Genomic DNA, 55206 nt, shown 5'->3' with positions numbered 1-55206 from the left:
CGCGGGCCCGCTGGGCTGCCTGTCGCCCCGGGACGGCGGGACGGATCGAGGCCGGTCGGTAAGGAGAGGAGGGGTGGGGCGGTCCTTGGCGCAGGGCGGTGGCGGAAGTGGGTCGCGCGGCCCGTCGTGGGAGAATCCCGGGAGGTCCCGCCGCTGCTCGGCCTCCCGTGCGGCGTCCGGTGTCCGGCCATCCGGTCGGTGCCCGCGGGTCCGGTTTCGCCACTGCTGTCGAGATCGCCAGGAGCCTTGATGGATGCCGTGTTCTCCGTTCCCGAGCCGCGCAACGAGCCGGTTCGCAACTACGAGCCGGGCAGCCCCGACCGGGACCGGCTCCAGCGGCGGCTGACCGAGCTCGCCGCCGACCGCATCGACCTGCCGATGACCATCGGCGGTGAGCAGCGGATGGCCGGCGGTGACCCGATCAACGTGGTGCAGCCGCACAAGCACGCCCACGTGCTGGGGGTGACCGGGCACGCCACCCACGACGACGCGCGCGCCGCCACCAGGGCGGCCAAGGACGCCGCCCCGATGTGGCGGGCGCTGCCCTTCGAGGAGCGCGCCGCGATCTTCCTGCGTGCCGCCGAACTGCTCGCCGGTCCCTGGCGGGACACGCTCAACGCCGCCACCATGCTCGGTCAGTCGAAGACCGCGATCCAGGCGGAGATCGACGCGGCGTGCGAGTTCATCGACTTCCTGCGGTTCAACGTGCACTTCGCGCGTCGCCTGCTCGAGGAGCAGCCGGCGTCCTCGCCCGGCGTCTGGAACCGCTTCGACCACCGCCCGCTGGAGGGCTTCGTCTACGCGGTCACCCCGTTCAACTTCACCGCCATCGCCGGCAACCTGCCGTCGGCGCCGGCCCTGCTGGGCAACACCGTGGTCTGGAAGCCGGGCCCGACCCAGCAGTTCGCCGCGCACTTCACGATGCGGCTGTTCGAGGCTGCCGGCCTGCCGCCCGGCGTGATCAACATGGTCACCGGTCGGGGTGAGGAGGTCTCCGATGTCGTGCTCGCCGACCCGGATCTGGCCGGCATCCACTTCACCGGTTCGACGAAGGTCTTCCAGCAGTTGTGGCGGACCGTGGGCGACAACATCTCCCGTTACCGGGGCTACCCGCGCCTGGTCGGCGAGACCGGCGGCAAGGACTTCGTCGTCGCGCACACCAGCGCCGACGTGGACGCGCTGCACACCGCGCTGATCCGTGGCGCGTACGAGTACCAGGGCCAGAAGTGCTCCGCGGCCTCGCGGGCGTACGTGCCGCGCTCGATTTGGGAGGGTGGGCTGCGGGACCGGCTGGCCGCCACCGCCGACTCGCTGACCTACGGTGACGTGGCCGACTTCGGCAACTTCGGCGGTGCGGTCATCGACGACAAGGCCTTCGCCCGGCACACCGCCGCGCTGGAGCTGATCGCCGGTGACGACAGCTGCCGGGTGCTGGCCGGTGGCACCGCCGACGACTCGGTTGGCTACTTCGTGCGACCGACGCTCTTCGAGTGTGGCGACGCCGCTCACGAGACCTTCACCACCGAGTACTTCGGGCCGATCCTGGGCGTGCACGTGTTCGACGACGCCCGCTTCGACGAGGTCGTCGCGCAGGCGGAGTCGATCGCCCCGTACGCGCTGACCGGCTCGGTGTTCGCCACCGACCGCCGGGTCGTCGAGTCGGTCGGTGAGCGGATGCGGTACGCGGCCGGCAACTTCTACATCAACGACAAGCCGACCGGCGCGGTGGTCGGGCAGCAGCCCTTCGGTGGCGCCCGCGCCAGCGGCACCAACGACAAGGCCGGCTCCTGGCTGAACCTGGTCCGCTGGGTCTCCCCGCGGACGATCAAGGAGACCTTCGTGCCGCCGACCGACCACACGTACCCCCACATGGGCTGACCGGCGACGACCCGCCGGCGGCGCGTGGGCGCCGCCGGCGGGATGCCCGGAATGTGGCAATCCATCGATAGTCCTCAACGGACAGTCTGCCGCCGACAGTGCACTTAGGAAGTCCTGTCGGGTGGCAAACCGGCAAATCCTGGACGCCGGGTGCGCAAAGTGGCAGCGTAGTGGCCATGGCGGATTCCGGAGTCAACCCTACGGCGGCGGCCCTGCTCGGCCTCCTCCACGAGGGCCCGATGACAGGCGGTCAGTTGATGGCCGCCGCTGAGCGCCGTCTGGCGCCGTACTGGTCGATGACCCGCAGTCAGGTGTACCGCGAGTTGCCGGTGCTGGCTGAGCGGGGTTACGTGCGGCTCGGCAAGCCGGGCCCGCGGATGAGCCAGCCCTACGCCCTCACCGCCAGCGGAAAACGGACGTTTTCCCGCTGGCTCGCGGAGAACCCGGGGCGGGACACCATCCGCAACCCGATAGCGCTCCGGATGGCGTTCGGCAACCTGCACTCCGCCAGCCAGCTGAAGGGCCTGTACGCCTCGGCCAACGAATACCACACCGAGGCACTCGCCCAGGTGCGGGAGCAGGTGAAGAACGCCAAACGGGACGGCGAGACGTACGACGCCAGCGCGCTGGAGTTCGCCGTCGCCTACCACCGGGCGGCCCTGTCGTGGTTGAAGTCCGCCCCCGTCGGGTGACCTGCGGCCAGTTCGCGCATCCACAACGAGCTGCGCAGCCTGCGGCACAGTACGCTTGTGTGTCGTGACCGCTGCCGATTACGCCGAACAGCTCAAGGAACTCGACGCGACCCTGCGAAACATCGAGGCCGTCCTCAACCTCGACCGGCTCCACGAGGACAAGGCCCGCCTGGAGCAGGAGGCCTCCGCCCCCGATCTGTGGGACGACCAGGCCAAGGCCCAGCAGGTGACCTCGCAGCTGTCGTACGTCAACGGCGAGATCAGCAAGCTGGGCAGCCTGCGTTCCGGCCTCGACGACGCCCAGGTCCTGTTGGAGCTGGCCGAGGCCGAAGCCGACCCGGGTGTGCTGACCGAGGTCGAGTCGGAGATCACGGGGCTGACCAAGGCCATCCAGGAGATGGAGGTCCGCACCCTGCTCTCCGGCGAGTACGACTCCCGGGAGGCGCTGGTCGCCATCCGGGCCGGCGCGGGTGGTGTGGACGCCGCGGACTTCGCCGAGATGCTGCTGCGGATGTACCTGCGCTGGGCGGAGCGGCACGGCTACCCCACCGAGGTCTACGAGACGTCGTACGCCGAGGAGGCGGGCCTGAAGTCGGCCACCTTCGCGGTCAAGGTGCCCTACGCGTACGGCACGCTCAGCGTCGAGTCGGGCACGCACCGGCTGGTCCGGATCAGCCCGTTCGACAACCAGGGTCGTCGGCAGACCAGCTTCGCGGGCGTCGAGGTTCTGCCGGTCACCGAGCAGACCGACCACATCGACATCCCGGAGAACGAGGTTCGGGTCGATGTCTACCGCTCCTCCGGGCCGGGTGGGCAGAGCGTCAACACCACCGACTCGGCGGTGCGCCTGACGCACATTCCGACCGGCATCGTGGTGACCTGCCAGAACGAGAAGTCCCAGTTGCAGAACAAGGCCTCCGCGCTGCGGGTGCTCCAGGCCCGGCTCCTGGAGCGCAAGCGCCAGGAGGAGGAAGAGAAGATGGCCGGCCTCAAGAGCGGCGGCACGAGCTCCTGGGGCGACCAGATGCGCTCCTACGTCCTGCACCCGTATCAGATGGTGAAGGATCTCCGAACCGAGCAGGAGACCGGCAATCCGAGCGGGGTCTTCGACGGCGACCTCGACGATTTCATTGAGGCCGGCATCCGTTGGCGCAAGCAGCGTCAACTCGCCAACGACACTGCGTGACGGCTCGCGGGCGGAGCGCGTCATCGATCTCCAGGTAGGAGCCTGATTCGACGACGCGCGCCGGATCTGTGGGGCGTGGGGCTTGGCTCAGTTGTTACACCGCGTAGACTCACCACCCGTGATTCAGCTTGAGCAAGTGACGAAGACGTACCCGAAGGCGTCCCGGCCTTCGCTCGACAACGTGTCCGTCTCGATCGAGAAGGGCGAGTTCGTCTTCTTCATCGGTCCATCCGGCTCCGGCAAGTCCACGATCATCAAAATGCTGCTGCACGAGGTGGCCCCCAACAAGGGGCGCGTCGTCGTCAACGGCAAGGACGTCACGTCGATGCGTTCCTGGAAGCGACCCCACTTCCGGCGCTCGATCGGCTGCGTCTTCCAGGACTTCCGGCTGCTGCCCAACCGCACCGCCTACGAGAACGTGGCGTTCGCCCTCGAGGTGATCGGCAAGACGAAGGCGGTTGCCCGCCGGGTCGTGCCGGAGGTGCTGGAGCTGGTCGGGCTCGGTGGCAAGGAGCACCGCTACCCGCACGAGCTCTCCGGTGGTGAGCAGCAGCGGGTCGCCGTCGCCCGGGCGTTCGTGAACCGTCCACTGATCCTGCTGGCGGACGAGCCCACCGGAAACCTGGACCCGGACACCTCGATTGAGATCATGCGCCTGCTGGACCGGATCAATCGCACCGGCACGACCGTCGTGATGGTCACCCACGACTCCAACATCGTGAACCAGATGCGCCGCCGCGTCGTTGAGATTGAGAGCGGTCGCATCGTGCGTGACCAGGCCCGCGGCGTCTACGGGTGAGCCGGCGCTCCACCCCTGCGCAGCCTGACGACGAACACCTCATGCCGGAGACCCGGAGGAAATCCCGATGCGCGTGAAATACGTCCTGTCCGAGGTACTGGTCGGACTGTGGCGCAACGTGACCATGTCCATCGCGATGATCATCACGATGGCGGTCTCGCTGACCATGCTCGGCGCCAGCGGTCTCATGTACCGCCAGGTCGACGACATGAAGGACCTCTACTACAAGAACATCCAGGTCTCGATCTTCATGGAGCAGGAGGTGAGCGAGCAGCAGCGCACCGACCTGCAGACCAAGCTCGACGGCGACCCCCTGGTCAAGGAAGTCATCTACGTCGACAAGGCCCAGGCGTACGAGCGCTTCAAGTCGATGTACCAGGACGCGCCGGACCTGGTTAACGCGGTCAAGCCGGACCAGCTGCCCGAGTCGTTCCGGCTCACACTGAACAACCCGGAGCAGTACAAGAACGTCTACGACCAGTACAAGGACACTGAGGGTGTCGAGGAGATCGTCGACCAGAGTCGACTGCTCGACAAGATCTTCAACATCCTCACCGCGATCCAGAACATCGCCCTGGCCGCCGCCATCGTGATGGCGGTCGCCGCCCTGCTGCTGGTCGCGAACACCATTCAGGTGGCCGCGTACAGCAAGCGGCGTGAGGTTGCGGTCATGAAGCTGGTCGGCGCGTCCAACTGGTTCATCCAGGCGCCGTTCGTGCTGGAGGCCGTGGTGGCCGGCCTGATCGGTTCACTGCTCGGTCTGGTGGCCCTGGTAGCGGCGAAGTATCTGCTCTTCGACGGGTCGTTGAGCGCGTTGCAGGGGCTGCTCTCGCCGATCACCTGGGGCGACATCCTGTTCATCTTCCCGCTGATGGCTGGCGTCGGTGGTCTGGTCAGCGCGGGCACCGCCTGGATCACCCTGCGCTTCTACCTGCGGGTCTAGGCACCGTACGGGTCGTCCCGTCGTCTCCCGAGGACCCTCCCGCCGCCGGAAATAAACGGCGCGGGAGGGTCCTTGTGATTCGGGTAGCATGATCGGTTGTCCGGCCGGGGTGAGCCCGGCCGCTGACGTCAGGAGAGGGGGTGGCACCGATGCCACGGGAAAAGGGGCGCAAGGTGGTCGCCTCCAACAAGAAGGCGCGTCACGACTACGCCATCTTCGACACGTACGAGGCGGGCATGGCGCTGACCGGCACCGAGGTCAAGTCGCTGCGGGCCGGGCGGGCGTCACTCGTCGACGCGTTCGCGCAGGAACGTGACGGCGAGTTGTTCCTGCACGCGATGCACATCCCGGAGTACACCCAGGGCACCTGGACCAACCATGAGCCCCGGCGTACCCGCAAGCTCCTGCTCAACCGGGGCGAGATCGACAAGCTCCTCGGCAGGACCCGCGAGGGCGGTTACACCATCGTCCCGTTGCAGGTCTACTTCTCGGACGGCTGGGCCAAGGTCGAGATCGCCCTGGCCAAGGGCAAGAAGTCGTACGACAAGCGCCAGGACCTCGCCAAGCGGGACGCGGACCGGGAGATCGCCCGGGTGTCCGGTCGACGCGGCAAGGGAATGGACGACTAGTTCATCCTGTTTGTCCGGGTCGGCGTGCCGGCCCGGGGCTCGGGATGAAAGCTGTTGCGGCAGGCGTTAGTCTTGTCAGTGCCGCCACATCGGCGGCCTGTCAAGGGGGTGACTGGTTTCGACTTCGTACGCAGCGACAGGGGAAGCGAGCCGAGGAAGCCGACGTCGTCTCGAGAATCGGTCGTCGGAAACTTATAAGCGCCGAGCAAAATCGCGCTGACTTCGCTCTCGCCGCCTGAGGCGAGTAGCTAAGTCTGTCGGCCTGGGAACGCCTTCGTCCCAGTAGCCGGCATCAGCTAGGAGGCTGGCCAATCGGACCCGGTCGCGGGGTCCGTGCGGCGAGATTAATCAGCGACTGGGCCCGTCACACCAACTTGCTCGCGTGAGCGGTGGGGCCGAGTAGAGGCACAGCGAGCTGCGCTCGGAGAAGCCCTGACAAACCGGCGAAGGACCCGGGTTCGATTCCCGGCACCTCCACCACCTCGAACGAAGCGCCCCGGCCCACCAGCCGGGGCGCTTCGTTGTTCGCGGGGTCTTACGCTGCCCCCTGTGACCAACCAGGAGCTGCGCCTGTCGGTCGGCCCGTCGCCCGGCCGGCGCGTCGTGGCGGTGGTGTTCGGCGTCCTGCTCACGACCGTCGGCGCGGCGTTCGTGGCATTGCCCCTCGTCGCCGATGGGCTGTTGCGCCGACTGACCGGCCCGGGTGACGCGCTCGCCTCCTATGAGGAGGCTCGCGACCTGCCACCGGGACTGCTGCCGCCCGGACTACGCGACACCGTTGACCCGAACCAGTCCGGTCCCAGCCCGTTCGTCGGCCTGTGTGGCCTGCCCTTCGTCCTGCTCGGCCTCTACCTGGTGCTGCGGGTGCTCCGCACGGCCGCCTGGCTGGACGGCAGCCGGGCTCGGGTACGCGGTGCGCTGCGCACCCGCACCGTCGACCTCGCCACCGCCCGGATCGAGTCCGGCGCGGTGTCGTACCGGGAGGCGGACGACAACGCTCCGGCCGGCGAACCGCAGGCGCGGGCCATCCTCGCGACCGACCCGGGGAGCGCCCGGGGGGTCACCATCCCACTGCGCGGCATGGGGCTGCCCGTCCTGCCGCCGTCCGAGCTGCGGGCGCTGGCCGAGGCGATCACGACCGGTCGAGCGGGCGACGAGCCGGCCGGTGACGCGCGCGCCGTGGCCGAGCACCTGCGCCGGCTGGCAGAGCGCCCGTCGGGCGACTGAGGCGGGCGTACGTCCCAGCATGCCGGTGCGGGGGGGCTGGAGGCCGCAGCAGCGGGGCTGGTGGGGTCACTGGGGCCAACGGGGCAGATGAGACGAGCCTGGGCCCTGGACAGGGCGGGCCGGGCAGCCTCACCATCGCGGTATGGGGTAGCAGAGCCGCCGTGCGGGAGGTGCCAATGGTCACCGGTCCGGTCCAGCAGCCGTCAGTCGTCGCCCAAGCACGCGTCGCGCATCCGGCGGGGCTCCCCGCCGATCCACATTCCATCGGTCTGCCCGGCGTGCCGCGTCCGGCCGGCCTCGCCGGTGACGTGCACGCCCTCGGGCGGGCCGTTGCCGTCGCGAGCACCGAGCCGCGCTGGCGCGAGGAGGTTCTCCTTCGGCTGCGTCCGGTGCGCCACGGCTTCGCCGAGCACGTCCGGGTCACCGAAGGTCCGACCGGCCTCTACCGGGAGTTGCTCAGCCAGTCGCCACGACTGGACCACGGGGTGCGGCTGCTGACCCGGGAGCACGTGGCGATCGTCGCCGCGATCCTGGCGGTTCAGCAGATCGCCGAGCGGCCCGAGACGCGCCCCGATGAGCTGCGACACCGGGCCGGGCACCTGCTGCGGCGGTTGGCCCGACATCGGCGGCGCGGCGCCGACCTGCTCTGGGAGGCGTACCAGACGGATCTGGGTGGCGAGACCTGAGCTCGGGTCGGAACCGGCCGGTCGGCGGGGGCGTCGAACCGTGCATGAATCGGCTCGCCCTGCTGCTCGTACTCCCGTTGCTGCTCCTGACGGGCTGTGCCGCCACCGACGCCGGTCCGGCCGGCGGCCCGCCCAGCCGCACGGACGGGGCGGAGGCCTTCGCCCAGCGGGCCGCTCAGGTCGCCGAGGCGTGGCGGCCCGGCGTCGAGTGGCGCACGGGTTACGTGCCGTTGGAGGGGCCGACCCTGCTCACCGGTGACCCGGGCTTCACCCCCGAGACCGAGGCGGCCTTCCGGGCCGGGTGGTACCGCGAGCAGGTCGGAATACCGCCCACCCGGGTCGGCGGCGAGATCCAGTTCCCGGACGGACGGTTGACGCTGCCGTTGGTCAGTGCCGCCGAGGCGTACCGGCAGCTCGACCAGGGTGACCCACTGCCCTGCCCGGGGCGGCCTAAACGGCCCGGACGGCCCACCCCCGGCGGCCCCACAGTCGAACCGGGGCCCGACGGGTGGGTCACGAGCAGCACGCAGACGGCCTGCCTCCCGCTCACCGTCACCGCTGTCACGTTGGGCGCCGTGCCAGTGCGCACGAGCCGTGGCGTGGCGCAGGTCCCGGCCTGGCTGTTCACCATCAAGGAGCTGACCACGCCGGTGGTCCGGCTCGCCGTCGCGCCGGCGGCGGTCACCCCCGTGCCCGAGCCGACCACGCCCGCCCGGCCGCTGCCGGACGGGTTGGTGGCGGCCCAGGACCTGGCCGCCGTCGACGGCGCCCGGTTGACAGTGCGCCTCGGCGTCGGCGCGTGCGACACCGGGATCACGCCGTTGGTGTGGGAACGGCCGGACGTCGTGGTGGTCGGTGGCGGCGTCACCCGGGCCACCGGCGAATGCATCGACCTGCTGAAGGTGGAGCCGGTCACCGTGACCCTGGCGACACCGCTGGGCAGCCGACCGGTGCTGGACGTCCTCACCGGTGCCCCGCTGTCGATCGGACCGCGCTGACCGGTTCAGAGGATGCTGGGCACTTCGGTGCTGATCGGTACCGGCACCACGGTGGGCCGGTCGGCGCGCAGCCCGGCGGAGAGCGCCGCGCCGAGCTGGTCGGGGGTCTGGACCACCTGCGTGGCGCAGCCGTAGCCGGCGGCGATCGCGACGACGTCCAAACCCGGCAGGTCCAGGCCGGGCACCCCGGGAGTGTGCTTCAGCTCGGCGAACGCCTTGAGGATCGCGTACTGCTGGTTGACCGGGACGACGACCACCACCGGCAGTTCCAGGCGCGCCGCCGTCCAGAGCGCCTGCACCGAATAGTGGAAGGAGCCGTCGCCGATCACCGCCACCACCGGGCGACCGCGCCCGGTGTCCCGTTCGGCCAGTGCGATGCCGATGGCCGCCGGCAGGCCGTAGCCGAGGCCGCCGCTGGCCATCGTGAAGTACGACGCCGGGCGGGTGATCCGCAGCTGACGACGCAGCGCGGACAGATTGGATGGTGACTCCTGGACCAGCACGCCGTCGGGCGGCCAGTGCGCGGCCAGTGCGGCGAACAGGGCGTCGGCGCTCAGCGGGGTGCTGATCTCCGGCGGCTCGACCGCGTCCCGTCGCCTGGGTGCCGGCCGGTCGCTCGGTGGCACCCCTTCGACCAGCGCGGCAAGGGCCAGTCCCGGGTCGCTGAGCAGGCTGTCACCGACCGGGGCCCGCGCGGCCTCGTCGGGGTCGTCAGTGATGTGCAGCAGGCGGGCGCCGTCGGGCAGGTGCCCGCCCGGCACGTACGGGTAGTAGCGGAACACCTGAGCGCCGACGACCAGCACCGTGTCGTGCCCGCGCAGCGCCTCGGCGAGCGGACCGATCGCGTAGGGCAGCACGCCGCGAAAGTGCGGGTGGTCCTCGGGGAACACCGACCTTTCGGTGGCGGGGGCCGACCAGACCGGCGCGGCGAGCCGCTCCGCCAGCGCGACCGCTGTCGACCAGCTCGCGGAGCGGTCCACCCCCGGCCCGTACACGAGCACCGGGTTGCGGCTGCCGGCCAGTACCCGGACGAACTCCTCCAACCGCTGAGGGTCCGGCCCGAACCGGGTGGCCACCGTTCGCGGCGCGGGCGGCGGGTCGGCCGGCTGGGCCCAGTCGTCCATCGGCAGGGAGAGGAAGACCGGCCCGGCGGGTGGCTGCACCGCCGTCGCGTACGCCCGCAGCATCGCGGCGGGGATGTCCTGCGCCCGGGCCGGCTCGTAGGCCCACTTCACGTAGGGCTGCGGAAGTTCGGTGGGTCGGCGGCTGGCCAGCCGGGGTTCCAGGAGCAGCATCTCCCGGGTCTGCTGGCCGGCGGTGACGATCAGCGGCGTCTTGTTGTGCCAGGCGGTGACCAGGTTGCCCATGCCGTTGCCGGTGCCCGGCGCGGTGTGCAGGTTGACGTGGGCGGGCATCCCGGTGGCCTGGGCGTAGCCGTCGGCCATCGCGACGGCCGTCGCCTCGTGCAGCGCGTGGACGTAGTGGAAGTCGGCGGGGAAGTCCTGGAGGAACGGCTCCTCGGTGGAGCCGGGGTTGCCGAAGACAGTGGTCATACCGAGGGTGCGGAGCACGTCGTACGTCGCGTCCCGGACAGTTGCCATCGCACCTGCCTCCGTCTCGCGGGCAGGGGCAACCGCGCTCGCCCTCCCGATCAGCCGAATCTATCGGGATGTGACGGACCTTTCGGGCGTTTCTCGGCCGTCGGTGGCCCCGATCGGTCGATCACCGGGAGCTCCGCCGCCGGGTGCGTCGGACCTTCGTCTTAACTGTCCGATCACCCGCCGGTCAGACCTTAGCCAGCACCCAGCACGCAGGCTATGGTGCCAGGCATGGCGACAGCGCGGCTGAACCCGATGCGGCAGGCGGATCCGGTCGATGACCGCCGCCCGGCGCGGGCTCACGGTTGACGGGTGTGTGGCATGCAGGGAGAGGGCCAGGCGATCGGCGGACGAGCGATGGAGTCGATGACCGGGCGGCTGCTGGTCGCGACTCCGGCGCTCAAGGATCCGAACTTCGACCGTACGGTGGTGATGCTGGTCGCCCACGAGCCGGGCGGCGCGCTCGGCGTGGTGCTGAACCGGGCCACCGAGGTGCCGGTGGCCGAGGTGCTCGGTGACTGGAGCGACCTGGCCCGCCACCCGGCGGTGCTCTTCGAGGGTGGCCCGGTGCAGCCCGACTCGGCCATCTGCCTCGCCCGGATGCGGCACCCGATGCGCCGGGTGAAGGGCTTCCACCAGGTTTCCGGAGCGGTCGGCACGATCGACCTCTCGGTCGACCCGGAGCGGCTGCGGGAGAGCATCGGCGGCATCCGGGTCTTCGCCGGCTACTCCGGCTGGGGCAGCGGCCAGCTGGAGCAGGAAATCGCCGACGGGTCCTGGTTCGTGCTGGACGGGCTGCCCGGTGACGCCTTCGTCGACCGGCCCGACGACCTGTGGCCGATGGTGCTGCGCCGGCAGGGCGGGATGATGGCCGCCGTCGCGCACTTTCCGCCGGACGTGGCGCTCAACTGACCCGGCCCGGCGGGGGACCCCGCGAGATGACCATGCGGGCCGGTCTGTGTATAGTTTCCCAGTGCCCGGGCGACCGGGAGAACAGCAAGGGGCCGTGGCGCAGCTGGTAGCGCACCACACTGGCAGTGTGGGGGTCAGGGGTTCGAGTCCCCTCGGCTCCACCCTTGAGAAGCCCTGGTCGGGATTACCCGACCAGGGCTTTCTGCTGTTGCTGGCGGTTCTGCCGCAGCGTGGAGAGCCACCCCAACGCCCACGGCCAGTGGTGCCAGTGGGGTGGAAATTTTACGCTGACACCGACTGGCGCGTCAGGAAGTGGCCTTTGCTGGCTGGAGCGTTCATCTCGGTGGTCTATGCATTCCTCGGGTGGCTTGTCGCGTTCACCGCCAGAGCGTCCCTGCGGCCTTCGGTCGACATGAACCGCTGCCCCGGGGTGCGGACCACCGCGACGATGAGATCACCCGAGCACTGGTACGCGGCGCACCGTCGGGTCGAGCGCCCCTTCTGTCGGGCCGGGATGCTGTTGGCGGTCGTGTCCCCGCTGCCGGTCGTCCTGGGCACCGCCTTCGGTGATCCGCCGGTGGTCGTGGCGGTCCTGGTGCTCGCCGTGCTGCTCGTGCCCTACCTGCTCTACCTGGGCTATGTCGGCAACCGTGCGGCGCTCGCGGTGGACGACGAGTCGTGAACAGGTAGGCAACCGGTGCGACAAAACGCCCTGACCGATGATCCGGTCAGGGCGCTCTTCGACTGTTATGTCCGTGCAGGGCCTGGTTAGCCCTGGCGGCTCTTCCACTGCGGGTTGGCGCGGTTCACCACGACCACCCGGCCGCGACGGCGGACCACCACCGAACCCGGCTTCTGCTTCAGCGCACGCAACGAGCTACGTACCTTCATCTCTGCCTCCTCGGTGCTAGCGGTTCCGAGTATCGAAACGCCACACCCACCCGCAGGATTCCCGGCCACTGAGCGTCGAACCTTTGCCGCCTGCCGGCCGTACCAGTGGGCGGAGGTCACCCCCATGCCCGTACGTCGGCTTCTCGCCACGGTGCTGGTCGCTGCCGCGACCGTGCCGTTGGCTGCCACACCCGCAGCCGCCCACGGCGCCCCGACCGACCCGATCAGTCGCGCGGCTGCGTGTGGCCCCGAGGGCCGGTACGCGGCCACCAGTGCCTGCCGGGCGGCGATCCAGGCCGGCGCGGCGGTCCGCGAATGGGACAACGTGCGGGTCGCCGCCATCGACGGGCGGGACCGGGAACGGATCCCGGACGGTGAGTTGTGCAGTGGAGGGCTGTCCGCGTACCGGGGACTGGACCTGCCCCGCGCCGACTGGCCCAGCACCACGCTGACCACCGGCGTGAAGGTCACCTTCCGGTACCGGACCACCATCGAGCACCGGGGCACCTTCCGGCTCTACGTCACCACCCCCGACTACGACCCGAGCAGGAAGCTGACCTGGGCGGATCTGGAGTCGCGCCCGTTCCTGACGCTGACCGACCCGCCGGTGCGGGCCGGGGCGTACCAGTTGGCGGGCCGGCTGCCGGCGGGCCGCAGCGGCCGACACCTGATCTACACGATCTGGCAGAACTCCAACACGCCGGACACCTACTACTCCTGCTCCGACGTGGTGTTCCGCAATGCCAAGGCCACCGGTGCCACGGCCACCCCGGCGAAGGCCGCCGCGACGAAGAGCGCGCCGCGTACCGCCGCGAGTGGGCCGGCCGCCACCGAGCCGGCGGTGGCGGCGGCGGCCGACCCGGGCGTGCCGGTGGCGTCGGTGACCAACCCCGGTGGCCGGTGGCCGGTGCTGGCCGGTGCCGCCACCGTGCTGGTCCTGGCGCTGCTGCTGATCGGTGCCGGACGGCGACGCCGAGGCGCCGCAGCACCGGTGGGCCGGCAGTGCGAGGTGCGTAACCACCGGGCCGGGCGGCGCCGGATCTGGTGAACCGACCCGCCCGGGACCCGACGGTGTTCAGCCCAGGTGGCGCTCGATCTCGGCCAACTCCTCGGCCGTGAAGTCGAGGTTGTCCAGCGCGGTGATGTTCGTCTCCAACTGCTCGACGCTGCTCGCGCCGATGATGAGGCTCGTCATCCGCGGGTCACGCAGCGCCCAGGCCAACGCGAGTTGAGCGAGGGACTGGCCGCGCCCCTCGGCGACCGCGCCGAGCCCGCGGATGGTGGCCATCTTCTCGTCGCTGAGGTCGCTCTCGTTGAGGAAGACGCTGGTGCGAACCCGCGAGTCGGCCGGAATGCCGCCCAGGTAGCGGTCGGTCAGCAGGCCCTGCGCCAACGGGCTGTACGCGATGCAGCCCGCGCCGACCTGCTCCAGCGTGTCGAGCAGGCCGTCGGACTCGGTCCAGCGGTTGAGCATCGAGTACGACGGCTGGTTGATCAGCAGCGGCGTACCCAGGTCGCGCAGGATCGCGGCGGCCCGCGTGGTCTGCTCCGAGTTGTAGTTCGAGATGCCGACGTAGAGCGCCTTGCCGGAGCGGACGATGGCGTCGAGCGCCCCCATCGTCTCCTCCAGCGGGGTGTCCGGGTCGAACCGGTGCGAGTAGAAGATGTCGACGTAGTCCAGCCCCATCCGTCCCAGGGACTGGTCCAGCGACGAGATCAGGTTCTTGCGCGAGCCCCACTCGCCGTACGGGCCGGGCCACATCAGGTACCCGGCCTTGCTGGAGATGACCAACTCGTCCCGGTACGGCTTCAGGTCGGTGGCGAGCATCCGGCCGAAGTTCTCCTCCGCCGAACCGGGCGGCGGGCCGTAGTTGTTGGCCAGGTCGAAGTGGGTGACACCCAGGTCGAAGGCGCGGCGGACGATGTCGCGCTGCCGTTCGAACGGTCGGTCCGGACCGAAGTTGTGCCACAGCCCGAGCGAGACGGCAGGCAGTCGCAGGCCGCTGCGTCCGCTGCGCCGGTAGGTCATGGTGTCGTAGCGGTCATCCGCGGCGAGGTAAGTCACGATCATGAGCCTAGCTCCGGCCCGCCCTGGCGTGGATCGGGCGTGGAAACCAGGACATCGGGGTAGTTTCGACGCCATGCGTTTCATTGCGCTCGACACCCCCAAACCGCTGTCCAAGATCGGGTTGGGCACCTGGCAGTTCGGCTCCCGGGAGTGGGGGTACGGCCCGGACTTCGAGCGGCAGGCGGCGCAGATCGTCCGGCGGGCCGTCGAGCTGGGTGTGACGGTCTTCGACACCGCTGAGATCTACGGCTTCGGGCGCAGCGAACGCATCCTCGGCGCGGCCCTCGGCGACGACCGACCGAAGGTCGTGATCGCCAGCAAGATCCTGCCGGTGCTGCCGGTGGCCGCCGTGGTGCAGCAGCGGGCGGTCGCCTCGGCGGCCCGGCTCGGCGTCACCAGCATCGACCTCTACCAGCTGCACCAGCACAACCCGCTGGTCGCCGACCACAACACGATGCGCGGCATGCGAACCCTGCAGGACGTCGGGCTGATCGGCGACGTCGGCGTGAGCAACTACGGGCTGCGCCGTTGGCAGATCGCCGAAGCCGCGCTCGGCCGGCGGGTGCTCAGCAACCAGGTCCGCTACAGCATGCTGGACCGCGCGCCCGAGCAGGACCTGCTGCCGTACGCGCGGCAGGCCGGCCGGGTGGTCATCGCGTACAGCCCGCTGGCGCAGGGCTTCCTCTCCGGCCGCTACGACGCCAGCAAGCCGCCGACCGGTGCGGTCCGGCGTGCCAACCCGTACTTCCTGCCGGAGAACCTTGAGCGCGGCGCAGCCCTGATCGACACCCTGCGCCAGGTCGCCGACGCCCACGACGCCACCCCCAGCCAGATCGCGCTGGCCTACCTGCTGCGCCACCCGAACGTGCTCGCCATCCCCGGAGCGTCCGGGGTCGAGCAGATGGAACGCAACGCCGCCGCCGCCGACATCGACCTCGCCGACGACGAGTACACGGCGCTGGCCGAGGCGGCGAAACGCTTCCGCCCGATCACCGGGCTCGCCGCGATGCCGGCGATGCTGCGTGCCCGGTTCGGCAACCCAACCGGAAAGTGAGCACAGTGGACGACATCACCGCACTGATCCTGGACGACCACGCCGCCTTCCGGCGTGGCTTCGCCCGCCTCGACGACGCCCGCGACGAGCAGGAGATGCTGGCCATCTGGGACGCTCTCGCCCTGCACCTGGACATCCACGCCGAGGCGGAAGAGGCGATCCTCTACCCGCACCTGGTCAAGCACGGCGACGACGGCGAGGACGAGACCGCCGACGCGATCGGCGACCACAACAAGATCCGCGACGCCATCGCCGAGGCGAAACTGCACCCGGTCGGCTCGGACCAGTGGTGGGAGGCGGTCGGCACCGCCCGCCGGGAGAACAGCGAACACCTGGCCGAGGAAGAGGACGAGGCGCTGCCCGACTTCCGCCGGCACGCCAGCACCGAACTCCGCGCCGAGCTGGGCCAACGCTGGCTGACCTTCTACGGCGAGCACAAGTTCGGCCGCAACCTGCCGTTCCGCGACAAGGACCCGCAGCAGTACGTCGCCGACCACCGCTGACATCTCCCCGACGCGGGGGAGTCGGCGGGACCCGTCCGGGCAGCAGAATGACGAGGTGACCCTCCGAGCGGCGTTGGCCCCGCTGGTCGCCGGCACCACCTGGCGACGCGGCGTGTTCCTGCTGCTCGGCGGTGTGCTGGCACTGCCGTACGGGCTGCTCGCGGTGACCTTCGCCCAACTGCTCGCCGACTCGGCGATCCCCCGTCCGATGGTCTACGTCCTGCTGGTCATCGCCGTACTGATCGCCGTCGTCCCGTTGCTGCTGGACGGCAGCCGGGCCTTGGAGATCGCCGCCGTCCGGGCCCTGCTCGGCGTCGACCTGCCCGAGCCCGCGCCCGGGCACCACGGCGACCGGGAGACCCGGCTGCGCAGCGCGCTCTGGATCGCCACCCACCTCATCGTCGGCGCGTTGGTGATGATCGGGTTGTTCAGCGCCCTGCCGATGGCACTGGCGTTCATCGCCCAACAGTTCGGCATCGGCACCGAGCTGATCAGCCGGGAACAGTTCGGGCCACTGGACGGACAGGACAGCGGCTGGCTGACAGTGACCGGGGTGCTCCTGCTGGTCGTCCTCGGCTACGCCGTCGCCGGGCTCGGCGCGCTCGCCGGACTCATGGCACCGGTGCTGCTCGGCCCCGCCCAGGCGGAGCGGATCGCCGCCCTCGAAGCACGCGCCGCCCGGCTCGCCGAACGCAACCGGCTGGCCCGGGAGCTGCACGACTCCGTCGGCCACGCGCTGACCGTGGCCACCCTCCAGGCCGGGGCCGCCCGCGAGGTCCTCGACACCGACCCCGAGTTCGTCCGGCGGGCACTCACCGCCATCGAGGACGTCGGGCGGACCGCGATGGACGACCTCGACCACGTGCTCGGGCTGCTCCGGGAGAACGGACGCGACCGGCCCGTGGTGGCGCCGCAGCGTACCCTCGCCGACCTGGACCGGCTGGTCACCGACGCGCGCGCGGCCGGCCTGGCCGTGCACGCGCAACGCGCCGGCGACCCGGACCGGGTGCCCGCGGTGGTCTCCCGGGAGGGCTACCGGATCGTCCAGGAAGGACTGACCAACGCCGCCCGGCACGGCCACGGGCCGGTGACGGTACGCCTGGACCTGCGCGGCGACGCGCTGGAGCTGGAGCTGACCAACGCGGTGCGCCACCGCGACCAGGGCCGGCCGGGGCGGGGCGGTCGAGGCCTGGACGGCATGCGGGAGCGGGTGCTGCTGCTCGGCGGCCGGCTCACCGTGGGCCCGGACGGCGACCGATGGCTGATCCGGGCCCGCCTGCCGTACGAGGAGACGACATGACCACCGGAGTGCTGATCGTCGACGACGACGAGCTGATCCGGGTGGGGCTGCGGGCCATCATCGACGCCCAACCCGACCTGCGCGTGCTCGCCGAAGCCGCCGACGGGGCCGAGGTGCCGCCGCTGGTCGCCCGACACCGGCCCGACGTGGTGCTGATGGACGTACGGATGCCCGGCATCGACGGCATCCAGGCAACCCGGCACCTGATGGCCACCTCCGCCGACCCGCCCCGGGTCCTGGTGGTCACCACCTTCGCCAACGACGAGTACGTCTACGAGGCGCTGCGCGCCGGCGCCTCGGGGTTCCTGCTCAAACGGGCCCGGCCCGCCGAGGTGGTGGAGGCGGTCCGGGTGGTCGCGGCCGGCGAGTCGCTGCTCTTCCCGGCCGCGATCCGCCAACTGGTCGGGGCGTACGGTCCGGCGGGTGGCGACCGGTTGAGCACCGCCCGGCTCACCGAACGGGAGGCCGAGGTGCTGCGGTTGATGACCACCGGCCGGTCCAACCCGGAGATCGCCGCGCACCTGGTGGTCGGGGTGGAGACGGTCAAGACGCACGTCGGCAACGTGCTGGCCAAGCTGGGGGTCCGCGACCGCACGCAGGCGGTCATCGCCGCCTACGAGTCCGGCTTCGTCACCCCGTCGGGCTGATCGGTCCCTCCACCGGGGGAGCGGGGTCACCGCCGGCCGGGAGGGAATCCGGCGGCCGTCAGTTGAGGCTGAGAGCATGACGACGATCACTGCCTCTCTACCCCGTACCGACTCCCGCTGGCCGGACCGGCTGGCCCCACTGGCCGCCGGTTGGCTCGGCCTGTGGGGCGTGCTCGCCCTGCTCGGCACGCTCACCGGCGCCGGCTACCCGTTCGGCCCGAACGACCACCACGGCGGCGACGTCAGCCTGCTCCGCCTGGTGCCGGCGGAGGTGGCCACCCCGCTCTTCGCCGGTGTGCTGCTCACCGCCGCGGTCGCCGCCCTGGCCATGAGCCGCCCGGCGGCGCGACCACCCGGCCCACTGCGGGCGCTGCTCGCCGGCTGCGGCTGGGCGGTCGCCTTCGTCCTCGTCCTGGTCGTGCCGGACGTCCGAGTGCTGATCGTCCTCGGCTACCTGCCGATACTCATCGTCGGGGCACCGTTCGGCTGGCCGCCCATCGACTACTCCGATGTCTTCAACTGGGCGCTGTTCGCCCGGTTCGCGGCGTTGGTCGGCGGGCTGCTGCTGGTCGGGGCGGTACTCGCCGGGCAGCGCCGTACCGCCGGGGCCTGCGTCGGCTGCGGCCGTGCCGACACCGGCCAGCGGTGGACCACCCCGGCCGCCGCCACCCGCTGGGGCCGGTGGGCCGCCGGCATCGCCGCGGTGATCCCCCTGACGTACGCGGTGACCCGGTTCGCCTGGGCGGCCGGCATCCCGCTCGGCATCTCCCGCGAGTTCCTGACCGAGATGCAGGACACCGGGCTGGTCTGGGCCGGGCTCGGGCTGGGCGCTTTCGCCAGCGTCGGCGCGATCCTCACCCTCGGACTGGTGCAGAGCTGGGGCGAGCGGTTCCCGCGCTGGATGCTCGGCCTGGCCGGCCGTCGGGTGCCGGTGAAGCTGGCCGTGGTGCCGGCCACCCTGGTCGCCATCTCCGTGACCGCGGCCTCGCTGGGGCTGCTCAGCAATCCCGAGTTCTGGCGGCTGACCGGCGGGTTCAGCATGACCGGGGCGCCGATGCTGCTCTGGCCGCTGTGGGGCGTGGCCCTCGGCGTCGCCACGTACGCGTACCACCTGCGCCGTCGCGGTGCCTGCCGGCGTTGCGACCGGGGCTGAGGGTGGAAGCGGGGGTGACCCCTGATGCCCGGGGCGCCCCCGCGAATGTGAGCTAGCGTGGGTCGGGTGACTGCGCCTACCCCGGTAATCCCGGTTCCACCGGCCGACCTGCCCGGCACGCTCGGCGCGCTACGGGCGGCCGGTCACCAGTACCGCACCGTCAAGCAGGAACTCCGCGACAACCTCCTCGCCCGGATGCGCTCCGGCGAGACCCGTTTCCCCGGCATCGTCGGCTACGACGACACAGTGCTGCCCGAGGTCGAGCGGGCCCTGCTCGCCGGGCACGACATGGTGCTGCTCGGCGAGCGCGGCCAGGGCAAGACCCGGCTGATCCGCTCACTGGGCGCGTTGCTCGACGAGTGGACCCCCGTTCTGCCCGGCTCGGTGCTCAACGAGCACCCGATGCACCCGCTCACCCCGGCATCCGTCGCCCAGGTCGCCGAGGCCGGTGACGACCTGCCGATCGGCTGGCTGCACCGTTCGATGCGGTACGGCGAGAAGTTGGCCACCCCGGACACCAGCGTCGGCGACCTGATCGGCGACGTCGACCCGATCCGCATCGCCCAGGGTCGTACCCTCGGCGACCCGGAGACCATCCACTTCGGGTTGGTGCCGCGCACCAACCGGGGCATCTTCGCCGTCAACGAGCTGCCCGACCTGGCCGAGCGGATCCAGGTGGCCCTGCTCAACGTGCTGGAGGAGCGGGACATCCAGGTTCGCGGCTACCAGCTGCGCCTGCCGCTGGACCTGCTCCTGGTGGCGAGCGCCAACCCGGAGGACTACACCAACCGAGGCCGGATCATCACTCCCCTCAAGGACCGTTTCGGAGCGGAGATCCGCACCCACTACCCGGTCGAGCTGGAGCTGGAGCTGGCGCTGATCCGCCAGGAGGCCGACCTGTTCGCCGAGGTGCCGGAACACGTGCTGGAGGTGCTGGCCCGCTTCGCCCGCGCCGTCCGGGAGTCGCCGTCGGTGGACCCGCGCTCCGGTGTGTCCGCCCGCTTCGCCATCGCCGCCGCCGAGACGGTCGCCGGTGCCGCGCTGCGTCGCGCCGGTCTGCTCGCCGCCTCGGACACCCCGGACGGCCGCCCCGAAGCAGCCGTCGCCCGCGTCGGTGACGCGGTGTCGGTGACGAGCACGCTGCGCGGCAAGGTCGAGTTCGAGAGCGGCGAGGAGGGCCGGGAGACCGAGATCCTCGCGCACCTGCTGCGTACGGCGACCGCCGAGACGTTCCGGGCCCGCCTCGCCGGGCTGGACCTGTCCGGGTTCACCGCCCTGGTCGAGGACGGTGCCGCGATCGAGACCGGCGAGTTGGTCAGCGCCGCCGAGCTGCTGCGCCAGGTCGGCACCGTACCCGGGTTGGCGAAGGTCCTGGACCGGCTCGACCTGGGCGACGCGCCCACCTCGGAGGAGGCCGCTGCCGCCGTCGAGTTCGTGCTGGAGGGGCTGCACCTGACTCGCCGGCTCGGCAAGGACGTCACCGACTCGGGGCGCACCGTCTACGGCGGCCGGGGCTGACCGTGGCCGGCAACCGGTTCCGTTACGGGCAGTGGAACGGCGGGCCCGACCCGCTCGCACCCCCGTACGACGTGCGCGAGGCGGTGGACGCGGTCGGTGCCGAGGTGCTGGCCGGCGGCAGCCTGCGGGAGGCGCTGCGTGACCTGCTGCGCCGTGGCCCGCAGGGTCGGGGTGGCCTGGACGACCTGGCCGCCCGGGCTCGGCGGCTGCGCCGGGAGGCGCTGCGCAGGGGCGACCTGGACGGGGCGGTGACCCGGGCCCAGGCCCTGCTCGACCAGGCTCTCGCCGCCGAGCGGGACGAGCTGCGGGGTCGCGACGACGACGCGGCGCGGTTCGCCGAGGCGGTGCTGGACAATCTGCCGCGCTCGACGGCGCGGGCGGTGGAGGAGCTGTCCGGCTACCAGTGGGCCAGCGACGATGCCCGCCGCGCGTACCAGCAGATCCTCGACCAGCTCCGCGACGACGTGCTCGGTCAGCGCTTCGCCGGGATGCGCGACGCGGTGCGCGCCTCCGCCGACCCGGCCGCCCAGCAGCGGCTCGCCGAGATGATGGGCGATCTGAACGACCTGCTGGCCCGGCACGGTCGCGCGGAGGACACCACCGACGCGTTCGCCGAGTTCATGCGCCGACATGGCGACTTCTTCCCGGAGAAGCCGGAGAACGTCGACGAGTTGATCGACGTGCTGGCCCGACGGGCGGCGGCCGGTGAGCGGCTGATGAACTCGCTCTCCGAGCGGCAGCGCGCCGAGCTGGCCGGCCTCATGCAGCAGTCGCTCGGCGACCGCCTCGCGGGGGAGTTGTCCGCGCTCGACGCGAACCTGCGCGCGCTGCGGCCCGATCTGCGCTGGGGGCGGGGCGAGCGGGTCCGTGGCGACCAGCCGCTGGACTACGCCGACGCGGCCGGCGCGCTGGGTGAGATCGGCGACCTGGACGACCTGCTGGACCAGCTCGACCAGGAACACCCGGGGGCGACCCTCGACGACGTGGACGTCGACGCGGTGGCGCGCACACTGGGCCGGGACGCGGCCGATGACGTTCGCCATTTGCGTGACCTGGAGCGGGAGTTGCGCCGCCAGGGTTGGGTCAGCCGGGACGCGGAGGGGCTCACACTGAGCCCGAAGGCGCTGCGCCGGCTCGGCGGGACCGCGCTGCGGCAGGTCTTCGCGGAGCTGACCGCCGGGCCGCGTGGCCAGCACGACCTGCGCTCGGCCGGTGCGGCGGGCGAGGTCAGCGGCGCGTCCAGGCCCTGGCAGTACGGCGACGAGCAACCGTTGGACGTGGTCCGCACGTTGACCCGGGCGGTCAGTCGGGCCGGGCCGACGGTCCCGGTGCAGCTCGCGGTAGACGACTTCGAGGTGGTGGAGACCGAGAGGCGCGCCTCGGCCGCTGTGGTGCTCTGCGTCGACCTGTCGTACTCGATGATCTCTCAGGGTCGTTGGGGGCCGATGAAGCAGACGGCGCTGGCGTTGGCGCACCTGATGGAGACGCGCTTCCCACAGGACGCCCTGCAGATCGTGGGCTTCGGCCGGGAGGCGATGACGCTCACCCAGCAGGAGTTGGCGGCCGTGGAGCCGGACATGGAGCAGGGCACCAACCTCCAGCACGCGCTGCGGTTGGCGGGCCGGCACCTGCGCCGGCACCCGGACGCCGAGCCGGTCGTGCTGGTGGTCACCGACGGCGAGCCGACCGCGCACCTGGACCCGGACGACGGGGAGGCGCTGTTCCACTGGCCGCCGCTGCCGGAGACGATCGAGGCGACGGTCCGCGAGGTGGACCGGCTGAGCCGTTACGGTGCCACGCTCAACCTGTTCATGCTCGGTGACGATCCGGGCCTGCGACGCTTCGTCGACGCGGTGGCCCGCCGCAGCCGGGGTCGCATGTTCACGCCGGACACCGACGACCTGGGCGAGTACGTGGTCAGCGACTACCTCCGCTCCCGCCAATCCCGCCGCTAACTCCCGCCGCGGCGGGTTGACTGGGGGGATGGAGAGCGGGGGATTGCGGCGGGCTTACGGTGCCCTGTTCGCTGAGGTCGACGCTGGCGGGTTCGGTCCGGCTCCGGAGGGGCAGCTCAGTGCCGAGCAGATCGTCGCGCATCTGGTCGCCAACGACGAGCTCATGATCCACGCCACCGAGGCGTTGCTGGCCGGGTCGCCGTTCGCCTACTACGAGTTGGAGGAGGACGTGCACCGCCCGCAGCTCGACGCGCTCGCCGCCGAGCAGGGTGGCCTGCGTGGCCTGACCGCGCTGCTGCACGGCACCAGCGACCGGCTGTGCGGGCTGGTCGACCAGCTCGGCCTGGCAGCGGAGACCCCGGTCGAGACGCACCTCCGCGAGGGCTTCGACCTCGTCGTCGACGAGCCACTGCCCTGGTCCCGCACCCTGGACCTGCACACCCGGGTGCACCTGCCGAAGCACCAGTCCCAGCTGCACCTGCTCCGGTCCTGAGCGGCGGCGGCGGCGGTGCGGGCGGCGGCGGCTGATCAGTGCGACCCGGCACGGGTGCCGTGGTCCGTTGAGCGTGATGTCTGTGGGTCATCTTGATGACTCACAGACATCACGCTCGCAAGTAGTGCTGCCCGGACGGGGACGAGACCGGGGTCAGCCCTGCCCTGCCCCGTGCCCCCTGCTCTCCGCGATCTTGCACTTTCTGTCCTCGCAATTGGGGCAAAACGTGCATACGGACAACCGAAAGTGCAAGATCGCGGGGCTCCGGGGCTCCGGGGCTCCGGGGCGCGGGGGTGCGGGGTGCGGGTCAGGTTTTGATCAGTTCGGGGCGGGGGTGGAAGGTGCGGCGGTAGGTGGACGGGGCCACGCCGATGCGTTGGTGCAGTTGCTGGCGCAGGGCGGCGGTGGTGCCGAAACCGCAGCGGTGGGCGATCTGGTCGACGGTGAGGTCGGTCGTCTCCAGCAGCAGTCTCGCGTGGTCGGTGCGCTGGTGCAGCAGCCACTGTGCCGGGCTGAGGCCGGTCTCCGACCTGAAGCGTCGGGTGAAGGTGCGCACGCTCATCCGCGCCTGCTCGGCCAGGTCGCGCAGCGCGATCGGCTCGTGCAGCCGCTGCCGCGCCCACTCCCGGGCCCCCGCCGTGCTGGTGTCGGTCGCCTTCGGCACCGGCTGCTCGATGTACTGCGCCTGACCGCCGTCGCGCCACGGCGGCATCACGCAGCGGCGGGCCGCCCGGTTGGCCACCTCGCTGCCGTGGTCGAGGCGGATGACGTGCAGGCATAGGTCGATGCCGGCGGCGACTCCGGCCGAGGTGAGCACCCGGTCGTCGGCGATGAAGAGCACGCCCGGGTCGAGGTCCACCCGGTCGTGCAGGCGGCGGAACTGCTCGGCGTACGCCCAGTGGGTGGTCGCCCGCCGCCCGTCGAGGAGCCCGGCGGCGGCGAGCACGAACGCTCCGGTGCAGATCGACATGATCCGGGCACCCCGCTCGTACGCGGCGCGCAGCGCCTCGGTCACCTTTGGCTCGACGATGCCCGAGGACAGGACGGTGCCGTCGTGGATGCCGGGGACGATCACCGTGTCGGCGGTGTCGAGCAACTCCAGCCCGTGGTCGGGGAGCACCTGGAAGCCGGCGGTGCTGCGCACCGGCTGCCCACCCGGGGTGCACACCCGGACGTCGTAGAAGGGTGTCCCGTCGGCGGCCCGGGCCGTGCTGAAGACCTGGGACGGGGTGCCGAGGTCTAGGCCGACCACCTGGTGCAGGGCGAGTACGGCGACCCGGTGCGGGCGAACGGTCATGGCCCGATTATTGCGCATGATGGCTTTCCGGCCACTCGCCGAGGTGCGTGGACCGGCTCAGACTTGTCCGGTGACCAAGAACCGTCGTCTGCATCCCGCCTGGCTGGTCGCCGCCGTCGCCTTCGTGGCGCTGGTCGGTGCGGCCGGCTTCCGCGCCACTCCGTCGGTGCTGCTGCACCCGCTGCACGAGGAGTTCGGCTGGCCGCTGGCCACGATCTCCGCGGCCGTCTCGGTCAACCTGCTGCTCTACGGGCTCACCGCGCCGTTCGCGGCCGCCCTGATGGACCGATTCGGTATCCGCCGGGTGGTCTCGGTGGCGTTGCTGCTGGTCGCCGCGGGCAGCGGCCTGACGGTCTTCATGACCGCCAGTTGGCAGCTCCTGCTCTGCTGGGGTGTGCTGGTGGGGCTGGGCACCGGCTCGATGGCGCTGGCGTTCGTGGCCACCGTCACCGGCCGTTGGTTCGTGCACCGACGGGGCCTGGTCACCGGGGTGCTGACCGCCGGCGGGGCGGCCGGGCAACTGGTGTTCCTGCCACTGATCGCCATCCTGGTACGCGATCACGGCTGGCGTACCGCCGCACTCGTGGTGGCCGTGGCGGCGCTGGCGGTCGTACCCCTGGTGGTGTGGCTTCTGCGCGAGCACCCGGCGGATCTCGGTCTGCCCGCCTACGGGGCGACCGAGGTCGTCGCGGCGCCGCCGGCGACCGGCGGCGCGGCGACCCGGGCGATCGGCGCGCTGGCCACCGCGGCCCGGACCCGACCGTTCTGGCTGCTGGCCGGAGGCTTCGCGATCTGCGGGGCGACCACCAACGGCCTGGTCGGTACCCACTTCGTGCCGGCCGCGCACGACCACGGCATGGCCCAGACCACGGCGGCCGGGTTGCTCGCCCTGGTGGGGCTCTTCGACATCGTCGGCACCATCGCCTCCGGCTGGCTCACCGACCGGGTGGACAGCCGGTTGCTGCTCGGCTTGTACTACGCGCTGCGCGGGTTGTCCCTGCTGGTGCTGCCGAGCCTCTTCTCCGGCACCGCCGAGCCGAGCATGCTGGTGTTCATCGTCTTCTACGGCCTGGACTGGGTGGCCACGGTGCCGCCGACGGTGGCGCTGTGCCGGGAGTACTTCGGTGGCGCCGGGGCTGTGGTGTTCGGCTGGGTGTTCGCCGCGCACCAACTGGGCGCGGCGGTCGCCGCCACCGGCGCGGGGCTGGTCCGGGACCGGCTGGGCGACTACGCGATGGCCTGGTACGTGGCGGGTGCGCTGTCGATCGGTGCCGCCGGGCTGTCGTTGCTGCTGCGCCGTCGACCGGGCCGAGCGGTGCCGGAGGCCGTGCTGGTCGCCGCGACCGCGCCCAGGGCGTGGAGCTTCCGGGGTTGAGCCGCGACGCGTCGGCCGGTCAGCTCAGGGTCCACTGCTGGGCCGGCCGGCCGTCGCACTGTCGCTGCCGGATGTCGTCGCCCGCCTCGACGGCGTCGTCGTCGGCCTGGGCGCACCTGTTGCTGTGCGCGGCGATGAGCAGGACCGCGCTGGTGCCCGTCCCGCCGAACCGCCACTGCTGGTTGGCCCCACCGTGGCAGGGGAACTGCAGCAACCGCGCGCCGTCGTCCTGACTGCCGCCCTCGACGTCGAGGCACTGCCCGTACGCGGCGTTCGTCAACGACAGCACGCCCGGGCCGGCCGGGCTGACCACCCACTGCTGCTCCGGGGCGCCGGTACACACGGCCAACTCGGCCCCGGCCTCCTTGCCGTCACCGTCGAGCCCCAGGCAGAGCCCCGAGGCGGCGCGCAGCACCCGGGGCCCGGTGGGCGGGGCGGCCGGCGTGCTGGCCGACGGGGTCGGTGACGGCTCGGCCGGTGTGGTCGGGCTCGGCTCGCCGGTCGGCTCGCTGGGCTGCGCCGCGCTGGACGGTGAACCGACCGACGCCGGCACCGACGGCTCGTCGTCACCGTCGAGCAGCCCGGTGGCGAAGACGACCCCCAGGAGTACGCCGACGGCACCGACCGCCACCGCGACCCGCAGCAACGGATCGGCCAGCGGGCCGGAGCGCGGTGCCCGGTGACCGCCGTAGACGGTGCCGGCGGGGTCGGGGCGTTCCTCGGGCGCGGACATACGCGCCATCCTCACCCACGATGTCGCGCCGGAGCCAGCCCGGCGGTGCGGGGGACGGCGAGGCTCAGCGGGTGGGCTGCTCGTCGGTAACGTCGGCCACCGTGGCGTCGAGGGCGGCGATCGCGGCGTCGGCGTCGATCGCGATGGCGAGACCCCGCTCGCCGGCACCAAGGGTGATCTCCCGGCCGCGCAGTCGCTCGTCGGCGACCACCGGCCAGGCAGTGCTCGCGCCGAACGGGGTGATGGTGCCGCGTTCGTAGCCGGTGGCGGCCAGTGCGCCTGCCGCGTCCGGCATGGAGAGCCGGTGCACCCCGAGCAGGGCGCGCAGCTTGGGCCAGGAGATGACCCGGTCGCCGGGGGTGAGCACGAACAGGTGATCGTCTTCGCCGCGCCGGACCACGATCGTCTTGACGACGTCGGGGACGGTCACGCCCCGGGCGGCGGCGGCCTCCGCGAGGCTGCCGACGGCACCGTGGCTGACCAGCCGATACGGCAGTTGGGCGGCGTCCAGGGCGGTGATCGCTGGCGATGGCATGCCCGCCACGGTAGCCGTCGGGCCTGCCGCCGGACGGGAAACTGCCACCGCCGACATCCCACGGTTTCCAGGAGGCGAGCGTAAGGTGATCACATGCGCGCTGAGCGTGTGGATCACCCCATTGACCATGATCAAGCGGTGGACACGCTGCGGCGGTCGTACGCCGCGGTGCCCACTGGCGAGCCTGTCCGGCTGGCCAAACGCACCTCCAACCTGTTCCGCCCCCGGTCCGCTCCCCGGACTCCGGGGCTCGACGTGAGTGGCCTGAACGGCGTGCTGTCGGTCGACCCGGCCGGCCGCACCGCCGACGTGCAGGGCATGTGCACCTACGAGGACCTGGTCGACGCGACGCTGCCGCACGGCCTGATGCCGCTCGTGGTGCCGCAGTTGCGCACCATCACGCTGGGCGGCGCGGTGACCGGCCTCGGGATCGAGTCGACCTCGTTCCGCAACGGCCTGCCCCACGAGTCCGTCCAGGAGCTGGACGTGCTCACCGGCTCCGGCGAGATCATCACCGCTCGACCCGACGGCGAGCACGCCGACCTGTTCACCGCGTTCCCGAACTCGCTGGGCAGCCTCGGGTACGCCACCCGGCTGCGCATCGAGCTGCAACCGGTCGGCCGGTACGTGGCGTTGCGCAACGTCCGGTTCACCCAACCGGAGGCGCTGACCGACGCGATCGCGGAGGTGACCGCCACCCGTTCCTGGGCCGGCGAACCGGTGGACGCGATGGACGGGGTGATGTTCAGCCCCGGCGAGGCGTACCTGGTCTTCGCCACGTTCATCGACGGGGCCGACCCGCCCAGCGACTACACCGGTCAGTCCATCTACTACCGGTCGCTGCGCCAGCGCACCCGCGACGTGCTCACCGCGTACGACTATCTGTGGCGCTGGGACACCGACTGGTTCTGGTGCTCGTCGGCGTTCGGTGCGCAGCACCCGGTCGTGCGCAGGCTCTGGCCGGCGCGTTACCGGCGCAGCGACTTCTACCACCGACTGGTCCGGCTGGAGCACCGCCACCAGGTGGCGGCCCGGATCGACCGGCTGCGCGGGCAGCCGGCCCGGGAGCGGGTCGTGCAGGACGTGGAGATCCCGCTGGACCGTACGGCCGACTTCCTGCGCTGGTTCGCCGGCGCGGTGGGGATGAACCCGGTGTGGTTGTGTCCGTTGCGACTGCGTGAGCCGGCGGGGCCCGGTTCGGCGCGGTCCTGGCCGCTGTATCCGCTGCGGCCTGGGCAGGACTACGTCAACATCGGGTTCTGGGGGAGCGTGCCGATCGCGCCGGGCGCCGCCGACGGCGACGTCAACCGCACGATCGAACGCAGGGTGTCGGAGTCGGGCGGGCACAAGTCGCTCTACTCCGACGCGTACTACGACCGGGACGCCTTCGATCGCCTCTACGGCGGCGACACGTGGCGCGCGGTGAAAGACCGCTACGACCCGGACCACCGGCTGACGGGACTGTACGAAAAGGCGGTAGCACGAGCATGAGCCTGACCGACAGAGATCAGGGGGCGGCGAGCGTCCCCGCCACCCCGCCGGCGGGGGGCCGGCACACGGGTCCGACCGTCGCGGATGTCATCCGCGCGGTCACCACGGGGCCGTTGCCGGTGCGGATCACCGGGTACGACGGCAGTGCCGTCGGCCCGTCCGACGCCGGCATCACCCTGGCGATCCAAACCGAGCGTGGGCTGTCGTACCTGCTCACGGCGCCCGGCGACCTGGGCATGGCCCGGGCGTACGTCAGTGGTGACCTGGCGTTGCAGGGCGTGCACCCGGGTGACCCGTACGAGGCGTTGCGGGTGCTCAAGGACGAGCTGCGGTTACGCCCACCGTCGCTGGCCGAGGGGTTGGCGCTGGTCCGTGGGCTGGGCTGGGAGCGGCTGATGCCGCCGCCGGCACCGCCGCAGGAGGCACAGCCCCGCTGGAAGCGGGTGATGAACGGGATGCGGCACTCGCGGGTGCGGGACAGCACGGCCATCTCGCACCACTACGACGTGTCGAACGCCTTCTACGAGAAGGTGCTGGGCCCGTCGATGACGTACACCTGCGCGGTGTACCGGTCCCCGGACGACACGCTGGAGCAGGCCCAGGCGGCGAAGTACGACCTGGTCGCGGGCAAGCTGGCGCTGAAGAAGGGGATGCGGCTGCTGGATGTGGGGTGCGGCTGGGGTGGCATGGTGCGGCACGCGGCCCGCGAGTACGGCGTCAAGGCGCTCGGGGTGACCCTGTCGAAGGCGCAGGCGCAGTGGGCGCAGGCCGCGATCGAGCGGGAGGGGTTGTCCGAGCTGGCGGAGGTGCGATACCTCGACTACCGGGACGCGCCGGCCGAGCAGTTCGACGCCATCTCCTCGATCGGGTTGACCGAGCACATCGGGGTGCGTAACTACCCGGCGTACTTCGGGGCGCTGCGCAGCCGGTTGCGGCAGGGTGGGCGACTGCTCAACCACTGCATCACCCGCGCTGACAACCGCGCGCCGCACCGTTCGGGAGCGTTCATCGACCGGTACGTCTTCCCGGACGGTGAGCTGGCTGGTCCGGGTCGGCTGGTCAGTGAGGTGCACGACGCCGGGTTCGAGGTGCACCACGAGGAGAACCTGCGCCAGCACTACGCGCTGACGTTGGCCGCCTGGTGTCGCAACCTGGTCGAGCACTGGGACTTCTGCGTCTCGGAGGTGGGCGCGGGCACCGCCCGGGTGTGGGGGCTCTACATGGCCGGGTCGCGGATGGCGTTCGAGCGCAACGGCATTCAGCTGCACCAGGTGTTGGCCACCCACAACGGCCCGAACGGTGTGAGCGGTTACCCGCTGCGGCCGGACTGGTTGCCCTGATCACCTGCTGACCGTCGCCTGAGGCCGCGTCGAGAAAGTCGGCGCGGCTTCTCGCGAAGCGATTGACAAAGAAGTTTTGTACGTACAAACTGATTTTGCCATGAGAGACGTCCTGTACCTGGAGCAGATCGAGCAGGCCGAAGTCCTGCTCAAGCCGCATCGCGTCGAGGTGCTGCGGCAACTGGCCGAGCCGCGCACCTGCACCGAGGTCGCGGCCCGACTCGACCAGACGCCACAGCGCGTCTACTACCACGTCAAGCAGCTCGTCGCGGCTGGCCTCGTCGAGCTGGTCAACGAACGCAAGGTCCGCGGCATCACCGAAGGCATCTACCAGGCCGCCGCCCGCTCCTACTGGCTCTCCCCACGGCTCGTCGGCCGGATCGGCCTGCGCCGGGCCCGCGACGAACTGAGCCTGGGCTACCTGCTCGACCTGATGGAGGAGGTCCAGGCCGACATCGCCGGCCTGGACCGGGCCGCACCAGAGCTGCCCTCGATCGGGGTCTCCGGCGAGATCCGGGTGCCGGCCGAGCAGCGTCAGCAGTTCCTGCACGACCTGCAAACCGCGCTTCAAGACCTGTTCACCCGCTACGGCGGCAGCGAAGGAGATGCCTTCAAGCTGGCCGTCGCCTGCTATCCGAAAGGGAACGACAATGAGTGAGCCGATGAAGGTCCAGGCCCGTCTCTCCGCGCCCGTCGGGCGTGTCCGCCAGGCCCTGACCGACCCGGCCGAGCTGCGTCTCTGGCTGGCCGAGCACGCCGAGGTCGAGCTGCCGCGGCGGTACGAGTTCTGGGGTCGGTACACGCCCGAAGGCGACGCCCCGCACCAGCGGCTGCTGCACGCCGACGACGACACGCTGCGCTTCGGCTGGCTGCTCGACGGCGTGGAAACCACCACCGAGTTCCAGTTGACCGCCGAGGGCACCGACAGCACGGTGCTCACGCTGATCCAGAGTCACTTCGACTTCGCCGAGGCGATGAGCGGCTCCACCATCCGGGGCGTGCTCCAGACGTACTGGGCGCTGTCCATCGCCAACCTGGCCGCCCACCTGGAGGGCAAGCCGCTGCTGCCCCGCACCGACTTCACATCCGCCGACCTGCGGGGTGAGCTGGTCATCGCCGCCCCCGTCGACAAGGTGTGGGAGTCGCTGACCGACTCCGAGCAGGCCAGCGCCTGGTTCGGCTACCCGATCGGCATCGAGCCCTGGGTCGGCGGTCGGTACGCCATGGGCGGCTTCGAGACCGGTTACGCGGCCAAGGTCGTCGACCTGGAGCCCGGCCGCCGGTTGTCCGTCGACTGGGGGCCGACCGGCGTGACGAGCTGGGAGCTGGCCGAGTCCGGTGGCCGGACCACGCTGACCTTCGTGCAGAGCGGCTTCGACGAGGCCAACCCGCCGTACGGGGCCTGGAGCGGTTCGGTTGCCGGGCTGTTCGAGCTGCGCCGCTTCCACGAGATGGCCAACTGGCAGCCGATCTGGCTCTCCGAGGAGATCCCCGGCCTGGAGCCCGCGCCGGCGGGCTGAAGCCGCACGGCGGTCGCGTCACCGTGATCGTCGTGCGTTGATCGCCCGCTTTGATCGTGCTCGATCAGGGATGTAGTGGCCTCGTTCGCCCCGGAAGCCACTACATCCAGGATCGAGCACGATCTTGTACGTCCGTCGCCCGGCTTTCCCTGATCCGCTGCCGGGATCTGGTGACTTTTCGCGGTTGGGTGGGTACTGGCTGGCGATGTTCTTCATCTTTGGTCTGCGTACCAAGGTCGACCGGTCCGGTGTCGTGCAGCAGGTCTGCCGCCACTGCGGCAACCAGGCCGCGCAGGTGATCACCCGCCGCTCGACGAAATTCACAGTCTTCTTCATTCCCCTCATCCCGATCCGCACCCGGTACGCGCAGCAGTGCACGTTCTGCGGGGCGGAGTACGAGGTTGCCAGGTCCGACGCCGAGCGCCTCCCGGTCGGCTGATCCGACGATGGAACGCTTCCTCTGCTGGTTGATCGGCCGACAGACGTCCTCGGTCGACGTGGCAGTGCACACCGTTGCCCGCCCGCCCTGCACCCCCGGCCGGCGCAGACGCCGCCGCGCACGCCGTCCGTTGGCCGGCACCGCGCTGCCCCGTTCACCCTGGAACCGATCTGCGGGCCGCTGACCGGAGGCCGGAGCCGCAGCGGGGTGAACGTTCGGCTCTGGCGGCGTTTCTGGGCGCTGGTTAGGCTTTCGGGGTTTGCCGTGGACCGGCGCCGCCGAGGGTGCACGCACGACGAAAGAGCCGGAGCGACCGTGTCCCGACAGGACGGAAAGCAGGCTGCGGGGACGCTGAACCCCGCTGGTGCTTTCGTCGCGGCTGCTGTCATCCTGCTGGAGGCGGGCTGGCTGTTTGCCGCGTTGCCCGGTGCCGCGCTGGTCAGCGACATCGGCGCGATGCTCGTCGCCGGTTGGGCGACGGTCGCGTGTGTGGGGGTGGCCCGTCGGCATCCGGCGCCGCTGCGCCGGTTCTGGACGCTGCTCGCTTTCACCATGGGGCTGGCCGCGATCGGTCGGGCGATCTGGACGGCGCAGCGGCTCGTCGGCGGTGACCTGCCGCACACGCCGGTGGTCGGGGTGGTCTTCACCGCCGGCATCCTCACCGGCACGGCCGCGCTGCTCAGCTCGCCGTCGGCACCGAGGACCGCGGTGGGCCGGGCCCGTACGTTGCTGGACGGGGTGATCGTCGCCCTGGCCCTGGTGCCGATCGGTTGGGTGCTGGTCTTCCGTGGGGTCGCCGCCGCCGAGCTGGCCGACCCGGCGCGCACGCTGGGGCTGCTCTTCCCGATGTTCGACCTGATGCAGCTCACCATCCTGGTGGCGGTCTCCGGGCCGGCCCGGCCGATGTGGCGGCCGATGACGATCCTCGCGGCGAGCCTCACCCTGCGGGTCGTCGCCGACGTCGTCTACGTGTCGCTGGTCGCCCGCGCCGACTACACCGCCGGTCACCCGATCGACCTGTGCTGGCCGTTGAGCTACCTGCTGATCGGCCTGGCCACCCGAAACGCGCCGCCACCGGACTGCGACGGCACCGACGACACCGCCGAGTCGCCGCTGCCGCCCTGGTGGCAGGTGGCGTTGCCGTACCTGCCGGTGGGTGGGGCGATCATCGCGGTGGTGCTCGCCCGTCGACCCACCGGGCAGACCCCGCAGCTGGTGTTCGTGACCATGATGGTGTTGCTGGCCGCCCTCGCCGTCCGGCAGGGGCTGGCGGCCAACGAGAACCTGCGGTTGGTGGCCCGGCTGCGCCGGCTCGCGTACGGCGACCAGCTCACCGGGCTGCCCAACCGGCTGTTGTTCAACCGGCGGCTGCGCCTGGCCCTGCGCGACGGGCGACCGGTGGCGGTGCTGCTGCTCGACCTGGACGGCTTCAAGCAGGTCAACGACCGGTTCGGGCATGCCACCGGTGACACCCTGCTGACCGGGCTGGCGGCCCGGATGCACACTGCCGTGAACGGTGACGGCACCATCGCCCGGCTCGGTGGTGACGAGTTCGCCGTGCTTGTCGACGGCGACCGGCCGGTGTCACCCGAACGGCTCGCCGAGCGGCTGCTGGACGCGTTGCGGCCCTCCGACGACGAGGAGGACGTCGGGGTGCACCCGTCGGCCAGCATCGGTATCGCCGAGTACGGCCCGCAGCACGCCTCCCACAGCGACCTGCTGCGCGACGCCGACATCGCCATGTACGCGGCCAAGGCGGCCGGGAAGTCCGCGTACCGCACGTGCACGGCGGCGTTGCGCGAGTCGGCCGTCTCCCGCGCCGAGTTGATCGCCGACCTGCGCCGCGCCGTCGACGAGGACCAGTTGCACCTGGAGTTCCAACCCATCGTCGACCTGACCACCGGCGCGGTGCGCAGCGCCGAGGCGCTGGTGCGCTGGCGGCACCCCCGGCTGGGGATGTTGCCGCCGTCGAGGTTCCTGCCGCTGGCCGAGGAGACCGGGCTGATCCTGCCGATCGACCGGTGGGTGATCCACGAGGCGTGCCGGGCCGCCGCCACCTGGCGGGGTCGGATGCCGGAGGCGACGGTCGCGGTGAACATCGCCGCCGCGCACCTGCGCCGGCCGGACCTGATCGCCACGGTCACCGCGGCGACCAGCGCCGCCGGGTTGGCACCACGGGCGTTGACCCTGGAGTTGACCGAGTCGGCGTTGATCGAGGGCACCGAGGCGGTGCTGGAGCGGCTGCACCAACTGCGGGAGTTGGGCATCCGGATCGCCATCGACGACTTCGGCACCGGCTACTCGTCGTTGAGCTACCTGCACCGCATCCCGGCCACCGAGCTGAAGATCGACAGGTCGTTCGTGGCCCGACTGGGCACCGACGACCGGGCGTACGCGACAGTGGAGATGGTCACCCGCCTGGCCGGCGCGTTCGACCTGGCGGTGGTCGCTGAGGGGGTGGAGACCGAGCGTCAGCACGAGGCGGTCACCGCGATCGGCTGCCCACGAGGCCAGGGCTATCTGTACGGGCGGCCCGACGGCCCCGCCATGGTGGGCCAGAATCAGAGTTGACTCTCACGTAGCGGCAGGCAGGAGCCTGGTTCCCGGAAGGGAGGGGGACCATGGCGTACACGGTGGGTCAGGTGGCGAAGGTGGCCGGCGTGACGGTGCGGACGCTGCACCACTACGACGAGATCGGGTTGCTCTCGCCCAGCGGGCGCACCTCGGCGGGTTACCGCCGCTACGACGACGCGGACCTGCAACGGCTGCAACTCGTCCTGTACTACCGGGAGCTTGGTTTCCCGCTTGAGGAGATCACCGCGATCATCGACGACCCGGCGGCCGATCCGGCCGCGCACCTGCGCCGGCAGCACGAACTGCTGACGGTACGGCTCACACGGTTGCAGGAGATGGTCACGGCGATCGAGTTCGCGATGGAGGCGAGCAGGATGAACATCCAACTCACGCCGGAGGAGCGGTTCGAGGTCTTCGGTGACGTCGACCCGGAGGAGCACCGGGCCGAGGCGGAGCAGCGCTGGGGTGACACCGACGCGTACCGGGAGTCGAACCGGCGGGTGTCGCGCTACACCAAGGACGACTGGCTGCGGAACAAGGCGGAGAACGAGGACTGGGGTCGGCGGATGGTCGCGGTGCTGACCTCTGGTGCCCCGGCGGACAGCCCGGAGGCGATGGGCCTGGCCGAGGAGCACCGGCAGCTCATCAGCCGCTGGTTCTACGAGTGCTCGTATGAGATCCACACCGGGTTGGCCGACATGTACCTGGCCGACGAGCGGTTCACCGCGTTCTACGAGAACATCGCGCCGGGGCTCGCCGCGTATCTGCACGAGGCGATCCACGCCAACGCGATCAGCCGGGCGTGACGACGGGCGGTCCGGCTAGTCTGGCCGGACCGCACCGCCCGGGGGAGATGACAGTGCCGAAACCGAAGCTGATCGCCGTTGTCGCCGTGCTCGTGGTGGCGGTGGGGGCCGGGGTGTGGGCGCTGGTCGCCGCCGGCGACGACGACCCGGGCCCGGGTCGTCCGGCGGCGTCGGCGAGCGCCGACCCGGTCGGAGTGTTGAAGGCCGCCGCCGCGAAGGCCGACGAACAGCCGTACAAGCTGACGGTCGGCACCGGCGGCACGGACGGCGACGCGACTGTGCTGCTCTGGGACCCGAAGGCGAAGCGTGGTCTGGAGACCACCTCGCTGAAGGTGCCCACCGGCGTGGTGAAGATCGAGCGGTTGACCACCGGGCCGGACGTGTACGTGCGGGTCACCGCCCCGGACCGCCGCGTCCCGGTCTGGGACGGCAAGACCTGGTGGCACGTCGGCAAAGCGGGTGCCCCGGCGGCCCAGCAGGGCCTGGACAACACCCGGCTGGCCAGCACGTTGGGCGCGCCGACGGGGGTGCGGCTGACCGCCGAGCGGGAGTACGCGGGCACGCTGGACCTGCGCCAGAGCGGCGCGGTGCTGGGCAGCGGCGTCGGCAACGTGCTGGGTGACCGGGCCGGGGCGGTCCCGTTCACCGCCGCCGTGGACGAGCAGGGTCGGCTGGTCCGCTACCGCATCGAGTTGGCCAGCGAGCAGTCGCAGACCGCCCAGCTCGACCTGACGTACTCGGACTTCGGGCTGTCGGTGTCGGCGGACCCGCCGGCGGCCGACCTGGTGGGCGAGGACCCGCCGGCGAACATTCCCGGCGCCTGAGGGCGGCTCACTCCTCGACCGCCCCCTCGGTGGGGGTGACCAGGAAGTCGTAGACGGTGCGGGCCATCCGCCGGACCGTCTCGTCGCCGGTGGCCATGGGGCCGGCGGTGAGGAACGCGACGGCGGTCTCTGTGCCGGGGATCAGGTAGTAGCCGACGTCGTGGGAGGCGTCCGGCAGGTCACCGGTCTTGTGGGCCACCGGCACGCCGGGCGGCAACGCCGCCGGGATCTTCGTGTTCAGGGTCTGCTCGCGCATGAAGCCGATCATCAGGTCGCGCGAGGCGGGGGTGAGGATCTCGCCGTCCCAGACCGCGCCGAGCAGTGACACCACGTCGTCCGGGCTGGTGTAGTTCTCCTCGCCGCGTTGCGCCGCCGCGCTGTCGAGCATCCTCCGGGCCAGGATGGTGGACCGCTGGTTCATCGAGTCGATCAGCGCGTTGACCGGGGCGAACCCACCCAGGTAGGTGATCAGCACGTTTGCGGCCACGTTGTCGCTGTACTTGATCAGGTACTGGGCGAGCCGGTGCAGGGTGACCACCTGCGGGAACGTCTCGAACTGCAGTTGGCCGGTGCCGCCGACCACGTCCTCCGGGGTGACCAGCACACCGTCGTCGAGGAAGACCTGTCCACAGTCGACCCGGCGGAGCAGCTCGACGAGGATCCACAGCTTGATGACGCTCGCGGCCTTGGGGCGCAGCGAGCCGTTGACGGCGATCTGCTGGTCGCCGTAGCGGCCGGACAGGTCCCGCACCGTGACCCCGGCCGGGTTGAGGCTCGCGTCGGCGACCACCCGGGCGAGCTGGCCGCTGAGCGGGAACAGCCGGGCCCCGGCGACCGGGTCGGTGGGCGGCTGCGGGCTGGTCACCACCACTCCGGTCAGCGTCGTCGGCGGGCGGTGCCGCTGGATCACCTCCAGCGTGCCCTCGCTGCGCCCGACCAGCGGCACCCGGTAGCGGTAGGCGGTGCCTCCGACGACGACAGCGCCGCTGGCCACCCCGGCGGCGACCCGCATGCCCGGGTCGGCGACCCGACCGGTGTCGCCGTCGCAGGCGCGGTAGCGCACCGTGTGCCCGAGCGAGTCCACAGCGAACACCCCGCCGGGAAACGACAGCCAGGACACCTCGCTGGTCGGCGGGCGCTCCGGCGTCGGGTCCACCCCCGGTTCGTGGCTCCCCGCGACGGGCGCGCCGCCCGGGCCGTCCGCGGTGGCCGGCCCGGTCGTCGCGAGCACCGCGAGCGCGACCGCCGCCGTCAACACCTTCAGGGGTACGCGGGCAGAGTTCCCCAGCAGGGAAGATGAGCGCCTCTTGTCGCTTTTTCTCACGTTTGCACGATATGAAGCGTTGGAGGCTGGTGTGACCGGCGGGACCGGCGTCACCCGTCCGGGCGGCGATGTCCCCCCGAGCGCGACGACCCACAGGTATAACTGTGACCCACAGGTATCACGCTTTGCTCTGCACCCGCCGATGCGCCAGTTACGGACCGTGACTGGCGCGCGGGCGGGTGCAGAGCAAAGGTCAGCCACTCAGCCACTCAGCCACTCACCCCGGAGGACCCGTGCTGATCATCGCCGGCAGCCTGACTGTCGAACCGGCCACCCGCGAGGCGTACCTGTCCGACTGCGAGCAGGTCATCGCGCGGGCGCGCGCCACCGCCGGCTGCCTCGACTTCCTGCTGGCGGCCGACCCGTTGGAGCCCGGCCGGATCCACGTCTACGAGCGCTGGGAGTCACCAGAGCAGTTGGCCGCGTTCCGGGGCTCCGGGCCGGACGACGCGCAGGAAGCGGCGATCCTCGACGCCGACGTGCGGCGCTACCTGATCGCCGGGGTCGAGGCGCCCTGACCCCGGTCACGCCGACGGTTCGGGGCCGGTCGGCAGGCCGGGTGCCATCCGGCGGATCGAGGTGAAGGTCGGCGTGAGGGCCTCGTACAGCTCGGCGAAGAGCGGCAGCAGCGCCGCGTAGGTGGCCGCGGCGGCCGGGTCGGGGCGGACCGTCTCCTCGATCCGCACCAGGTCGGCGGCGACGTCCATGCTGGGGATCAGCCCGAGCGCCTCCATGCCGAGCAGCGCCGCCCCGAAGCTCGACCCCTCGTGCGCCGCCGGGAAGCTCACCGGCAGGCCGAGGGCGTCGGCCAGCATCTGCCGCCACAGGCCGCTGCGGGCGAAGCCGCCACCGGCCCGGACCTCGCGGACCTCATTGCCGGCCGCGCGTACCGAGCTGAGCACCAGCGCGAGCTGTTGGCAGACGCCCTCCAAGGCGGCCCGCACCAGGTGCTCGCGGCGGTGGGCGTGGGTCAGCCCCACGTACGCTCCGCGCGGCAGGGCGCTCCAGTGTGGGGCCCGTTCGCTGTGCAGGTACGGCAGCATGATGAGCCCGCCCGAGCCGACCGGCGCGCGGGCCGCCAGGGCGACCAGGTCCTCCTCGGAGTGCTCGCCCAGGTCCGGGGCGAGCGCCGCGCCGGCCCACTTGAGCACGATGCCGCCGTTGTTGATCGCGCCACCGACCGCCCAGCGGTGCTCGGTCAGCGCGTAGCAGAACACCCCGCCGAGCGGGTCCACGCCGGGCCGCTCGACCATCACCCGCATCGCGCCGCTGGTGCCGATCGAACAGGCCACCATGCCCGGGTGCACCGCGCCCAGACCCAGATTCGCCAGTGGCCCGTCGCCGGCGCCGACCACCACCGGGGTGCGCGCCGGCAGGCCGGTCTCGGCCGCGGCCTGCGGAGTGAGGTTCGGCAGCACGGCGGTGGTGGCGACGAGCTGCGGGAGCTGTTCCTGGGTGATACCGGCGATGGTCAGCGCCTCGTGATCCCACTTCAGCTCGTGGATGTCGAGCAGGCCGGTGGCCGAGGCGATCGAGTGGTCGGTGACCAGCACGCCGCAGAGCCGCAGCAGCACCCACTCCTTGATGCCCACCCAGTGCGCCACCCGCTCGAAGAGTTTCGGCTCCTGCTCGGCGAACCAGAGCAGCTTGGGCAGCGGCGACATCGGATGCATCGGCGTGCCGGTGCGCCGGTGCAGGGCCAACCCCGACGGCACCGCCCGCAACCGCTCGGCCTGCCGGGTGGACCGCGAGTCGGCCCAGGTCACCGACGGGGTGAGCGGACTGCCGTCCCGGTCCAACCCGATGAGGCTGTGCATCGCGGAGCCGAACGACAACCCGGCCACCGGCTGGACCAGCTCCGCCACGACCATGCTGATCGACTTGAGCACCGCGTCGAGGATGAGCTGCGGGTCCTGCTCGGCGTAGCCGGGTTGCGGGTTGTTCAGCGGGTAGCCGACCAGGTGACTGCCGAGCTGCCGCCCGTCGGTGTCGTACGCGACGGCCTTCGTGCTGGTGGTGCCGATGTCGACCCCGATCACGACCCCGGGCAGCGTGACTGCCGGCACGACCGTCACCCCCTCGGAGAACATGAACGTCGGCATCAGTATCCCCCTATCGTGCTGGTTGCTCCGCCGATCGGGTAGTTCGCCCGTTTCGGCGTTTCCGGGTGCCGCGCCGCACCTGTTAAACCGTGTGACACCCCAGATTGGTGGCCTGCGCGGCGAAGGAGTCGGCGTGGCAAAGACTGAATCGACGGGTTCCACGTGGCGGTACCGGTGGGCGCACCGGCAGAACGTGCGGCGGGTCAGCACGTACCGTGGCGCTGAGACGGCGTGGCGACGACGCGACGACGAGTTACGGCAGCTACGCGCCCTGGCCGCCGACTTCCAGGGCTCGGCCGCCGCTGGCGCCGGGCTGGCATTGGAGTTGGCCGCCGACGAGGTGGTGCTCTGGGTGCTACCGGCGGCGCAACTGGTCGAGGTACGGCACACCGCTGTGCTGCCCGCGCCGGACCTCACCGTCGCCCCGCGAACCGGGCCGCTGCGCCCGCGCCGCCCGGACGGCGTACGCGTCACCGACGCCGGCATGGCCGTGATCACCAGCCGTCGACTCGTGCTGCTCGGCGGGAGGGGCCGGCGCGACTGGGCGTACGGCCGGATAACCGGCCTGTCCCACGACCCGGCGGCCCCGGTCACCCTGATCCAGGTGCTGGACCGGCGGCGTATCTCCGGGTTGTTGCTGCCCACCGACGCCGCGCCGGACTTCCGGTTCAAGCTCACCCTGGCCTTCGCCGACGCGATCGAACAGCGCGCCGCGGTGATCGCCCAACTCGACGAGCTGATCGCCGAGCACGCCCAGCTCAAGCCGTTCCGGCCGGCTGCGGCCACCCCCGGGCAGGCCCGACTGTCGTCGTTCGTGCCCGGCGGCCGCAGGAGCATCGCGGTGGCGGCGGCCATCGCGCTGCTGGTACCGGCGGCACTCATCGAGTCGAACCCGTCCGACCCGAGAGGTGGCGCGGAGGTCGCCGCCGCAGCCACCCCGGCACCCACCGTCAGCGCCGCACCCGCGCGGATCGGCCCGGCGCTCGCACTGAAACCCCCGCCACCGAAGCCGACGAAGTCACCACGCCCGTCGCCCAGCGCGACCCAGGGCCCGCGCTGCGGGGCACCGGAAAACCCGCTGGGGTACGACTTCTGTGGCGGCACGCGGATCCGCAAGCCGGCCGCCGAGGTGTGCGACTGGTTCGACTGCGTACCGCAGTTCTGGGCCGGACGCGGTTACCTCGTGCAGTGCCGCGACGGTTCGGTGAGCCTGGCCGGCGGCCGGTCCACCGCCTGCGCCGAGCACCAGGGCGTCCGGCGGACCATCACGAAGTGACCGATTCAGGGCCTGAAGTCCGCTTCGCTCGGCCAGAATGATCGAGTGGAGATCCGGTCTGACGATGGCGCTCGGGTGCGGGTACGCCCCGTGGGCTACCAGCCCGGCATCGACCCGCCCGACGACCTGGACGGGGCCACGCCCGGCTGGCACGACTGGCTACTCATCGAGGTGGACGCCCGCACCGCCGACGGCCAGACCTGGTCACACCACTACCCGAGCCTCATGGTCGAGGAGGCCCGCGCGCTCGGCGGCTGGCTGCACGGGCAGGCCACCGCCGCCCTCGCGCTGAGCGCGCCACCGGCGACGGTCCGGTTCACCGAACCCAACCTGGCCCTGCGCAGCCGGGTGCTGCGCCGCCGCCGGCTGGAGCTGACAGTGGAGTTCTCCGCCGAGTCACTGCCACCGTGGATGCGCCGGCCGTCCAGCGCCATCTACCCGCTGATCCTCACCGTCTCCGCTGACGCCCTGGTCACCGCCGCCGAACACTGGGTCGAGCACTGCGAGGCGTACCCACCGCGTACCCAGTCGCGGTTCCCGACCCACGGCCCGCAGCCGTACCGCCGGCGCGCCGGCTGACCGCCGGGCCGTGCCAGCTTCCTTGTTCCAACCGGACCGGCCTGCTGTGATGGGCGGTCATGGGGGACGAGCAGGTGCACCGCACTGTCGAGGCGGTCTGGCGGATCGAAGCCGGACGGGTGATCGCCGCACTGGCCGGCCTGGTACGTGACGTCGGCTGGGCCGAGGAGTTGGCCCAGGACGCTCTGGTGGCCGCACTGGAACAGTGGCCGCGCGACGGCGTACCGGACAACCCGGGCGCATGGCTGACCACGGTCGGCAAGCGTCGGGCGATCGACGCGTTGCGCCGCCGGAACCTGCTGGAACGCCGGGTCGCCGACCTCGGGCGCGACCTCGGCGACGAGCAGTTCACCCCCGACTTCGACGCCGCCTTCGAGGACAGGATCGACGACGACCTGCTGCGGCTGGTCTTCACCGCCTGCCATCCGGTGTTGTCGCCGCAGGCGCGGGCGGCGCTGACCCTGCGCATGCTCGGCGGACTGAAGACCGAGGAGATCGCCCGAGCTTTCCTGGTACCCGATGCGACAGTCGCGCAGCGGATCACCAGAGCCAAGAAGACCCTCGCCGAGGCGAAGGTGCCATTCGAGGTGCCCGGCGTCGCCGAGCGCGGCGAACGGCTCGCGTCGGTGCTGGAAGTGATCTACCTGATTTTCAACGAGGGCTACTCGGCGACCGCCGGAGACGACTGGATGCGCCCAGCCCTCTGCGCGGACGCGCTGCGCCTGGCCCGCGTCCTGCAGGGGCTGATGCCCGACGAACCGGAGGTGCACGGGCTCGCCGCACTGCTGGAGATCCAGGCATCCCGCACCGCCGCGCGGGTCGACCCCACCGGCGAGCCGATCCTGCTCATGGAACAGGACCGGGGGCGTTGGGACCGGATGCTGATCCGTCGGGGCCTGACCGCCCTCGGCCGGGCCCGAACGGCCGTGGGCGTACCCGGCCCGTACACCCTTCAGGCGGAGATCGCGGCCTGCCACGCGCGGGCTCGTACCCCGCAGGAGACGGACTGGGCGCGGATCGCGGCCGGCTACGCCGAGCTGGCCCGGGTCGTGCCGTCGCCGGTCGTGGAGCTGAACCGGGCCGTCGCGGTCGCCTTCGCCGCCGGCCCGGCCGCCGGCCTGGAACTGGCCCAGGCGCTTGCCGACGAGCCGGCGCTGGCCGGCTACCACCTGCTGCCGAGCGTGCTCGGCGACCTGCTGGCCAAGTTGGGTCGCCACGACGAGGCGCGCGCCGAGTTCGCGCGGGCCGCCGAGCTGACCGGCAACGAACGCGAGCGCGCGCTGTTGCTCGCTCGCGCCGCCGACTGCGCCCGAGGCGTCGCGCCGACCCGCTGAAAAATCTCCGGCCGTCATGTCGTATCCCGCGCCGGTCGCTCGACGCGTCAGTGACAAGCCGGCTCCCAACGGCGCGCGGGACCGGCTTTCAGCCGGCAGAACTGCCGGACCGGCGGTGAGCCGGCAGAGACGAGGAGAGCGACATGACGACGACAGCGAACGAGACGAGCGCAGGGTCCGCGGTGGCGGGCGTCGACTCCCGGCGTACGACGACCAGGGCGCTACTGGCCGGCGGAGTCCTCGCCGGCCCGCTGTTCGTGGTGGTGGCCGCCGCCCAGGTGTTCACCCGGGACGGGTTCGACCTGAGCCGGCAGCCACTCAGCCTGCTGGCGCTGGGAGATCTCGGCTGGATTCAGATCGCCAACTTCGTGCTGACCGGGCTGCTCGCCCTGGCCGGCGCGGTCGGGCTGCGCCGGGCGCTGGGCGGCCAGCCGGGCGGGACGTGGGGGCCGGCGTTGATCGCCGTGCACGGCATCGGCCTGATCATCGGCGGGGTGCTGGTCTCCGACCCCAGCATGGGCTGGCCGGCCGGTGCGCCCGAGGGTACGCCCGACACGCTGAGCTGGCACGCCGTCGGGCATGGAGTCGGCGCGGGGCTGGCGTTCGGCTCGCTGCCCATCGCCTGCCTGGTCTTCGCCCGCGCGGGGTGGCGGGCCGGGCAGCGCGGATGGGCGGCATTCTCCGCCGCCAGCGCGCTGGCCGTCGTCGCGATTCTGGCCTGGCCCGACCAGGACACCCTCAGCGTTCGGATGGCACTCGCCTGCGTCGTCACGTTCGGCTGGCTGACGGCACTCTGCACCCGACCGCTGACCCGCTGACCAGCAACTACCTTTCACGAGAGGACAACATCGATGCGGTACATGCTGATGCACAAGCTCGACGAGACCCAGACCGAGGCGTTCAACCCGAGCCCCGAGTTCATGGCCCGGATGGACAGCTTCATGAAGGAGGTGGCGCAAACCGGAGTGCTGCTCGCCGCCGAAGGGCTCTGCCAGACCTCCGACGGCGCCACCCGGATCACCGTGAGCGGCGGTAAGACCACCGTCACCGACGGGCCGTTCACCGAGACCAAGGAGCTGATCGCCGGGTTCGCCCTGCTGGACGTGCGCTCCCACGAGGAGGCCGTGGAGTGGGGACGGCGGTTCGTCGACGTCTTCGCCGATACCGTCGGTGACGTCGAGGTGGACGTCCGCAAGGTCTTCGAGATGCCGGAAGAGGGCATGCCGCCAGCCTGAGCCCAGCACACCGCGCCGCCACCTCAGCGTTCAGGTGGCGGCGCGTGATCCCGTAATACTCTTCTTTCGGACGCAACGGGATGCATCGATCCTGGTCGCGTTGCCTGTCACGTACGTGAGCGGTTGTACCGCGTGTGACCGTGACCTCTGTGGCCCACGCCCCCTGGCGGATCGCCTGGGCCGAGCGCGAGAACGAGCGCCGGCAGCGCGCGTACCGCGACGCCACCGACGCCTGGGAGCACCGCGGCGACCACCTGGCGCGGCTCCGCATCGAAGCCGCCAGCTTCCTCGGGTGTACGCAGCCCCGCACCGGCCTACCGGTGGAGCTCGACGACGACGAACTCGTCTTTCGCGTCCTTCCCGTCGCCACGCTGGTCGAAGCTGAGGCGCGGCACGTCCCCGGCCTGCCCACCCCTGGCCCATGTTCCTTCGCTGAGCCCTCTTCCGAGGCCCTGCCTCCGGGACTGCGGGCCGCCGACACCGGCATGGCCGTGGTGACCAGCCGACGGGTGGTCTTCGGCGGCCGGGAGCACCGGCGCGAGTGGCGGTACGCGGACCTGGTCGGCCCCGCCCACCACCCCGACGTGCCGGTCACCCTTCTGCCGGACCGCTGTCGACTCGACGGGTTGCTGGTCCCGGCCGGTGCCATGGTGAACTTTCGCTTCTATCTCACCCTCGCGGCTGCCGACGATCGCGCTGCTGTCATCGCGCAGATGGACGCGCTGCTGGCCGCGCACCGGACCGCTCCGCCCGCGCCTCCTCTGGTGGTGACCCCCGCCGACGCGCCGCCGACGGCGGTACGCCCCGACCGGCGGGCGCTCGGCGCCGCCGCCGTCGCGGCAGTGGTGTTCGTGACTCTCGGACCGGGCGCCCTGGGTCCCAATGCTCTGGGGCCTGGCGCATGGGGTCCTCGCGGGCCGGTGCCCTCGGCGGAGATCGTCGCGTTGGACGTGCCGAGGGCTGGGGCGGTTCTTGTTCCGACCGGTCCGGTGGCACCCAGGTCGCGCGTCGGTTCGGCAGACAGCGCCGTGTGGAACCCGCCGACCGTCCCGGTCGTCCGGTCGTCCGCCTCGGCAGAGGTCTCCACAGTGCCGTCCCCGGTGGTGGCAGTGGCCCTGCCGCCGGCCGCTGCGCCGTCCGTCGTGCCGACCCCGTCGGCCAGCTCGGTGCCGACGCCGGTGCCTCCCGTTTCGGCTCCTCCCACGCCGCCCGTCGCGTCGGCCTCGCCGGTGCCGACGGCGACCGCAATGCCGACGGCTACGCCTACGCCCTCGCCGGATCCGGGATTGCTGGCTATCTGCCTGGACCCTGTTCAGCTGCCGGTGCTGGACCCGCTGCTCTGCCCGTCTCCGACGCCCTGATCGGCAACTCTGCCTGCCGTTTGTTCAGTTCGTGGCGCTGAGTCTCAGTTCGTGGCGCTGAAGTCGGGGACGGTCAGGGTTCCGTCCTCCGCGAGGGTGAAGCCCGGGTTCCAGGCGATCTCCCAGAGGTGGCCGTCCGGGTCGGCGAAGTAGCCGGCGTAGCCGCCGTAGAAGGTCTCCCGGGCCGGCTTGGTCACCGTCGCGCCGGCCTTGGCCGCCGTGGCTATCACCTCGTCGACCTCGGCTTGGGAGCGGACGTTCTGGGCGAGGGACATCGCGCCTGTGCCGGGACCTTCGATGCCCGCGTCGGCGGCGAGCTTGTCGCGGCCCCAGAGGACGAGAGCCAAGCCGCCGGCCTGGATGAAGACCGTCTCCTCGACCTCCTGGCCTCGCCAGCCGAGCTGCTCGTAGAAGGCTTTCGCGCGAGCTACGTCCGCGACTCCCAGGGTGATCAGGCTGATCCGCTGCTCCATGGTCCGTAACCTAACCCGCCCTGCCCGAAGACGCGGAGGCCGCAACCCGGGTTGTGGCTCGGCAGCGGACGGCCACGACCGAGGGAGCTGTGCCGAAGTTGAGTTCATAGACGAAACGCCGCCGACGGGCTTCCCCGAGAGCAATCCAAGCTATAGCATCGACGCTATAGGTCGGTTCTGGCTCGCGGTGTTCCAGGGTGAGCAAGTCGTGTCGGCGCATCGTAGACGAGGAGCAGAGCGATGAGTGATCGCTTGGATTGGAGTGACCTCAGCGAACGCCGGATGTCTGATCCGAGAACGGCAAGAACCTACGAGGCCACGCGCATTGCCTTCGAGCTCGGTCGGGAAGTGCGTCAACTGCGTGAGGGGCATAGCTGGAGCCAGAGTCAACTGGCCCTAGCTGCAGGCATGACCCAGTCCGCAGTGGCCCGCTTCGAAGCGGGGGGCACCGTGCCGACCCTGCCGGTCCTGCTGCGCCTCGCCGGGGCGCTGGAACACAGGCTGGACGTCAGGTTCATGCCGAACTCGGGCGTTGCGCACAACGACTTTCGACACGCGAGCGGTCACGGGGAGTCGAACAGGTGACCGAATCATCACAGATGAGTGTCGCGCCTCGGGACTACGTCCCGGTCACCTATAGGCTGCAGCGATGATGGGCGAGGGGGGAAACATGGACAGCACGCCCGTCCGGGCAGCAGAATTTTTTGCTGGGATTGGACTCGTCCGAACCGCTATTGAGCGCGTGAAGGGCGCTCAGGTGCAGGTTGTGTGGGCGAACGACATCAAGCAGGCTAAGTACAATGCCTACGCCGCCAACTTTCCTGATGCTGAAGATCACTTCATTGTTCGGGATATCCGGCAAGTCGAAGCTATGGACCTGCCGCAAGGGATTGAGCTGGCGACAAGCAGCTTCCCATGCATCGACCTTTCTTTGGCCGGTAATAGGCGTGGCTTGGTTGGCGAGCAGTCGGGGATGTTCTGGGAATTTGCCAGGATCGTCGAAGGCATGTCGCCCCGACCTTCAGTGGTTCTCCTTGAGAACGTTCACGGTTTCGCTACAAGTCATGGTGGTAATGACCTCGCCGCCGCTCTAGCCAGGTTGTCGAAGCTCGGCTACTCCCTAGATGTGCTCGCGATCGACGCTCGGCACTTTGTGCCGCAGTCTCGACCGCGGATGTTCATCGTCGGTATTCAGAAAGACAAACTGCCGGCCTCCGCGCGCCAGGAGCTTCCGCCGGTCAGCGATGTGCGACCTGCATGGGTGCAAGCCGTCCACAAGAAGCACCGTGAAACGCTGGATATGCATTACATGCGCCTCCCAGCTCTGCCGGAGGGGCCGCAGGACTTGGACGGCTTTGTCGAGACAGAAGTCGCTGGCAACCTATGGTGGACTGAGGACCGCATAGCAGCTTTCATCGGTTCTCTTAGCGAACTTCAAAAGGCTCGTTTCGACGCTCTCGTCTGGGCGGACGCGATCAGCTACAGAACTGCCTACCGCCGCACGCGGCAAGGGGTCGCAGTGTGGGAACTGCGCAAGGACAGCATTGCCGGGTGTCTCAGGACTACGGGGGGTGGATCAAGCAAACAAGCGCTGATCCGGTTGGGTAACGGCAGTAGCGCGATCCGATGGATGACGCCGCGGGAGTATGCCAACCTGATGGGTGCCCACGACTACAAGCTTCTTGCCGGCACCCCAAACCAACAGCTATTCGGATTTGGCGACGCTGTCGTCGTAGACGTCCTCGAGTGGCTCGGCAACAATTACCTGCTGCCAGTTCTGCGTCCGAACAGCGGGAGTGAGTAGCGGTCGTCGACGTGAAAGGCAGCGAGGAACGGTTACCCCCTACGCCACCGCCGTCATCGGCCTCGCGTGCCATGAAGTCCAACAAGAGTACCAACACAAAGCCTGAGCTGGCACTCCGCCGGCAGCTCTTTCGTAGAGGATTGCGCTACCGAGTCGGCTACCGCATCGTATTGCCGGAGCACGCGGTCCGGCCGGATATCGTCTTCACTCGTCACAAGCTGGCGATTTTTGTCGACGGCTGCTTCTGGCACGGCTGCCCGCAGCATTGCAGGATGCCGTCCGATCCGAGCGGGTACTGGCATCAAAAAATCGACCGTAACCGTAAGCGGGACGTAACGGTAACTGAGGTGCTGGGCACTGCTGGATGGACCGTTTTCCGGGTATGGGAGCATGAGTCGGCGGAAGCGGTGGCCGAGGCTATTCATGCTGCGCTGGCCTCCAGCGCCTCGGCGAAGCGTCGAAGCGCCACCATGCCCCGCCAAGTTCGTTAGTGGATCTTGTTTCCAGGTTGGAAATCCTAGGCACTGATGTGGGGTGCGGGCGCAGCGATCGGCGGTGTCGCTAATCCGACAACGGCTGTCACCAGGGCAAACGGTCTTGCATGGCTGTCGCGCCACGTCCGTCTTCAAGTGTTGAGACGCTAGCTCGTAGACTGCTGCCTCGCTTCACGAATCCCAAAGAAATCGAGGTATGCCAAGTGGCAAGTCGCGGCGTCGCATCGTATAACGAGCCGGATCACCAGCCGCCCGTGAAGAGCTCTCTGCCGACTAAGTTCGTCCAAGGCTTCCGGCAGCTACTCAAAGATGCGCTCGGGTCGACGGATGCCGCTAGCGGCAAGCAGTTGCGTAAGTGCATCGGCGTGTATGGTTTCTACGACTACGATGGTGAGCCGATCTACGTCGGTCAGACGTTGGAGAGCTTCGGAATTCGTATCGGCAGGCATATGACCGGTCAAAGAAGCGATACCCTGGCCTACAGAATTCTGGATCCCTTCGAGGTGGCTGAGGTGGAGTTCTGGCCAACCGAGGACTTGCGCAACGACGCTAGCAAAAAAGCCAAGATCGACGCTGTGGAATACTCGGCATATAGATGGGCCATCGATCACTCAAAGTATGGAGCGATCCTGAATGAAAAGATTCCACCTGTCTCCGCGATCGGGGGACTACCGAGTTCCTATCGCTTCAACCTGGTGCCTGAGAACATGCGGGAGGAGCGCGAGCACCCAGACGTTCGCATTGCTCGCCGCGCCGAAACCTTAGCCAGGGTTTCAGCCGTTGCCCACGAGCGCGGTGAGGTCTCGCCCGGTCTGCGGCGAGTCATCGTGATTCAGGCTGTCCGCCTTGCCGATCTAGCGGCTGCGCGAATGGCTTACGCGGAAGGCCGAGTGAGGCCGTCTCCCAGCGCCATCGACGTGAACGCTCTAGTCGGTAACGTTCTTGAGGAGTCAAGGGTCGACGATGCGTCTGACGAATAATTCCTCTGCAAGAGTGCCCATTTCAGCAGATCTTCGGTGCACTTAGGGCGTTCAGTTGTGGCAAGGGCGGGGGCGGGAGGAACTGACGTCGAGAACGAGCACGTCGAAGGTCGGCGCGTTCTCCCACCCCGGCCGAAGTCTGGTTACCTTGGTATAGCCCCAGGAGAAGTATGCGGTCTGAGCGGCGACATTGTCCGGCCGGACCAGCAGCGTGTTTCGTTGCTCCGTGCGGGCCGCGATCAACTCGTCGTGCAGCCTCGTAGCGATGCCCTGACGTCGCCAAGCAGGGTGGACCATCAGCTCGCTTATCGCGAACGTACGTGCCCCGTCCTCGTCAGTGAAACCAGGCGGTACCGGGTCGTGGATGCCCTCCCACCATCGCGTCTCGGCGGGAAGCGGAAATCCGTAGATGTAGCCAACCAGACTCCCGTCCACCTCGACGGTGGCCAGCTCCCACCCCACTCGCTGCATGTGCAGGTCGAGCTGACGCCGGTAGCGGTCCTCGCTGTGGAACTCGCCTCCGCCCGTGTAGACCTCCAGATAGAGACTCACGAGCTGGCCCAGGATGTCCGTGGCCTCTTCGGCGTCGCGATGGCGGAGCTGCACGCCTTCCATCACACGGTCACTGCTCGGTCGTAGGCGTCGACGAATTCGCGGGTCGTCGCGGTGGCATCCCGTGGTGCCGCAAGCTTCGCCCGCACCTGCGCAAGATTCCGGCTCACTCGCCCAGAGTTCATCTGGCTGACCGCCGGCAGGACGTCCAGGGCGATGCGCGCCGCCTCGTTGGTGTCACCCTGCTGGTATGCCGCGTCGGCGAGGTCGATCGTGTAGAGGACCTGGTTACGCCGATAGCCGGGCGATGGGTTAACAGTGATCGCGCGGAACGACGGAGCGGCGCGTTCGGGTCTACCCAGGGCGAGGTAGGAGAGTCCTTGGATGCCGTTCAACTCTTGCTCGTCCACGAAGTCGACAAACCCTGGATCGTCGTCGTGCGTTCCGCGATCCAGCTCGCGACGAGCCTTTGTCATCTCTCGACTGAACCCGCTTGTGTCCCTGAGCACGGCGTAGGCGTGTGCCTTTCGCAGGTGCAGCAACGTGCTGAGTCGAGGGGTGCCCCATCCGGCAGAGACGCGCATCGCCGCCTCGGCGCAGTGCAGTGACTCGCCCGGTTGGCTCTCCCGTAATAACAGAGACAGCAGTGCCATTGCTCTCACCTCCACCCGGGGATCGTCGGCGATGCGGGCGCGGGTGATGGCCTCGTTGAGGAACGGTCGGGCTTCCGGACGGCGTTCGGCGTCAATGGCGAGCCATGCCGCCTGGATGCCGAGGTCAGCCAGGGCGCCTTGCAGGGCGTCCCCGACCTCGTGGCTGTAGTTCGCCTTCGCGGCCCAGGCCGACAGCCGGGCGTGCACCTGGATGGCGACGTCGCAGAGTTGGTCGGCTCCGACTGCGGCATCTGCCTGTCGGAGGTCGTTGACCAGCGAGCCGGCTAGCCGCACCTGTTCCATGCCGATGGCCCCAGGTGCGTCCGTAGGGCTTGTGAGCAAGTAAGGATGGCCCGCCGCGGCGAGTCCGGTGAGCGCGGCCAGGATGCTGAAGCGTCGGCGGTCCGTGACGCCACCCCCTTGGCTTGGTGCCTGTTCCACGTTAACCGCGACGGCTGCTTGATCGCCTCGTTCGCTCACCTGATCCTCGCCGCGTGCGCTAACCATTTCGCCATCTGAGGGGCTTACATCGACCCAACGATGCTGGCCGGGAAGCGGAACCAGAGGCTGGCCGCCGGTATCCCGAGAAGCGTCGCCCAGTGCGCCAGTCTGTCCAGGTGCACCAGCGGCGGGCCGTTCTCCACCCGACTCAACTGGGCCTGCGTGATCCCCAGCCACCCCGCCACCACGGACTGCGGCAAGGCGACCCGTCCGTGATACGGATGGCACCGGTACGCCCGGATGACCTGCCCGAGATGCCGCTCGGCCAGCGCGAGTCGCACCGGCTCGTGCTCCCAGAAGCTCGCCGGCACGTTCGGTGGGGCGCTCAATCGGTCTCGCTCGGCGGCCTGGCATGGCGTACACCGTCCGCTGTCGTTGTCCCGGGCCAGCCGTCCGCCGCACCGAGGGCAGTTCGCGTGTGTCACCGGCGGCTCCGTCCGTCTCGCCTCATCGAGCCTGTCCATTGAACACGCTGCGTGCAGTACTGGTATACGCGCGACGCATATCGTCAGAGGACCGCCGGACTAATGAACGAAAAGCAACTACTCAGGACGGGCGCGCCGCCCGCAGCGCCTCGATGACCACGCCCCAACGTGCCGGCCCGTTCATCGAGTCCAGCGGCTTGCCGTCGGCCACGACCACGCCGGCAGCACGCAGCACCTCCAGGTAGCCCGCATAGGCCGGATGCGCGGCCAGCTCCGCCTTGGTGTGCGGGAACGCGATGATCGGCAGCCCAGCCCCCAGCGACTCGTTGAGGACGCCGAGGGCCAACGTGTCGTTGATGCCCAGCGCCCACTTCGTCACCGTGTTGAACGTGACCGGGGCGGCCACCACCACATCAGCGGGCGGGTGCGGCTCGGGGTCGCCGGGCATCCGCCACTCCACGCGTACCAGATAGCCAGTCTTGTCTTGTAACGCCGCCCGGTCGAGCCACGGCGCGGCGGTGGGGCTGACGATCATGCAGACCTGCCACCCATCGGCTATCAGGAGGTCGACCAGCTCGTCGATGTGTTCCGCCGGTCCCGCGGCGCAGACGACCAGATACAGCACCGGGCGTTCCGTCATGCCCGCAGTCTGCCCGATTCGACGGTCGCGGCGTGGAGCGCATACCGATCAGGTATGCCGCCAACGATCACCGTGACATGCCGTTGTGCCTGGTCAGCCGGGACAGTCGACGCTTGGCCCGGGGCGGGTGTTCGGCCTCGGAGTTGCGCCGGCCCTCAACGGCGCAGCGCCTCCCGCCCCGGTGCCAGCCAACGAGTCAGCGATTTGGAGCCGGCATGCCCACCGTGAACGACGACGATGACCCGGCGAGTCGGGCGGCGCTGCTCCGGGTGCTCGGCCACGCGTACCGTCACCTCGACCTGCTCCCGCACGCCACCACGATCGGCGACGCGTTGCTCGCCACCGTCGCCCGCCACGCGCGCCCACTGTGGACGCCGCAGCTCACCGTCACCGCCGAGCGCGCCCTGTGCCGCGCCACGCACGCCATCCGCCGCGCCGCCGCCCAGGCCGGCGACGGCCGGGCCTGGTGGCACGTCGAGGTGATCGGCCATGACCGGCCGTCGCCCGACATCGCGATCCTGACGGTACGTCCCTGGCGGCGACTGCCCTTCCAGCCAGGTCAGGCCGTGCCGGTCTGCACGCCGCGCCTGCCGGGGCACTGGCGCTGGCTCTCGCCGGCCAACGCCCCACGCGCGGACGGCACCGTCGAGCTGCACGTCCGCGCCGTACCCGCCGGCACCGTCTCCCACCGCCTGGTCCATCGGGTACGCCCCGGCGAGCTGCTCTGGCTCGGCCCACCCGTCGACACCCGGCCTGAGCCTTTCGCCGACTGATGGCGTCTGTGGACCGGTGAGGGTCATCGCGCCCGTTCGGCGGCGAGCCGACGCCTCGGCAGCCAGGGCGCCCGGAGGTTGGGAGTAGTTCCCCGAGGAGCCTGATGTCTGTGAGTCATCGTGATGACTCACAGACATCAGGCTCGTCAGGGCAAGGCCACCCGGACCCCGGGTGCGCCGGTCGCCCGGTGGGTGGTCGGGAGGGGTCAGGAGTAGGTGTCGCCGAACTCGCGTACCCCGTCCACATCGAGCGTGATCCGGTCGTTCGAGGTCCACTGGCCCGTGGCGGCGAGCCAGCTCGGGTCGTCGCGCTCGTCGATGGTGCTCCAACTGTGCCGGTGATGCCGTAGCTGGATCGGCCCGGTCGACTGGCCCGGCGCGAGCGTGCCGTCGGTGAAGGTCAGCTCCACCCAGCCGGGGACGGCAGTGCCCGGCGGGGGATAAGGCGGCGCCGGCGTCGACAACACGGACGGCCCACCCGGGGGTACGAAGAACTGCACGGTCTGCTGGATCCGGCCACAACCCAGCGCGGCCCAGTCGCAGTTCGGCACCAGCGAGGTGTTGCCGCCCTCGAAGCGCAGGTGGTAGCGCAGCTGCACGGTGCTCAGGTCGAGTGGCCCGGTGCCGGTGTTGGTGACCTTCAGGAGGTGCTGGATCTGGTTGTTGGTCGGTGACCAGTCGAGGTTGAGGTAGCTGACCGTCGCGCGTCCGCTGGCAGTGCGCACCGTGGTGGCGGGAGAGGTGTCCGAGTAGCCGCCGAGCGCGCGGGCGGCAATCGCGATTCGGTACGTCGTGCCGGGTGCCAGGTCGGTGAGTGTGATCGTGGTGTCCGTGGTGGCGCCGAGGAAGCGGTACGTGTTCGGCCCCAGCGGTACCTGCACCTCATAGTTGATCGGCTGCCCCGTGTCAGGTTCGACCCAGGCGGAGGGCGCCCAGCTGAGCGTGAGCTGATGCGGTTCGTTCGCGACCACGGTCGGGGCACCGGGGGTGCTGATCGCTGGGCCGTCGGCACGGGCGGCGTTGACGGCGAGCAGGCTCGCCAGCGCGGCGACGGCTACGGCGGCGGTGACGCGGCGAGCGGACATGAGGCGAATGCTAGGGCCGCACCCGCAGAACGGATAGTTAACAGTCAATATGTGGACTCGGGTTCATGCTGCTGGTCTGTTACGCGACGTAGTCGGTTTAGAGATAACGCCTGTTCAGAGGGCTACCTAGCGTCAACCCGTCATCACGAACGGCCTTGACGTCGGCGTCGCATCTGCCGCCCCGTCCGGCCTCAGACGGGAGAAACCATGCGTACTCAGAACACAGGCCGGCGGTTCGGCGCTCGGGCGTCCGTACTCGTGCTCGGTCTTGTCGCGACCGGAGCGGTGCTCGCCCCGGCGAGCCCGGCGTCCGCCGCGGTCCCCGGCCTGGTGCGGATCGCCGCCACCAGCGTCAGCAACTCGGCCGACTACCACAGCGTCACGGCGACCTGCCCGGTCGGCAAGGTGCTGACCGGCACCGGCTACGAACTCAACGGCGTCACCGGCGAGGGCATCGTCGACGACCTGCGCCCCAACGGTGGCCCGGCCACCGCGCCGACCGCCGTCACCGTCGGCGCCTACGAGACCGAGGCGTTCGCGGGCAACTGGTCGGTGACGGCGTACGCGATCTGCGCCAACCCGGTGCCCGGCCTGGTCCGGATCTCCACGGCCGGCGTCAGCAACTCGGCCGACTACCGCAGCGTCACGGCGACCTGCCCGGTCGGCAAGGTGCTGACCGGCACCGGCTACGAGCTGAACGGCGTCACCGGCGAGGGTGTCGTCGACGACTTCCGCCCCAACGGGGGCGTGGCCACGGCACCGACCGCGGTCACCGTCGGCGCGTACGAGTCGGACGCCACTGCCCTGAACTGGTCCGCCACCGCGTACGCGATCTGCGCCAACCCCCTCGCGGGCCTGGTCCGCGCCTCCACCGTGGGGGTCAGCAACTCCCTCGACTTCCGCAGCGTCACGGCGACCTGCCCGGTCGGGAAGGTGCTGACCGGTGCCGGCTACGAGCTGAACGGGGTGACCGGCGAGGGCATCGTGGACGACTTCCGCCCCAACGGCGGCCCCGCGACCGCCCCGACGTCCGCCGCCTCCGGCGCATACGAGGAGGACGCCTTCGCCGGCAACTGGTCCGACACGGCGTACGCCATCTGCGCCCTGCCGTAGAAACCGTCAGCCGGTGCAGCCGCCGTGCGAACGCGCGAGCCGCTGCACCGGCTGAGCGGTCGGCTCAGGAGCTGCCTTGGCGCTGGATCCGCCCGTCGCCCGAGACCTTGGCGCGGCCCAGGCCGCCTTCGGTGCCGGCCGAGCCGGTCGCGGTACGGCGGTGCCGTTGGTCGGGCGAGTGCTCCATGGGCGAGCCCTGTCGGCCCGGAGCGCCGCTGCCCGAATGCCGCCGGCCTCGCGCCGACTCGCCGCCGCTGTCGTGTTTGTTCTGCTTGTGGCTACCCATGAACCGCGCGTACCCGGTCACTGTGCGGCTAGGTTCTGTCTCGCGGATCATGAATCTCGCTCGTTAGGCCTGTGTGGCACGAGGCGATCTGACGAACCATGAGTGGGCTGTGCTGGCGCCGCTGTTGCCGACGCAGCCCGTGCGAGGTAACC

Annotated in this window: 57 protein-coding genes, 1 tRNA gene and 1 other RNA gene; 44 read left to right on the top strand and 15 right to left on the bottom strand. The window is 70.6% G+C overall.

All coding sequences use genetic code 11. The annotated features are described in order from the left end of the window. Window positions 1-249: 249 nt before the first annotated feature. From pruA to ACIBEF_RS02550, 10 genes are all read left to right on the top strand, one after another. Window positions 250-1878, top strand: a complete 1629-nt coding sequence (gene pruA / locus ACIBEF_RS02595; RefSeq protein WP_396790536.1) for an L-glutamate gamma-semialdehyde dehydrogenase — start codon at window positions 250-252, stop codon at window positions 1876-1878. 176 nt (window positions 1879-2054) lie between these two features. After that, complete coding sequence (locus ACIBEF_RS02590) at window positions 2055-2570, top strand: PadR family transcriptional regulator (protein WP_238666587.1); 516 nt, start codon at window positions 2055-2057, stop codon at window positions 2568-2570. A 64-nt stretch (window positions 2571-2634) separates the two neighbouring features. Further along, window positions 2635-3756, top strand: coding sequence for a peptide chain release factor 2 (gene prfB / locus ACIBEF_RS02585; protein WP_357208119.1), 1122 nt, complete (start codon window positions 2635-2637; stop codon window positions 3754-3756). Between the two features lie 118 nt (window positions 3757-3874). After that, on the top strand, window positions 3875-4555 hold the full coding sequence (gene ftsE / locus ACIBEF_RS02580) for a cell division ATP-binding protein FtsE (RefSeq protein WP_030331491.1): 681 nt from the start codon (window positions 3875-3877) through the stop codon (window positions 4553-4555). Window positions 4556-4622: 67 nt separating this feature from the next. Then, window positions 4623-5498 (top strand): permease-like cell division protein FtsX, encoded by an 876-nt coding sequence (gene ftsX / locus ACIBEF_RS02575; RefSeq protein WP_112582377.1) that lies wholly within the window; start codon window positions 4623-4625, stop codon window positions 5496-5498. A gap of 149 nt (window positions 5499-5647) precedes the next feature. Next, on the top strand, window positions 5648-6127 hold the full coding sequence (gene smpB / locus ACIBEF_RS02570; RefSeq protein WP_396790534.1) for an SsrA-binding protein SmpB: 480 nt from the start codon (window positions 5648-5650) through the stop codon (window positions 6125-6127). 104 nt (window positions 6128-6231) lie between these two features. After that, window positions 6232-6607, top strand: a transfer-messenger RNA (tmRNA) gene (gene ssrA, locus ACIBEF_RS02565). 69 nt (window positions 6608-6676) lie between these two features. After that, window positions 6677-7354 (top strand): hypothetical protein, encoded by a 678-nt coding sequence (locus ACIBEF_RS02560; protein ID WP_396790532.1) that lies wholly within the window; start codon window positions 6677-6679, stop codon window positions 7352-7354. Between the two features lie 176 nt (window positions 7355-7530). Further along, complete coding sequence (locus ACIBEF_RS02555; RefSeq protein ID WP_396790530.1) at window positions 7531-8040, top strand: hypothetical protein; 510 nt, start codon at window positions 7531-7533, stop codon at window positions 8038-8040. Between the two features lie 44 nt (window positions 8041-8084). Beyond that, entirely contained in the window at window positions 8085-9038 is a 954-nt protein-coding gene (locus tag ACIBEF_RS02550; RefSeq protein ID WP_396790528.1) for a hypothetical protein, read from the top strand. 5 nt (window positions 9039-9043) lie between these two features. Here ACIBEF_RS02550 and mdlC read toward each other — a convergent pair whose 3' ends face one another. After that, window positions 9044-10639 (bottom strand): benzoylformate decarboxylase, encoded by a 1596-nt coding sequence (gene mdlC / locus ACIBEF_RS02545; RefSeq protein ID WP_396790526.1) that lies wholly within the window; start codon window positions 10637-10639, stop codon window positions 9044-9046. Window positions 10640-10957: 318 nt separating this feature from the next. On the opposite strand from mdlC, the gene ACIBEF_RS02540 reads away from it, so the two are divergent. From ACIBEF_RS02540 to ACIBEF_RS02530, 3 genes are all read left to right on the top strand, one after another. After that, the gene (locus ACIBEF_RS02540) at window positions 10958-11548 is read left to right on the top strand and encodes a YqgE/AlgH family protein (RefSeq protein ID WP_355005543.1); all 591 of its coding nucleotides are present in this window, start codon (window positions 10958-10960) and stop codon (window positions 11546-11548) included. A gap of 88 nt (window positions 11549-11636) precedes the next feature. Continuing rightward, window positions 11637-11709, top strand: a tRNA-Ala gene (locus ACIBEF_RS02535). A 251-nt stretch (window positions 11710-11960) separates the two neighbouring features. Beyond that, on the top strand, window positions 11961-12230 hold the full coding sequence (locus ACIBEF_RS02530; RefSeq protein WP_396790839.1) for an SdpI family protein: 270 nt from the start codon (window positions 11961-11963) through the stop codon (window positions 12228-12230). 86 nt (window positions 12231-12316) lie between these two features. On the opposite strand, the gene ACIBEF_RS02525 is transcribed toward ACIBEF_RS02530, so the two are convergent. Next, window positions 12317-12439, bottom strand: a complete 123-nt coding sequence (locus tag ACIBEF_RS02525) for a 50S ribosomal protein L36 (protein WP_030490864.1) — start codon at window positions 12437-12439, stop codon at window positions 12317-12319. Between the two features lie 124 nt (window positions 12440-12563). Here ACIBEF_RS02525 and ACIBEF_RS02520 point away from each other — a divergent pair, with 124 nt between their 5' ends. Beyond that, the gene (locus ACIBEF_RS02520; RefSeq protein ID WP_396790523.1) at window positions 12564-13487 is read left to right on the top strand and encodes a lytic polysaccharide monooxygenase; all 924 of its coding nucleotides are present in this window, start codon (window positions 12564-12566) and stop codon (window positions 13485-13487) included. A gap of 27 nt (window positions 13488-13514) precedes the next feature. On the opposite strand, the gene mgrA is transcribed toward ACIBEF_RS02520, so the two are convergent. Then, on the bottom strand, window positions 13515-14510 hold the full coding sequence (mgrA, locus tag ACIBEF_RS02515) for an L-glyceraldehyde 3-phosphate reductase (protein WP_396790522.1): 996 nt from the start codon (window positions 14508-14510) through the stop codon (window positions 13515-13517). A gap of 70 nt (window positions 14511-14580) precedes the next feature. On the opposite strand from mgrA, the gene ACIBEF_RS02510 reads away from it, so the two are divergent. The 8 genes from ACIBEF_RS02510 (at window position 14581) to ACIBEF_RS02475 (ending at window position 23130) form a co-directional block, all read left to right on the top strand. Continuing rightward, window positions 14581-15561, top strand: a complete 981-nt coding sequence (locus ACIBEF_RS02510; RefSeq protein WP_396790520.1) for an aldo/keto reductase — start codon at window positions 14581-14583, stop codon at window positions 15559-15561. A gap of 5 nt (window positions 15562-15566) precedes the next feature. Further along, window positions 15567-16064, top strand: coding sequence for a hemerythrin domain-containing protein (locus tag ACIBEF_RS02505; RefSeq protein WP_396790518.1), 498 nt, complete (start codon window positions 15567-15569; stop codon window positions 16062-16064). A gap of 55 nt (window positions 16065-16119) precedes the next feature. Beyond that, the gene (locus tag ACIBEF_RS02500) at window positions 16120-17364 is read left to right on the top strand and encodes a sensor histidine kinase (RefSeq protein WP_396790516.1); all 1245 of its coding nucleotides are present in this window, start codon (window positions 16120-16122) and stop codon (window positions 17362-17364) included. Beyond that, window positions 17361-18011 carry a response regulator transcription factor gene (locus tag ACIBEF_RS02495; protein ID WP_355005536.1) on the top strand — a complete coding sequence of 217 codons (651 nt, stop codon included), beginning with the start codon at window positions 17361-17363 and terminating at the stop codon, window positions 18009-18011. The genes ACIBEF_RS02500 and ACIBEF_RS02495 overlap by 4 nt, the downstream gene beginning before the upstream one ends. 76 nt (window positions 18012-18087) lie before the next feature. Then, window positions 18088-19164: a hypothetical protein gene (locus ACIBEF_RS02490; RefSeq protein ID WP_396790513.1), complete on the top strand. Its 1077-nt coding sequence runs from the start codon at window positions 18088-18090 to the stop codon at window positions 19162-19164. A gap of 57 nt (window positions 19165-19221) precedes the next feature. After that, entirely contained in the window at window positions 19222-20682 is a 1461-nt protein-coding gene (locus ACIBEF_RS02485; protein ID WP_357206932.1) for a sigma 54-interacting transcriptional regulator, read from the top strand. Between the two features lie 2 nt (window positions 20683-20684). Then, a complete protein-coding gene (locus ACIBEF_RS02480; protein WP_396790512.1) occupies window positions 20685-22637 on the top strand; it encodes a VWA domain-containing protein in 1953 nt (650 codons plus the stop codon). 28 nt (window positions 22638-22665) lie between these two features. Beyond that, window positions 22666-23130: a hypothetical protein gene (locus tag ACIBEF_RS02475; protein ID WP_355005532.1), complete on the top strand. Its 465-nt coding sequence runs from the start codon at window positions 22666-22668 to the stop codon at window positions 23128-23130. A gap of 307 nt (window positions 23131-23437) precedes the next feature. Here ACIBEF_RS02475 and ACIBEF_RS02470 read toward each other — a convergent pair whose 3' ends face one another. Further along, complete coding sequence (locus ACIBEF_RS02470) at window positions 23438-24445, bottom strand: GlxA family transcriptional regulator (RefSeq protein WP_396790509.1); 1008 nt, start codon at window positions 24443-24445, stop codon at window positions 23438-23440. 1 nt (window position 24446) lies between these two features. Here ACIBEF_RS02470 and ACIBEF_RS02465 point away from each other — a divergent pair, with 1 nt between their 5' ends. Further along, entirely contained in the window at window positions 24447-25802 is a 1356-nt protein-coding gene (locus ACIBEF_RS02465) for an MFS transporter (RefSeq protein WP_396790507.1), read from the top strand. A 19-nt stretch (window positions 25803-25821) separates the two neighbouring features. Here ACIBEF_RS02465 and ACIBEF_RS02460 read toward each other — a convergent pair whose 3' ends face one another. Together ACIBEF_RS02460 and ACIBEF_RS02455 are read right to left on the bottom strand one after the other, a co-directional pair. Next, a complete protein-coding gene (locus tag ACIBEF_RS02460; protein WP_396790505.1) occupies window positions 25822-26535 on the bottom strand; it encodes an RICIN domain-containing protein in 714 nt (237 codons plus the stop codon). A gap of 64 nt (window positions 26536-26599) precedes the next feature. After that, window positions 26600-27070 (bottom strand): YbaK/EbsC family protein, encoded by a 471-nt coding sequence (locus ACIBEF_RS02455; RefSeq protein WP_355005528.1) that lies wholly within the window; start codon window positions 27068-27070, stop codon window positions 26600-26602. 93 nt (window positions 27071-27163) lie between these two features. Here ACIBEF_RS02455 and ACIBEF_RS02450 point away from each other — a divergent pair, with 93 nt between their 5' ends. The 8 genes from ACIBEF_RS02450 to ACIBEF_RS02415 all read left to right on the top strand — a co-directional run bounded on the left by ACIBEF_RS02450 (window position 27164) and on the right by ACIBEF_RS02415 (window position 36064). Then, entirely contained in the window at window positions 27164-28561 is a 1398-nt protein-coding gene (locus tag ACIBEF_RS02450) for an FAD-binding oxidoreductase (protein ID WP_396790502.1), read from the top strand. After that, entirely contained in the window at window positions 28558-29901 is a 1344-nt protein-coding gene (locus ACIBEF_RS02445; RefSeq protein ID WP_396790500.1) for a class I SAM-dependent methyltransferase, read from the top strand. The genes ACIBEF_RS02450 and ACIBEF_RS02445 overlap by 4 nt, the downstream gene beginning before the upstream one ends. Before the next feature lie 100 nt (window positions 29902-30001). Beyond that, window positions 30002-30559 (top strand): helix-turn-helix domain-containing protein, encoded by a 558-nt coding sequence (locus ACIBEF_RS02440; RefSeq protein ID WP_355005525.1) that lies wholly within the window; start codon window positions 30002-30004, stop codon window positions 30557-30559. Beyond that, a complete protein-coding gene (locus ACIBEF_RS02435; RefSeq protein WP_396790498.1) occupies window positions 30552-31421 on the top strand; it encodes an SRPBCC family protein in 870 nt (289 codons plus the stop codon). Before ACIBEF_RS02440 ends, ACIBEF_RS02435 begins: the two co-directional genes overlap by 8 nt. 205 nt (window positions 31422-31626) lie before the next feature. Next, complete coding sequence (locus ACIBEF_RS02430) at window positions 31627-31860, top strand: zinc-ribbon domain-containing protein (RefSeq protein ID WP_355005523.1); 234 nt, start codon at window positions 31627-31629, stop codon at window positions 31858-31860. 315 nt (window positions 31861-32175) lie between these two features. Beyond that, entirely contained in the window at window positions 32176-34431 is a 2256-nt protein-coding gene (locus tag ACIBEF_RS02425; protein WP_396790496.1) for a putative bifunctional diguanylate cyclase/phosphodiesterase, read from the top strand. A gap of 50 nt (window positions 34432-34481) precedes the next feature. After that, window positions 34482-35240 carry a MerR family transcriptional regulator gene (locus ACIBEF_RS02420; protein ID WP_396790494.1) on the top strand — a complete coding sequence of 253 codons (759 nt, stop codon included), beginning with the start codon at window positions 34482-34484 and terminating at the stop codon, window positions 35238-35240. A gap of 53 nt (window positions 35241-35293) precedes the next feature. Next, on the top strand, window positions 35294-36064 hold the full coding sequence (locus ACIBEF_RS02415) for a hypothetical protein (RefSeq protein WP_396790492.1): 771 nt from the start codon (window positions 35294-35296) through the stop codon (window positions 36062-36064). Between the two features lie 7 nt (window positions 36065-36071). Here ACIBEF_RS02415 and ACIBEF_RS02410 read toward each other — a convergent pair whose 3' ends face one another. Further along, on the bottom strand, window positions 36072-37388 hold the full coding sequence (locus tag ACIBEF_RS02410) for a serine hydrolase (protein ID WP_396790491.1): 1317 nt from the start codon (window positions 37386-37388) through the stop codon (window positions 36072-36074). 233 nt (window positions 37389-37621) lie between these two features. On the opposite strand from ACIBEF_RS02410, the gene ACIBEF_RS02405 reads away from it, so the two are divergent. After that, window positions 37622-37906: a putative quinol monooxygenase gene (locus ACIBEF_RS02405; RefSeq protein ID WP_396790489.1), complete on the top strand. Its 285-nt coding sequence runs from the start codon at window positions 37622-37624 to the stop codon at window positions 37904-37906. 6 nt (window positions 37907-37912) lie between these two features. On the opposite strand, the gene ACIBEF_RS02400 is transcribed toward ACIBEF_RS02405, so the two are convergent. Further along, entirely contained in the window at window positions 37913-39490 is a 1578-nt protein-coding gene (locus ACIBEF_RS02400) for a gluconokinase (protein WP_396790487.1), read from the bottom strand. Window positions 39491-39623: 133 nt separating this feature from the next. Here ACIBEF_RS02400 and ACIBEF_RS02395 point away from each other — a divergent pair, with 133 nt between their 5' ends. The 6 genes from ACIBEF_RS02395 (at window position 39624) to ACIBEF_RS02370 (ending at window position 45275) form a co-directional block, all read left to right on the top strand. Further along, on the top strand, window positions 39624-40766 hold the full coding sequence (locus tag ACIBEF_RS02395; RefSeq protein WP_396790486.1) for a hypothetical protein: 1143 nt from the start codon (window positions 39624-39626) through the stop codon (window positions 40764-40766). 45 nt (window positions 40767-40811) lie between these two features. After that, complete coding sequence (locus ACIBEF_RS02390) at window positions 40812-41345, top strand: hypothetical protein (protein WP_396790484.1); 534 nt, start codon at window positions 40812-40814, stop codon at window positions 41343-41345. A 59-nt stretch (window positions 41346-41404) separates the two neighbouring features. Beyond that, window positions 41405-42679 carry an RNA polymerase sigma factor gene (locus tag ACIBEF_RS02385; protein WP_396790482.1) on the top strand — a complete coding sequence of 425 codons (1275 nt, stop codon included), beginning with the start codon at window positions 41405-41407 and terminating at the stop codon, window positions 42677-42679. Window positions 42680-42822: 143 nt separating this feature from the next. Next, window positions 42823-43497, top strand: a complete 675-nt coding sequence (locus tag ACIBEF_RS02380; RefSeq protein ID WP_396790480.1) for a DUF998 domain-containing protein — start codon at window positions 42823-42825, stop codon at window positions 43495-43497. Between the two features lie 33 nt (window positions 43498-43530). Beyond that, a complete protein-coding gene (locus tag ACIBEF_RS02375) occupies window positions 43531-43914 on the top strand; it encodes a YciI family protein (RefSeq protein ID WP_396790478.1) in 384 nt (127 codons plus the stop codon). 140 nt (window positions 43915-44054) lie between these two features. Continuing rightward, window positions 44055-45275, top strand: coding sequence for a hypothetical protein (locus tag ACIBEF_RS02370; RefSeq protein ID WP_396790476.1), 1221 nt, complete (start codon window positions 44055-44057; stop codon window positions 45273-45275). 44 nt (window positions 45276-45319) lie between these two features. On the opposite strand, the gene ACIBEF_RS02365 is transcribed toward ACIBEF_RS02370, so the two are convergent. Next, window positions 45320-45748, bottom strand: a complete 429-nt coding sequence (locus ACIBEF_RS02365; RefSeq protein WP_396790474.1) for a VOC family protein — start codon at window positions 45746-45748, stop codon at window positions 45320-45322. A gap of 240 nt (window positions 45749-45988) precedes the next feature. Between ACIBEF_RS02365 and ACIBEF_RS02360 the strand changes: the two genes are divergently transcribed. From ACIBEF_RS02360 to ACIBEF_RS02345, 4 genes are all read left to right on the top strand, one after another. Next, window positions 45989-46333 (top strand): multiprotein-bridging factor 1 family protein, encoded by a 345-nt coding sequence (locus tag ACIBEF_RS02360; RefSeq protein WP_396790473.1) that lies wholly within the window; start codon window positions 45989-45991, stop codon window positions 46331-46333. 85 nt (window positions 46334-46418) lie between these two features. Further along, a complete protein-coding gene (locus ACIBEF_RS02355; RefSeq protein WP_396790471.1) occupies window positions 46419-47552 on the top strand; it encodes a DNA cytosine methyltransferase in 1134 nt (377 codons plus the stop codon). Window positions 47553-47563: 11 nt separating this feature from the next. Next, window positions 47564-48043: a very short patch repair endonuclease gene (locus ACIBEF_RS02350; RefSeq protein WP_396790469.1), complete on the top strand. Its 480-nt coding sequence runs from the start codon at window positions 47564-47566 to the stop codon at window positions 48041-48043. A gap of 257 nt (window positions 48044-48300) precedes the next feature. After that, on the top strand, window positions 48301-49026 hold the full coding sequence (locus tag ACIBEF_RS02345) for a GIY-YIG nuclease family protein (RefSeq protein ID WP_396790467.1): 726 nt from the start codon (window positions 48301-48303) through the stop codon (window positions 49024-49026). Window positions 49027-49077: 51 nt separating this feature from the next. Here ACIBEF_RS02345 and ACIBEF_RS02340 read toward each other — a convergent pair whose 3' ends face one another. From ACIBEF_RS02340 to ACIBEF_RS02325, 4 genes are all read right to left on the bottom strand, one after another. After that, window positions 49078-49641, bottom strand: coding sequence for a GNAT family N-acetyltransferase (locus ACIBEF_RS02340; protein ID WP_396790465.1), 564 nt, complete (start codon window positions 49639-49641; stop codon window positions 49078-49080). Further along, window positions 49641-50711, bottom strand: a complete 1071-nt coding sequence (locus tag ACIBEF_RS02335) for a hypothetical protein (protein ID WP_396790464.1) — start codon at window positions 50709-50711, stop codon at window positions 49641-49643. Before ACIBEF_RS02335 ends, ACIBEF_RS02340 begins: the two co-directional genes overlap by 1 nt. A 44-nt stretch (window positions 50712-50755) precedes the next feature. Next, entirely contained in the window at window positions 50756-51061 is a 306-nt protein-coding gene (locus ACIBEF_RS02330) for a helix-turn-helix domain-containing protein (protein WP_396790462.1), read from the bottom strand. Window positions 51062-51278: 217 nt separating this feature from the next. Further along, window positions 51279-51797, bottom strand: coding sequence for a flavoprotein (locus tag ACIBEF_RS02325; RefSeq protein ID WP_396790461.1), 519 nt, complete (start codon window positions 51795-51797; stop codon window positions 51279-51281). 215 nt (window positions 51798-52012) lie between these two features. Here ACIBEF_RS02325 and ACIBEF_RS02320 point away from each other — a divergent pair, with 215 nt between their 5' ends. Beyond that, window positions 52013-52570 (top strand): FAD-binding oxidoreductase, encoded by a 558-nt coding sequence (locus tag ACIBEF_RS02320; protein ID WP_396790460.1) that lies wholly within the window; start codon window positions 52013-52015, stop codon window positions 52568-52570. Between the two features lie 206 nt (window positions 52571-52776). Here ACIBEF_RS02320 and ACIBEF_RS02315 read toward each other — a convergent pair whose 3' ends face one another. Beyond that, a complete protein-coding gene (locus tag ACIBEF_RS02315) occupies window positions 52777-53655 on the bottom strand; it encodes a fibronectin type III domain-containing protein (RefSeq protein ID WP_396790457.1) in 879 nt (292 codons plus the stop codon). A 207-nt stretch (window positions 53656-53862) separates the two neighbouring features. Between ACIBEF_RS02315 and ACIBEF_RS02310 the strand changes: the two genes are divergently transcribed. Then, on the top strand, window positions 53863-54768 hold the full coding sequence (locus ACIBEF_RS02310) for a hypothetical protein (RefSeq protein WP_396790456.1): 906 nt from the start codon (window positions 53863-53865) through the stop codon (window positions 54766-54768). 64 nt (window positions 54769-54832) lie between these two features. Here the strand turns inward: ACIBEF_RS02310 and ACIBEF_RS02305 are convergent, their stop codons facing one another. Then, window positions 54833-55105, bottom strand: a complete 273-nt coding sequence (locus ACIBEF_RS02305) for a hypothetical protein (RefSeq protein WP_396790454.1) — start codon at window positions 55103-55105, stop codon at window positions 54833-54835. Window positions 55106-55206 lie beyond the last annotated feature (101 nt).

This window comes from Micromonospora sp. NPDC050795, from assembly GCF_044456785.1.
Classification (GTDB): Bacteria; Actinomycetota; Actinomycetes; order Mycobacteriales; family Micromonosporaceae; genus Micromonospora.
Note: the sequence above shows the minus strand (reverse complement) of the source record. Positions and strands in the feature narration are given on the sequence as shown.

What these genes read in the sequence shown, in the direction of transcription:
- pruA (WP_396790536.1), top strand. Translation starts at nt 250, where the DNA reads ATGGATGCCGTGTTCTCCGTTCCCGAGCCGCGCAACGAGCCGGTTCGC.
- ACIBEF_RS02590 (WP_238666587.1), top strand. Translation starts at nt 2,055, where the DNA reads ATGGCGGATTCCGGAGTCAACCCTACGGCGGCGGCCCTGCTCGGCCTC.
- ftsX (WP_112582377.1), top strand. Translation starts at nt 4,623, where the DNA reads ATGCGCGTGAAATACGTCCTGTCCGAGGTACTGGTCGGACTGTGGCGC.
- smpB (WP_396790534.1), top strand. Translation starts at nt 5,648, where the DNA reads ATGCCACGGGAAAAGGGGCGCAAGGTGGTCGCCTCCAACAAGAAGGCG.
- ACIBEF_RS02555 (WP_396790530.1), top strand. Translation starts at nt 7,531, where the DNA reads ATGGTCACCGGTCCGGTCCAGCAGCCGTCAGTCGTCGCCCAAGCACGC.
- ACIBEF_RS02550 (WP_396790528.1), top strand. Translation starts at nt 8,085, where the DNA reads ATGAATCGGCTCGCCCTGCTGCTCGTACTCCCGTTGCTGCTCCTGACG.
- mdlC (WP_396790526.1), bottom strand. Translation starts at nt 10,639, where the DNA reads ATGGCAACTGTCCGGGACGCGACGTACGACGTGCTCCGCACCCTCGGT.
- ACIBEF_RS02540 (WP_355005543.1), top strand. Translation starts at nt 10,958, where the DNA reads ATGCAGGGAGAGGGCCAGGCGATCGGCGGACGAGCGATGGAGTCGATG.
- ACIBEF_RS02530 (WP_396790839.1), top strand. Translation starts at nt 11,961, where the DNA reads ATGAACCGCTGCCCCGGGGTGCGGACCACCGCGACGATGAGATCACCC.
- ACIBEF_RS02525 (WP_030490864.1), bottom strand. Translation starts at nt 12,439, where the DNA reads ATGAAGGTACGTAGCTCGTTGCGTGCGCTGAAGCAGAAGCCGGGTTCG.
- ACIBEF_RS02520 (WP_396790523.1), top strand. Translation starts at nt 12,564, where the DNA reads ATGCCCGTACGTCGGCTTCTCGCCACGGTGCTGGTCGCTGCCGCGACC.
- mgrA (WP_396790522.1), bottom strand. Translation starts at nt 14,510, where the DNA reads ATGATCGTGACTTACCTCGCCGCGGATGACCGCTACGACACCATGACC.
- ACIBEF_RS02510 (WP_396790520.1), top strand. Translation starts at nt 14,581, where the DNA reads ATGCGTTTCATTGCGCTCGACACCCCCAAACCGCTGTCCAAGATCGGG.
- ACIBEF_RS02495 (WP_355005536.1), top strand. Translation starts at nt 17,361, where the DNA reads ATGACCACCGGAGTGCTGATCGTCGACGACGACGAGCTGATCCGGGTG.
- ACIBEF_RS02490 (WP_396790513.1), top strand. Translation starts at nt 18,088, where the DNA reads ATGACGACGATCACTGCCTCTCTACCCCGTACCGACTCCCGCTGGCCG.
- ACIBEF_RS02475 (WP_355005532.1), top strand. Translation starts at nt 22,666, where the DNA reads ATGGAGAGCGGGGGATTGCGGCGGGCTTACGGTGCCCTGTTCGCTGAG.
- ACIBEF_RS02470 (WP_396790509.1), bottom strand. Translation starts at nt 24,445, where the DNA reads ATGCGCAATAATCGGGCCATGACCGTTCGCCCGCACCGGGTCGCCGTA.
- ACIBEF_RS02465 (WP_396790507.1), top strand. Translation starts at nt 24,447, where the DNA reads ATGGCTTTCCGGCCACTCGCCGAGGTGCGTGGACCGGCTCAGACTTGT.
- ACIBEF_RS02460 (WP_396790505.1), bottom strand. Translation starts at nt 26,535, where the DNA reads ATGTCCGCGCCCGAGGAACGCCCCGACCCCGCCGGCACCGTCTACGGC.
- ACIBEF_RS02455 (WP_355005528.1), bottom strand. Translation starts at nt 27,070, where the DNA reads ATGCCATCGCCAGCGATCACCGCCCTGGACGCCGCCCAACTGCCGTAT.
- ACIBEF_RS02450 (WP_396790502.1), top strand. Translation starts at nt 27,164, where the DNA reads ATGCGCGCTGAGCGTGTGGATCACCCCATTGACCATGATCAAGCGGTG.
- ACIBEF_RS02445 (WP_396790500.1), top strand. Translation starts at nt 28,558, where the DNA reads ATGAGCCTGACCGACAGAGATCAGGGGGCGGCGAGCGTCCCCGCCACC.
- ACIBEF_RS02440 (WP_355005525.1), top strand. Translation starts at nt 30,002, where the DNA reads ATGAGAGACGTCCTGTACCTGGAGCAGATCGAGCAGGCCGAAGTCCTG.
- ACIBEF_RS02435 (WP_396790498.1), top strand. Translation starts at nt 30,552, where the DNA reads ATGAGTGAGCCGATGAAGGTCCAGGCCCGTCTCTCCGCGCCCGTCGGG.
- ACIBEF_RS02430 (WP_355005523.1), top strand. Translation starts at nt 31,627, where the DNA reads ATGTTCTTCATCTTTGGTCTGCGTACCAAGGTCGACCGGTCCGGTGTC.
- ACIBEF_RS02420 (WP_396790494.1), top strand. Translation starts at nt 34,482, where the DNA reads ATGGCGTACACGGTGGGTCAGGTGGCGAAGGTGGCCGGCGTGACGGTG.
- ACIBEF_RS02400 (WP_396790487.1), bottom strand. Translation starts at nt 39,490, where the DNA reads ATGCCGACGTTCATGTTCTCCGAGGGGGTGACGGTCGTGCCGGCAGTC.
- ACIBEF_RS02385 (WP_396790482.1), top strand. Translation starts at nt 41,405, where the DNA reads ATGGGGGACGAGCAGGTGCACCGCACTGTCGAGGCGGTCTGGCGGATC.
- ACIBEF_RS02380 (WP_396790480.1), top strand. Translation starts at nt 42,823, where the DNA reads ATGACGACGACAGCGAACGAGACGAGCGCAGGGTCCGCGGTGGCGGGC.
- ACIBEF_RS02375 (WP_396790478.1), top strand. Translation starts at nt 43,531, where the DNA reads ATGCGGTACATGCTGATGCACAAGCTCGACGAGACCCAGACCGAGGCG.
- ACIBEF_RS02365 (WP_396790474.1), bottom strand. Translation starts at nt 45,748, where the DNA reads ATGGAGCAGCGGATCAGCCTGATCACCCTGGGAGTCGCGGACGTAGCT.
- ACIBEF_RS02360 (WP_396790473.1), top strand. Translation starts at nt 45,989, where the DNA reads ATGAGTGATCGCTTGGATTGGAGTGACCTCAGCGAACGCCGGATGTCT.
- ACIBEF_RS02355 (WP_396790471.1), top strand. Translation starts at nt 46,419, where the DNA reads ATGGACAGCACGCCCGTCCGGGCAGCAGAATTTTTTGCTGGGATTGGA.
- ACIBEF_RS02340 (WP_396790465.1), bottom strand. Translation starts at nt 49,641, where the DNA reads ATGGAAGGCGTGCAGCTCCGCCATCGCGACGCCGAAGAGGCCACGGAC.
- ACIBEF_RS02325 (WP_396790461.1), bottom strand. Translation starts at nt 51,797, where the DNA reads ATGACGGAACGCCCGGTGCTGTATCTGGTCGTCTGCGCCGCGGGACCG.
- ACIBEF_RS02320 (WP_396790460.1), top strand. Translation starts at nt 52,013, where the DNA reads ATGCCCACCGTGAACGACGACGATGACCCGGCGAGTCGGGCGGCGCTG.
- ACIBEF_RS02315 (WP_396790457.1), bottom strand. Translation starts at nt 53,655, where the DNA reads ATGTCCGCTCGCCGCGTCACCGCCGCCGTAGCCGTCGCCGCGCTGGCG.
- ACIBEF_RS02310 (WP_396790456.1), top strand. Translation starts at nt 53,863, where the DNA reads ATGCGTACTCAGAACACAGGCCGGCGGTTCGGCGCTCGGGCGTCCGTA.
- ACIBEF_RS02305 (WP_396790454.1), bottom strand. Translation starts at nt 55,105, where the DNA reads ATGATCCGCGAGACAGAACCTAGCCGCACAGTGACCGGGTACGCGCGG.